50 protein-coding genes (1 of these 50 cut by a window edge) are annotated in these 55,993 nt (G+C 71.3%); 20 read left to right on the forward strand and 30 right to left on the reverse strand.

The genetic code is table 11. From position 1 onward, the window contains the following. Positions 1-98 precede the first annotated feature (98 nt). The 3 genes from BHU06_RS20610 to BHU06_RS20620 all read left to right on the forward strand — a co-directional run bounded on the left by BHU06_RS20610 (position 99) and on the right by BHU06_RS20620 (position 3,391). Positions 99-1,175: a branched-chain amino acid ABC transporter permease gene (locus tag BHU06_RS20610; RefSeq protein WP_070401107.1), complete on the forward strand. Its 1,077-nt coding sequence runs from the start codon at positions 99-101 to the stop codon at positions 1,173-1,175. A gap of 69 nt (positions 1,176-1,244) precedes the next feature. Continuing rightward, positions 1,245-2,570, forward strand: coding sequence for an ABC transporter substrate-binding protein (locus BHU06_RS20615; RefSeq protein WP_070401154.1), 1,326 nt, complete (start codon positions 1,245-1,247; stop codon positions 2,568-2,570). After that, positions 2,567-3,391, forward strand: coding sequence for an ABC transporter ATP-binding protein (locus BHU06_RS20620; protein WP_070401108.1), 825 nt, complete (start codon positions 2,567-2,569; stop codon positions 3,389-3,391). The genes BHU06_RS20615 and BHU06_RS20620 overlap by 4 nt, the downstream gene beginning before the upstream one ends. Positions 3,392-3,432: 41 nt before the next feature. Here the strand turns inward: BHU06_RS20620 and BHU06_RS20625 are convergent, their stop codons facing one another. From BHU06_RS20625 to BHU06_RS20645, 5 genes are all read right to left on the reverse strand, one after another. After that, the gene (locus tag BHU06_RS20625) at positions 3,433-4,947 is read right to left on the reverse strand and encodes a Do family serine endopeptidase (RefSeq protein WP_070401109.1); all 1,515 of its coding nucleotides are present in this window, start codon (positions 4,945-4,947) and stop codon (positions 3,433-3,435) included. Further along, entirely contained in the window at positions 4,944-5,300 is a 357-nt protein-coding gene (locus BHU06_RS20630) for a hypothetical protein (protein ID WP_070401110.1), read from the reverse strand. Before BHU06_RS20630 ends, BHU06_RS20625 begins: the two co-directional genes overlap by 4 nt. A 155-nt stretch (positions 5,301-5,455) precedes the next feature. Beyond that, positions 5,456-8,053: a bifunctional lysylphosphatidylglycerol flippase/synthetase MprF gene (gene mprF, locus BHU06_RS20635; RefSeq protein WP_083293356.1), complete on the reverse strand. Its 2,598-nt coding sequence runs from the start codon at positions 8,051-8,053 to the stop codon at positions 5,456-5,458. Positions 8,054-8,210: 157 nt separating this feature from the next. After that, complete coding sequence (locus tag BHU06_RS20640) at positions 8,211-8,516, reverse strand: hypothetical protein (protein WP_070401111.1); 306 nt, start codon at positions 8,514-8,516, stop codon at positions 8,211-8,213. Positions 8,517-8,690: 174 nt separating this feature from the next. Next, positions 8,691-11,270 carry an ATP-binding protein gene (locus BHU06_RS20645; protein WP_070401112.1) on the reverse strand — a complete coding sequence of 860 codons (2,580 nt, stop codon included), beginning with the start codon at positions 11,268-11,270 and terminating at the stop codon, positions 8,691-8,693. 82 nt (positions 11,271-11,352) lie between these two features. Between BHU06_RS20645 and BHU06_RS20650 the strand changes: the two genes are divergently transcribed. Next, on the forward strand, positions 11,353-12,102 hold the full coding sequence (locus BHU06_RS20650; RefSeq protein ID WP_070401113.1) for a response regulator transcription factor: 750 nt from the start codon (positions 11,353-11,355) through the stop codon (positions 12,100-12,102). Positions 12,103-12,123: 21 nt separating this feature from the next. Here BHU06_RS20650 and arsC read toward each other — a convergent pair whose 3' ends face one another. After that, positions 12,124-12,549, reverse strand: a complete 426-nt coding sequence (gene arsC, locus BHU06_RS20655; RefSeq protein ID WP_070401114.1) for an arsenate reductase (glutaredoxin) — start codon at positions 12,547-12,549, stop codon at positions 12,124-12,126. A gap of 110 nt (positions 12,550-12,659) precedes the next feature. Between arsC and BHU06_RS20660 the strand changes: the two genes are divergently transcribed. The 11 genes from BHU06_RS20660 to BHU06_RS20710 all read left to right on the forward strand — a co-directional run bounded on the left by BHU06_RS20660 (position 12,660) and on the right by BHU06_RS20710 (position 29,478). Continuing rightward, the gene (locus BHU06_RS20660; protein ID WP_070401115.1) at positions 12,660-12,980 is read left to right on the forward strand and encodes a helix-turn-helix domain-containing protein; all 321 of its coding nucleotides are present in this window, start codon (positions 12,660-12,662) and stop codon (positions 12,978-12,980) included. Positions 12,981-13,041: 61 nt separating this feature from the next. Next, positions 13,042-14,358, forward strand: a complete 1,317-nt coding sequence (locus tag BHU06_RS20665; protein WP_070401116.1) for a type II toxin-antitoxin system HipA family toxin — start codon at positions 13,042-13,044, stop codon at positions 14,356-14,358. Between the two features lie 101 nt (positions 14,359-14,459). Then, positions 14,460-15,641: a glycosyltransferase gene (locus BHU06_RS20670; protein WP_070401117.1), complete on the forward strand. Its 1,182-nt coding sequence runs from the start codon at positions 14,460-14,462 to the stop codon at positions 15,639-15,641. 199 nt (positions 15,642-15,840) lie between these two features. Then, positions 15,841-16,230 carry a response regulator gene (locus tag BHU06_RS20675; RefSeq protein WP_070401118.1) on the forward strand — a complete coding sequence of 130 codons (390 nt, stop codon included), beginning with the start codon at positions 15,841-15,843 and terminating at the stop codon, positions 16,228-16,230. Positions 16,231-16,446: 216 nt separating this feature from the next. Beyond that, entirely contained in the window at positions 16,447-22,749 is a 6,303-nt protein-coding gene (locus BHU06_RS20680; RefSeq protein WP_070401119.1) for a PAS-domain containing protein, read from the forward strand. A 120-nt stretch (positions 22,750-22,869) separates the two neighbouring features. Then, the gene (locus BHU06_RS20685; RefSeq protein ID WP_070401120.1) at positions 22,870-24,063 is read left to right on the forward strand and encodes an ATP-binding protein; all 1,194 of its coding nucleotides are present in this window, start codon (positions 22,870-22,872) and stop codon (positions 24,061-24,063) included. 132 nt (positions 24,064-24,195) lie between these two features. Next, complete coding sequence (locus tag BHU06_RS20690) at positions 24,196-25,197, forward strand: ABC transporter substrate-binding protein (protein WP_083293358.1); 1,002 nt, start codon at positions 24,196-24,198, stop codon at positions 25,195-25,197. Next, positions 25,194-27,845 carry a PAS domain-containing protein gene (locus BHU06_RS20695; RefSeq protein ID WP_139147148.1) on the forward strand — a complete coding sequence of 884 codons (2,652 nt, stop codon included), beginning with the start codon at positions 25,194-25,196 and terminating at the stop codon, positions 27,843-27,845. Before BHU06_RS20690 ends, BHU06_RS20695 begins: the two co-directional genes overlap by 4 nt. Next, complete coding sequence (locus BHU06_RS20700; protein ID WP_286850866.1) at positions 27,842-28,372, forward strand: response regulator; 531 nt, start codon at positions 27,842-27,844, stop codon at positions 28,370-28,372. Before BHU06_RS20695 ends, BHU06_RS20700 begins: the two co-directional genes overlap by 4 nt. 29 nt (positions 28,373-28,401) lie before the next feature. Beyond that, the gene (locus tag BHU06_RS20705) at positions 28,402-28,836 is read left to right on the forward strand and encodes a universal stress protein (RefSeq protein ID WP_070401122.1); all 435 of its coding nucleotides are present in this window, start codon (positions 28,402-28,404) and stop codon (positions 28,834-28,836) included. A gap of 135 nt (positions 28,837-28,971) precedes the next feature. After that, positions 28,972-29,478, forward strand: a complete 507-nt coding sequence (locus BHU06_RS20710; protein WP_139147149.1) for a hypothetical protein — start codon at positions 28,972-28,974, stop codon at positions 29,476-29,478. A gap of 93 nt (positions 29,479-29,571) precedes the next feature. On the opposite strand, the gene BHU06_RS20715 is transcribed toward BHU06_RS20710, so the two are convergent. The 8 genes from BHU06_RS20715 to BHU06_RS20750 all read right to left on the reverse strand — a co-directional run bounded on the left by BHU06_RS20715 (position 29,572) and on the right by BHU06_RS20750 (position 38,354). Then, positions 29,572-31,851, reverse strand: a complete 2,280-nt coding sequence (locus tag BHU06_RS20715; RefSeq protein WP_070401124.1) for an ATP-binding protein — start codon at positions 31,849-31,851, stop codon at positions 29,572-29,574. Beyond that, positions 31,848-32,378, reverse strand: coding sequence for a hypothetical protein (locus BHU06_RS23060; RefSeq protein ID WP_070401125.1), 531 nt, complete (start codon positions 32,376-32,378; stop codon positions 31,848-31,850). The genes BHU06_RS20715 and BHU06_RS23060 overlap by 4 nt, the downstream gene beginning before the upstream one ends. 25 nt (positions 32,379-32,403) lie before the next feature. Further along, positions 32,404-33,501, reverse strand: a complete 1,098-nt coding sequence (locus BHU06_RS20725) for a chemotaxis response regulator protein-glutamate methylesterase (RefSeq protein WP_070401126.1) — start codon at positions 33,499-33,501, stop codon at positions 32,404-32,406. Positions 33,502-33,618: 117 nt separating this feature from the next. Next, on the reverse strand, positions 33,619-34,269 hold the full coding sequence (cheD, locus tag BHU06_RS20730; protein ID WP_116958538.1) for a chemoreceptor glutamine deamidase CheD: 651 nt from the start codon (positions 34,267-34,269) through the stop codon (positions 33,619-33,621). Between the two features lie 73 nt (positions 34,270-34,342). After that, complete coding sequence (locus BHU06_RS20735; RefSeq protein ID WP_083293360.1) at positions 34,343-35,275, reverse strand: CheR family methyltransferase; 933 nt, start codon at positions 35,273-35,275, stop codon at positions 34,343-34,345. A gap of 2 nt (positions 35,276-35,277) precedes the next feature. Next, on the reverse strand, positions 35,278-37,389 hold the full coding sequence (locus BHU06_RS20740) for a chemotaxis protein CheA (protein WP_070401128.1): 2,112 nt from the start codon (positions 37,387-37,389) through the stop codon (positions 35,278-35,280). 111 nt (positions 37,390-37,500) lie between these two features. Further along, the gene (locus BHU06_RS20745; RefSeq protein ID WP_070401129.1) at positions 37,501-37,863 is read right to left on the reverse strand and encodes a response regulator; all 363 of its coding nucleotides are present in this window, start codon (positions 37,861-37,863) and stop codon (positions 37,501-37,503) included. A gap of 47 nt (positions 37,864-37,910) precedes the next feature. Further along, the gene (locus BHU06_RS20750; RefSeq protein WP_070401130.1) at positions 37,911-38,354 is read right to left on the reverse strand and encodes a hypothetical protein; all 444 of its coding nucleotides are present in this window, start codon (positions 38,352-38,354) and stop codon (positions 37,911-37,913) included. 165 nt (positions 38,355-38,519) lie between these two features. Between BHU06_RS20750 and BHU06_RS20755 the strand changes: the two genes are divergently transcribed. Genes BHU06_RS20755 through BHU06_RS20765 form a run of 3 tightly spaced genes read left to right on the forward strand, consistent with a single transcriptional unit; the run spans position 38,520 to position 40,718 of the window. Next, a complete protein-coding gene (locus BHU06_RS20755) occupies positions 38,520-39,674 on the forward strand; it encodes an ATP-binding protein (RefSeq protein WP_070401131.1) in 1,155 nt (384 codons plus the stop codon). Beyond that, positions 39,652-40,281, forward strand: a complete 630-nt coding sequence (locus BHU06_RS20760) for a response regulator transcription factor (protein WP_070401132.1) — start codon at positions 39,652-39,654, stop codon at positions 40,279-40,281. The genes BHU06_RS20755 and BHU06_RS20760 overlap by 23 nt, the downstream gene beginning before the upstream one ends. Further along, positions 40,278-40,718 carry a hypothetical protein gene (locus tag BHU06_RS20765; protein WP_070401133.1) on the forward strand — a complete coding sequence of 147 codons (441 nt, stop codon included), beginning with the start codon at positions 40,278-40,280 and terminating at the stop codon, positions 40,716-40,718. Before BHU06_RS20760 ends, BHU06_RS20765 begins: the two co-directional genes overlap by 4 nt. 15 nt (positions 40,719-40,733) lie before the next feature. Here BHU06_RS20765 and BHU06_RS20770 read toward each other — a convergent pair whose 3' ends face one another. The 16 genes from BHU06_RS20770 to fliF all read right to left on the reverse strand — a co-directional run bounded on the left by BHU06_RS20770 (position 40,734) and on the right by fliF (position 54,921). After that, on the reverse strand, positions 40,734-42,134 hold the full coding sequence (locus BHU06_RS20770; protein ID WP_070401134.1) for an MATE family efflux transporter: 1,401 nt from the start codon (positions 42,132-42,134) through the stop codon (positions 40,734-40,736). A gap of 2 nt (positions 42,135-42,136) precedes the next feature. Then, a complete protein-coding gene (locus BHU06_RS20775) occupies positions 42,137-42,835 on the reverse strand; it encodes an SDR family oxidoreductase (protein WP_070401135.1) in 699 nt (232 codons plus the stop codon). Positions 42,836-42,912: 77 nt separating this feature from the next. After that, the gene (locus tag BHU06_RS20780; protein WP_070401136.1) at positions 42,913-43,524 is read right to left on the reverse strand and encodes a TetR/AcrR family transcriptional regulator; all 612 of its coding nucleotides are present in this window, start codon (positions 43,522-43,524) and stop codon (positions 42,913-42,915) included. A gap of 105 nt (positions 43,525-43,629) precedes the next feature. After that, a complete protein-coding gene (fliR, locus tag BHU06_RS20785) occupies positions 43,630-44,394 on the reverse strand; it encodes a flagellar biosynthetic protein FliR (protein ID WP_070401137.1) in 765 nt (254 codons plus the stop codon). A gap of 107 nt (positions 44,395-44,501) precedes the next feature. Continuing rightward, positions 44,502-44,771, reverse strand: coding sequence for a flagellar biosynthesis protein FliQ (gene fliQ / locus BHU06_RS20790; protein WP_070401138.1), 270 nt, complete (start codon positions 44,769-44,771; stop codon positions 44,502-44,504). A gap of 8 nt (positions 44,772-44,779) precedes the next feature. After that, entirely contained in the window at positions 44,780-45,556 is a 777-nt protein-coding gene (fliP, locus tag BHU06_RS20795; RefSeq protein WP_070401139.1) for a flagellar type III secretion system pore protein FliP, read from the reverse strand. Between the two features lies 1 nt (position 45,557). Then, positions 45,558-45,929, reverse strand: coding sequence for a flagellar biosynthetic protein FliO (locus BHU06_RS20800; protein ID WP_070401140.1), 372 nt, complete (start codon positions 45,927-45,929; stop codon positions 45,558-45,560). Between the two features lie 117 nt (positions 45,930-46,046). Then, complete coding sequence (gene fliN, locus BHU06_RS20805; protein WP_070401141.1) at positions 46,047-46,466, reverse strand: flagellar motor switch protein FliN; 420 nt, start codon at positions 46,464-46,466, stop codon at positions 46,047-46,049. Positions 46,467-46,485: 19 nt separating this feature from the next. Next, entirely contained in the window at positions 46,486-47,490 is a 1,005-nt protein-coding gene (gene fliM, locus BHU06_RS20810; RefSeq protein ID WP_070401142.1) for a flagellar motor switch protein FliM, read from the reverse strand. Positions 47,491-47,508: 18 nt separating this feature from the next. Further along, positions 47,509-48,066, reverse strand: a complete 558-nt coding sequence (locus tag BHU06_RS20815) for a flagellar basal body-associated FliL family protein (protein WP_070401143.1) — start codon at positions 48,064-48,066, stop codon at positions 47,509-47,511. A 126-nt stretch (positions 48,067-48,192) separates the two neighbouring features. After that, positions 48,193-49,473: a flagellar hook-length control protein FliK gene (locus tag BHU06_RS23155; protein WP_070401144.1), complete on the reverse strand. Its 1,281-nt coding sequence runs from the start codon at positions 49,471-49,473 to the stop codon at positions 48,193-48,195. Beyond that, positions 49,470-49,949 carry a flagellar export protein FliJ gene (fliJ, locus tag BHU06_RS20825; RefSeq protein WP_070401145.1) on the reverse strand — a complete coding sequence of 160 codons (480 nt, stop codon included), beginning with the start codon at positions 49,947-49,949 and terminating at the stop codon, positions 49,470-49,472. Before fliJ ends, BHU06_RS23155 begins: the two co-directional genes overlap by 4 nt. A 58-nt stretch (positions 49,950-50,007) precedes the next feature. Then, positions 50,008-51,453: a flagellar protein export ATPase FliI gene (gene fliI, locus BHU06_RS20830; protein WP_254668211.1), complete on the reverse strand. Its 1,446-nt coding sequence runs from the start codon at positions 51,451-51,453 to the stop codon at positions 50,008-50,010. 53 nt (positions 51,454-51,506) lie between these two features. Beyond that, positions 51,507-52,211, reverse strand: coding sequence for a flagellar assembly protein FliH (locus BHU06_RS20835; RefSeq protein ID WP_070401147.1), 705 nt, complete (start codon positions 52,209-52,211; stop codon positions 51,507-51,509). Positions 52,212-52,218: 7 nt separating this feature from the next. Beyond that, on the reverse strand, positions 52,219-53,217 hold the full coding sequence (fliG, locus tag BHU06_RS20840) for a flagellar motor switch protein FliG (protein WP_070401148.1): 999 nt from the start codon (positions 53,215-53,217) through the stop codon (positions 52,219-52,221). A gap of 15 nt (positions 53,218-53,232) precedes the next feature. Then, entirely contained in the window at positions 53,233-54,921 is a 1,689-nt protein-coding gene (fliF, locus tag BHU06_RS20845; RefSeq protein ID WP_070401149.1) for a flagellar basal-body MS-ring/collar protein FliF, read from the reverse strand. 200 nt (positions 54,922-55,121) lie between these two features. Here fliF and BHU06_RS20850 point away from each other — a divergent pair, with 200 nt between their 5' ends. After that, entirely contained in the window at positions 55,122-55,832 is a 711-nt protein-coding gene (locus BHU06_RS20850) for a hypothetical protein (protein WP_070401150.1), read from the forward strand. 118 nt (positions 55,833-55,950) lie between these two features. Beyond that, positions 55,951-55,993, forward strand: partial view of a flagellar hook-basal body complex protein FliE gene (gene fliE / locus BHU06_RS20855; RefSeq protein WP_070401151.1) — the beginning only. It continues 272 nt past the right edge of the window; 43 of the gene's 315 nt are visible here — the first part of the coding sequence; it begins with the start codon at positions 55,951-55,953; the stop codon falls past the right edge of the window.

A 55,993-nucleotide genomic window follows, 5' to 3' on the forward strand; every position in this document is an offset into this window, starting at 1 on the left:
GATCTGGTTCGCCTACGTGCTCGCCCTCGTCTTCCTTCTCTTCCGACCCCAAGGGTTGTTCGGCGAGAAGATCATCGATCGCGTCTGAGGAGCTGACCATGTTCTATCGCGAAAACGGTCAGTTCAAAACCTCCTACCGCGCCGACCAGCAGATCTTCCCCATCGACCAGGACCGGTGGCTCGTGCTGGCCCTGCTGGCGGTCGTCTGCCTGGTGGTGCCGGCGCTCGCGAGCGATTACCTGCTGCGGGCGATTCTCGTGCCCTTCCTGATCCTCGCGCTCGCGGCCATTGGCGTGAACATCCTGGTGGGCTACTGCGGCCAGATCAGCATGGGCTCGGGCGCCTTCATGGCCATGGGCGCCTACATGGCCTACAACAGCCTGGTGCGTGTCGATGGCATGCCCCTGATCGTGGCCCTGCTCATCGGCGGCCTGTGCGCCACGGTGTTCGGCGTGCTGTTCGGCCTGCCCAGCCTGCGCGTCAAGGGCCTGTACCTCGCCGTCGCCACGCTGGCCGCTCAGTTCTTCGCCGACTGGATGTTCCTGCGCGTGAAGTGGTTCACCAACGACTCGCCTTCCGGCTCGGTGTCCGTGTCGAACCTGCAGCTGATGGGCTGGACGATCGACACGCCGGTGGAGAAGTACCTGTTCTGCCTGGGTTTCGTGGTGGTGTTTGCCTGGCTCGCGAAGAACCTGGTGCGCAGCGCCATCGGCCGCGAGTGGATGGCCATCCGCGACATGGACGTGGCCGCCGCGGTCATCGGCATCCGCCCGATGTACGCCAAGCTCACCGCCTTCGCCGTCTCCAGCTTCATCATCGGCGTGGCCGGCGGCCTGTGGGCCTTCGTGCACCTGGGCGCCTGGGAGCCCGCCGCCTTCGGCGTGGAGCGTTCGTTCCAGCTGCTGTTCATGATCATCATTGGCGGCCTGGGCTCCATCGTCGGCGCCTTCTTCGGCGCGGCCTTCATCGTGCTGCTGCCGATTTTTCTCAACCAGTTCCTGCCGGTGCTGGGCGCGCTCGTGGGCGTGTCCATCAGCACCACGGGCGTCGCCCACGCCGAAGCCATGGTCTTCGGCGCCCTGATCGTCTGGTTCCTCATCGTGGAACCGCACGGGCTGGGCCGCCTGTGGGCACTGGGCAAACAAAAGATGAGGACCTGGCCGTTCCCTCACTGACAGGCAGCGGGAGAGTGCACGACAACGGCCGATTCGCCCCGAACCGATAACCCACAGGAGACAGAGATGATGAAACGAACGCGCGCCCTGATCGCCGCTTCCGCGGCCCTCGTGCTCGCCACCACCACCACGGCCGGCTTCGCGCAGGCAAAGGAGCAGTTCTTCCCGCTGCTGACCTTCCGCACCGGGCCCTACGCGCCCAGCGGCGCGCCCTGGGCCAACGGCTTCGTGGACTACTTCAAGCTGGTCAATGCCAAGGGTGGCATCAACGGCGTGCGCGTGGCCTGGGAAGAATGCGAGACCGGCTACGCCACCGACCGCGGCGTGGAGTGCTACGAGCGACTGAAGGGCAAGAACGGTGGCGCCACGGTGTTCCAGACCATGTCCACGGGCATCACCTTCGCGCTCACCGAGCGCGGCGCGGCCGATGGCATCCCGATCCTCACGCCGGCCTATGGCCTGAGCGAGAGCGCCGACGGCGAGGTGTTCAAGTGGAGCTTCCCGATCGCGGGTTCGCACTGGGCGTCGGCGGACACGCAGATCCAGTTCGTGGGCCACAAGCTTGGCGGCATGGACAAGCTCAAAGGAAAGAAGATCACGCTGCTCTACCACGACAGCCCGTATGGCAAGGAAGCGATCCCGGTACTGACGGCGCGCGCGAAGCAGCACGGCTTCGAGCTCACCAATATTCCGGTGCCGCACCCCGGCGTGGATCAGAAGGCGCCCTGGCTGCAGATTCGCCAGAGCCGCCCCGACTACGTGCTGCTGTGGGGCTGGGGCGTGATGAACTCCACCGCGCTGAAGGAAGCGCAGGCCACCGGCTTCCCGCGCAACCGCATCGTGGGCGTTTGGCCTTCGGGTTCGGACTCCGACGTGAAAGGCGTGGCCGGCGCCGAAGGCTACAGCGCGGTGCTGATCCTGCCGGGTCCGGGCTTCGACTCGAAGGTCGCCAAGGAGGTGCTGGCCACGCTGCACGCCAAGAACGAAGGCGCGGGCCCGAAGGACGAGGTGGGTTCGGCGCTGTACATGCGCGGCCTGATGAACGCGATGTTTGCCGTCGAAGGCGTGCGCCGCGCACAGGAAAAATTCGGCAAGGGCCAGGTGATGACGGCGGCGCAGGCGCGCTGGGGCTACGAGAACCTCGACATCGACCAGAAGCGCCTGCGTGAGCTCGGCCTGGACGATGTGATGCGGCCGGTGGCGACGAGCTGCAAGGACCACATGGGCCCGTCTTCCGCGCGCGCCTATACCTGGAACGGCAAAACCTGGGACGTGAGTTCGGACTGGCTGCAGGCCGATCCCGCCATCATGAACCCGCTGCTCAAGGCCGCCGCCGACAAGTACGTGGCCGACAAGAAGCTGACGCGCCGCGCCGCGGCCGACTGCGCGTCATGAGCGCGCCCGCCGCCCAGGCCGCGCCGGTGGTCCTCAACGTCAACGGCATCGAGGTCATCTACAACCACGTGATCCTGGTGCTCAAGGGCGTCTCGCTGAGCGTGCGCGAGGGCCAGATCGCGGCCATCCTGGGCGGCAACGGCGCGGGCAAGACCACCACGCTGCGCGCCGTCTCCAACCTGCTCAAAGGCGAGCGCGGCGAGGTCACCAAGGGCAGCATCGAGCTGCGCGGCGAGCGCATCGAGAACCTCTCGCCGGCCGACCTCGTGCAGCGCGGCGTGGTGCAGGTCATGGAGGGGCGCCACTGCTTCGCGCACCTCACCATCGAGGAGAACCTCATGACCGGCTCCTACACCCGCAAGGACCGCGCCGAGGTCGCGCGCAACCTGGAGAAGGTCTACACCTACTTCCCGCGCCTGAAGACGCGGCGCACCAGCCAGGCCGCCTACACCAGCGGGGGCGAGCAGCAGATGTGCGCCATCGGGCGCGCGCTCATGGCCAACCCCAGCGTGGTGCTGCTCGACGAGCCCAGCATGGGCCTGGCGCCGCAGATCGTGGAGGAGGTCTTCGAGATCGTGAAGGACCTCAACCACAAGGAGCGCGTGACCTTCCTGCTGGCCGAGCAAAACACCAACATGGCGCTGCGCTACGCCGACTACGGCTACATCATGGAGAGCGGGCGCATCGTCATGGACGGCCCCGCGCCCGAACTGCGCAACAACGAGGACGTCAAGGAGTTCTACCTCGGCATGGGCGGCGGTGAACGCAAGAGCTTCAAGGACATCAAGTCCTACAAAAGAAGAAAGCGGTGGCTCGCGTAGCGGGCCACCGCCTCATGCCTCGGGCCTGACGCCCGCAACGTTCAGCCCACGCGCAGGGGCACGAACAGCGTGTTGCCGTCGCGCAGGAGCTGCAGCGCGATGGCCTGTTTGGCCTCGCGCGCCTCGGCCTTGACCTGGGCCACCGTGCTCACCGGTTTGCCGTTGATGCCGATGAGCAGGTCGCCAGCCTGCACGCCCGCGAGTTCGGCGGCGCCCGTCACGTCCTCGATCAGCAGGCCCTGGCGCGCGCCGCTGGCGCGCCGCTCGGGCTCGCTCAGGGGCCGCAGCATGAGGCCCAGCTTGTGCTCGCTGCCAGCGGCCGAGGCGGTCTTGGCCTTGCCCGTGCTGTCGTCGCTGGCGCTGGCCAGCTCGACAGAGGCCTGGGCCTCGCGCCCGTCGCGCCAGTAGCTGATGTCCACGCGCTCGCCGGGCTGCGCCTGGCCCACCAGCAGCGGCAGGTCAGCGATGCGGTCCACCGGCTCCTTGCCTACGCGCAGGATGACGTCGCCCGACCGCAGGCCTGCCTTGTCGGCGGGGCTGCCGGGCTCCACCTGCGCCACCAGCGCGCCCCGCGGCGCATCCAGTCCGAAGGATTCGGCCAGTGTCTGGTTCACTTCCTGCGCCGCCACGCCCAGGCGCGCGTGCTGCGCCTGGCCGCTCTTCACGATCTGGTCCTTCACCTTCAAGGCGACGTCGATCGGGATGGAGAAGGACAGGCCCTGGTAACCGCCGGTGTGGCTGAAGATCTGCGAGTTGATGCCGACCACCTGGCCGCGCGCGTTGAACAGCGGGCCGCCGGAGTTGCCGGGGTTGATCGCCGCGTCGGTCTGGATGAAGGGCACGTAGCTTTCGTCGGGCAGCGATCGGCCCTTGGCGCTGACCACGCCCACGGTGGCGGTGTTCTCGAAGCCGTAGGGCGAGCCAATGGCCAGCACCCAATCGCCCACGCGCAGGTCCTTCTCGGTGCCGAGCGGCACGGTGGGCAGGTTCTTGGCCTCGATCTTGAGCACGGCCACGTCGGTCATGGGGTCGGTGCCGAGCACGCGGGCCTGGAACTCGCGCCGGTCGGGCAGCTTCACCGTGACGTGCGAGGCGCCGTCCACCACGTGCGCGTTGGTCAGCACCAGGCCGTCCTTGTCGACGATGAAGCCCGAGCCCTGGCCGCGCACGATGTCCTGGCGTGGGGCTTCTCCGCTTCCGTCGGGGAAGGGGAAGGGGAAGCCGAAGGGATTGGCGCCCTGGCGCGACGCGCCGTCGCCCGACAGGCCCACGCGGCGCGTGCCGCTGACCGAGATGTTGACCACCGCCGCGCCATTGGCCTGCGCGATGGTGGCGAAGTCGACCGGGCCACCGGCGGGCGCCGCCACCGACGCGGCGGTGCGCAGGAAGGCGGTCGGCGTGGTGGGGGCGGCGGCGGGTATGGAGGCTGGGTTGCCGTGGCGCGAGAGGCCCCAGCTCACGGCCAGGCCGCCCACGGCGCCCGACACCAGCATGGCCGTCACCAGCGGCAACAGGCGGAGGCGCAGGTAGCGCGCGCTCATCAGGGGTTTGTTCATGCTCGGCCTCCGTCCAGTCGCGCCATCAGCAGCGCGTCACCGGCCTGGCGCAGGGCCGACAGCGCGGACCACGGGTGGTGCAGCCGCAGGTGAAAGGCCGCCTCCTCCAGCAGGGACCAGGCCGCCATCGAGGCACCCGCCTGATCGCGCAGCAGCGAGCGGGCGTGCTCGATGCGGTGCGCGGCCTGCGCGTCGTGGTCGCAGTAGATGGCCACCATGGCGTCGCGCACGTCGTCGAGCAGCGGCACGAGGTTGGTGGTGGTCGCGCCAGGCGCGAGCGGACGGTGGTGACCGGCCGCGTGGATCAGCGAATCGATACCGGTCACCGACGATGGCAAGGGGTTCTGTTGCATGAACTTCTCCAGTCGTTGGGGCCGGCGCGGCGGCGGGATTGCCACGGTGCCGGCGTGGAAAAAATCATGCGCGCGGGAGGTTGCGGGCCGGCTACCGGCCGCGGCGCCCATGTTTCGTATGCAACGGAGAAGGGAGGATCGCCTGGCGGGCGGCGTCAGCGCGCGACGATGCCGCGCCAGCCGCCGCCGATGAGCGAGGCCAGGTCGAACAGCACGCCCGGCAGGGCCAGGCCGCCGGGCGCGGCCAGGTAGCGAGGCTGCCAGACCGGGTCGAACTTGGCCTTGTAGGCGCGCAGGCCCTGGAAGTTGTAGAAGTGCTCGCCGTTGTGGAACAGGGCGGTGCCCACGCGGTGCCACAGCGGCGCCAGCGGGTGCGTTTCCAGCCCGGCCAATGGCGCCATGCCCAGGTTGAAGCGTTGAAAGCCGCGCGCCGCGCCCCAGAGCATGGTCTCCACGAAGAGGTAGTCCATCACGCCACCGGGCGCCGTGGGCAGGTGGCGCATGAGATCGATGGACAGTTCCGTGCGGCCGTCGCCGGTCCACAGGTTGGCGAAGGCCACCAGCTCATCGCCGCGCCACACCAGGGCGTGTGGGAAGTGGCGCAGGTAGGACTCGTCGAAGCGCCCCAGCGAGAAGCCCTTCTCGCGCGTGGTTTTGCCCTGCAGCCAGGCCTGCGACACGGCCCGCAGGCGCGGCAGCGCGGCGTCCACCGCCGCCGCGTCGATCACCTCGTAGCGCAGGCCCTCGCGCTCGGCCTTGCGGTGCGAGCGCCGCAGGTTGGCGCGGGCCGCGCCCTCCAGGCTGAAGCCGGCCAGCGGCACGATCGCCTCCTCGCCCAGCTTGGTGGCGGCCAGGCCCATGTCCAGGTAGAGCGGCAGCCGGTGCGCCTCGACCTGATAGAACGCCGCGCGCGCGCCGTGGCGGTCGGCCATTTCCAGCAGCTGCCAGGCCAGGCGGTCGCCCTCGGGCGCGGCGCCCACGGGGTCGCCCATGGCGATCCAGCTGCCGCCGTGCACCTGGTACATCACAAAGGCCAGGCCCTCGGGGTCGATCAGCAGGCGCTTGTCGCCCAGCAGGGCCAGGGCGGCATCGGTGCGGGGGGCCTCGGCTATCAGTCGCTGGGCCGTCTTCAGGCCGCTGGCCGTGGGCTCGGCGCTGCCCGGCGGTCGGGGCCGCACCGCCTGCCACAGCGCCAGCGTGGCGCAGGCCACCGACACCAGCAGGGTGGCGCGCAGGTAGCGTGGCGCGTTGCCGTGCAGCGCGACATGCCACCAGAGTTCGTTGCGGTACTCCACGTGCCGGTAGCTGAACAGGCCCACCCAGGCGCTGGCCAGCACCACCGCGCCGATGCCCAGCCAGGCCGCGGGGCCCAGGTCGGTGGGCTCCAGCCGCGCGGGGCGGTTGAACGCCGCGCGTCCCGCGTACAGCACACCCGCCGTCAGCAGCGCGATGGTGGATTCCTCCACGTCCAGGCCCTTCACCAGAGACGCCGCCGCGCCTGCGAGCAGCAGCAATACCGCCAGGCGGTGCGCGGCCGCGATGCGGCGCAGCAGCGCCTGCGACAGCACCAGCAGCGCCAGGCCGATGAGGCTGCCCGCAAGGTGCGAGACCTCCAGCAGCGGCAGGGGCAGCACGCCACCGAGCCAGTGCAGCCGCTCGCCGCGCGCCGGCAGGCTGCCGGAGACCAGCAGCACCGCGCCAGCGGCGAAGACCATGGCGCTGCCCACCCAGGGTGCGACCCAGGTGACCGCGGGCTGCGCGCGCCGCGCCAGGCGCCACCAGCGGCGCCCGTGCGCGCGCAGCAGCATGGCGCTGGCGATCAACGCCGTCAGTGCCAGGGGCAGCAGGTAGTAGATGGCGCGGTAGGCGAGGGCCGCGGCCAGCAGGTCCTGCGCGTTCGCCTGCGGCAGGCCCGCGATCAGCACTGCTTCGAACACGCCCAGCCCGCCGGGCACGTGGCTGGCGATGCCCACCAGCGCGGCCAGCACGAACAGGCCCAGGAAGCTTGGCCAGCCCACCGTGCCCGCGGGCAGCAGGCTCCACAGCACCAGGGAGGCGGCCGACAGGTCGATCACGGCCAGGGTGAGCGAGGCCAGGCCGGCCGTGGGTCGGGGCCGGGGGTAGGGCCACCAGGGCAAGGCCTGGCCGGGCCGGGCGCGGGCGAGCCAGGCCAGACCGGCTAGGGGCAGGGCGGCCAGCAGCAGGCCCACCCCGTGGCCCAGGGCCGCTGGCAGGCCCAAGGCGGCCAGCAGGGTCGGGGGCTCCAGGGCCAGTGCGAACCCGCCGCAGAACAGCAGGCCCATCGCCAGTCCCGCGGCGCCGAGTCCCATGACGGTGGCGACTTCGGCGGCCGACAGGCCCCAGGCGCCATACAGGCGCAGGCGCACCGCGCCCCCGCTGACCAGGGCAAAGCCCAGGTTATGCCCGACGGCCGTGGCCATGAAGGCGGTGGCGGCCACGCGAGGCGCCGGCAGCGGCCGCCCGATCAGCCGCAGGGCCAGGGCGTCCTGCCCCGCCAGGGCGGCGTAGCTGATGGCGGTGGCCGCCAGCGCCGCGAGCAGGGCCGAGGCGGGCAGGGCCGCGATGGCGTGGCGCACGTCGGCGGGACGCAGGTGGGCGAGCTCGCGGTGCAGCCACCACAGCGCCAGCGCGAGCAGGGCCAGGCTCGCGAGGCTGAACAGCCAGCGCCAGGGCCAGGCCCGCCAGCGGGCCAGTGTGGCGAGGGAGGGGCGGGGCCAGGGGGTCGAGGGCATGGGGTGCGGGCAGGGGGTGTGCCGCCATGTTGCGGTAAAGGCGGGGCCCGTCGCGATTACCCGAGCGCGACGGCGCATAAAAAAGGCGGACCCGGAGGTCCGCCAAGGGGGCAAACGGCACGGGCCCGTCCAGCCGGCCGTCTGAAAACGGAGGGGTTTACTGCGCGGGTTTGGCGGCCGGCTTGTGGGTGGTCTTCTTCATCTTGTGGTCTTTCTTCGTGGCCTTGGCGTGCTTCTTCTCGGCCTTCTTCACGGCCGGCTTGGTCGCCATCTTGTCGGCGGCCGGCGGGGTGGCGGCCGGCATGGCGGCGGGTGCGGGGGTGGACGGCATGGCAGAGGGTGCGCTGGCCGGGACCGGCGGGGCCGGTTGCTTGAGCGCGCCGCTGGCGCTGCCTTGCGCCCAGGCACTGGCGCCCAGGGCGAGGATGGCGGCGGCGATGAGGGTGTTGCGCGTGTTCAGCATGAAAACTCCGTGGTCGCAGTGCTTGTGTGTCGCGGTCGATGCTGCGTGTCATCGACCACGGGGCGGATCGTGGCGGTGCTCGTGCATCGCGGCGTGTCGTCGCCCGGGTGGCGGCATTTCACTTGCAACAGAGCGCGGGCAAGGGGGCGCCCCCCGGGGCTTGAGGGGAGGGGATCAGCGCGGGGCGCGCAGCAGCCGCTGCAGGACGGCGTCGAGCTCGCTCCAGCTCAACGGTTTGGCCAGCACCGCCTGCACACCAGCGGCGCTGGCACGCGCGCCGAAGTCGGTGCCGCCGTAGGCCGTGGCGATGATGGTCACCACGCCGGGCGACAGGCGCCGGCAGCGCTCGATCAGCTCCAGCCCGCCCAGGCGCGGCATGGCCTGGTCGCTCAGCACGGCGGCGAACAGTCCCGGTTCGGCCTTGAACGCCTGCCAGGCCAACTCGGCGTCGCTGAAGCCGCGCGGCTCGAAGCCGCGTTCGGCCAGGTGTTCTTCCAGCAAGGCCACGAGCGCGGGTTCGTCGTCGACCACCAGCACCACCTCGCCCTGGCCGGACCACGCGGCCTCTTCGGCGCCGGGCGCCGTGGGCGCGGTGGCGGGCTCGGGCAGCGGCAGGTACAGGGTGATGGTGGTGCCCTCGCCGGGCGCGGTGCGCAGGTCGATCGCGCCGTGCGCGTCGCGCACCGCGGCGTGTACGACGGCCAGGCCCAGGCCGGTGCCGCCCTGCGCGCTGCGCGTGCTGTAGAAAGGCTCGAGCAGGCGCGGCAGGTGTTCGGCGTCGATGCCGGGGCCGTCATCCTCCACCCGCAGGCCGAGCCAGCGGCCCGGGCGCAGGCTGCCTTGCCAGAGCACGCGCGGCTGGTCCACCGTTTCGCTGGACAGGCGCGCGCGCAGTGTGCCGCGATCGCCCACCGCCTGCACCGCGTTGCGCAGGAGGTTGAGCGCGGCCTCGAAGAAGGCCACGCCATCGCCCACCAGCTCCGGGTCCTCGGCGTCGAGGTCGAGCCGCGCCTGCACGCTTTCCGGCACGCCCTGCACGGCCAGGGTCCAGGCTTCCTGCACCAGCGCGCGCGGGCGGTAGGGCTGGCGCAGGCCCTGCCCTGTGCGGCCGAAGGCCATCATGCGCGCGACCAGGGTCTTACCGCGCTCGCCGGCACTGAGCATGTGCTGCACGTGGCCGGCCAGCGCGCTGCCCTCGGGCACCAGCGCGCGCGCGCGTTCGCCGAAACCCAGGATGGCCGCGAGCACGTTGTTGAAGTCGTGCGCCACGCCGCCGGCCAGCGCGCCCAGGGCCTCGAACTGGCGCGCGCGCTGCAGCTGTTCGTCGAGCCGGCGCGCGGCCTCCGACACCGCCACCTCGTCGGACACGTCGTAGGCGGTGCCGGCCAGCAGCAGCAACTGTTCGCGCGCGTCGCGCAGGCCCTGGCCGCGCAGGCGCACGTGGCGCGGCGGCTGGCCGGGCGGCATCACACGCAGGGTGACGGAGAAGTCGCGCGTGCGCTCGCGCACGTGCGCGTCGATCGCCTCGCGCAGGCGGCGGCGGTCGTCCTGGCTCACGCGGTCGGGCCAGGACAGCGCGTGCGTGGCCGGCGGCGCGCCGGCGCTGGCGTCGAAGCCCAGCAGTTCGCGCATGCGCGGCGACAGGTAGTGGCGCTCGCTCGCCGGGTCCCATTCCCATAGGCCTTCGCGGGCGGCGGCGAAGGCGCGCGCGGCGCGTTCGCGCTGGCGCTGCAGGTCGCGCTGGCTGTGTTCGCGCCAGCGCTGTTCGCGCGCGTGGCGCAGGCTCAGCACGGTGGTGACCAGCAGCGCGGCGAGCGCGAAGCCGCCCACCAGCCAGGCCTGCAGGTGCCAGTCGGCCAGCACCACCTGCGTGTCGCGCGAGAGCACCACGGCCAGCGGGGCGCGCTGCATCGCATGGCCGGCCAGCAGCAGGTCGTGGCGCCGGCCGTCGTCGCCGGGACGGGACACGATTTGCGTCCAGGCGCTCACGCCGGCGGGCGGATGCAGCGTGCCGGCGCGCTCGGGCCAGCCGCTGGACGGATCGGATTCCAGCAGCGGCGTGCCGTCGATGCGCAGCACGCGCAGGCGCGCGTCGGGCGCGGGCGAGCGCCGCTCGAAGCCGCCGAGCAGCAGGGCCGTGTCGGCCGCCACCACGATCACCCCGCTGTGCCGCCCATGGGGCGTGGACCAGGGCATGGACAGCGGGATCCAGGGCGTGTCCTGCCCGGGCCACACGGTGGGCGCACCGATGTGGGCCGAGCCCGGCGCGGCGGCGAGCGCGCTGAGGAAGTAGTCGGCGCGCGCGTGCGGGGGCTCTTCCAGTTCCTCGTCGGCGGCCTGCAGCACATTGGCCTGGGCGTCGAGCAGCAGCATCTGGCGCGCGGCCGGCAGGGCGGCGGCGCGCGCGCGCAGCACGGCGCCGGCCACCACGGTGTCGGGCACCCAGGCGCCGCCCACGATTTCCTCGGCCGTGGCCTGCATCGCGGTCTGCGCGGCGGCCAGCGCGTTGTCGGCCTGGTCGGCCAGGGCAGCGGACAGGGCAGCGAGCATGCGCTCCTCGCTGTTGAGCACCTGCTGGCGCAGCGTGGCCAGGCCGACGCCCAGGCCGCCGGCGAGGCAGGCGGCGATCAGCACCGGCACGATGACGACCCGGTCGAACAGCAGCTCGCGCCAGCGCGGCGCGCGCGCGGCGGACGCGCCACCGTCGTCGAGCGAGAGCTCGCTGATCGGGGTGGGGGCTTGTTCGTAGGCCATGGGGCGGGGGTGGACGCTACCATCGACCATAGCGGATGCGGGCACGCGCCGCACCGTTCGCCACGACATTCCTCTGCCGCCGATGACCGACGACGCCCAGGCCAGTACCCACCCGCCGCACATCCTGGTGGTGGACGACGACCCCGCGCTGCGCGAGCTGCTGCAGGGTTACCTGGGCGAGGCCGACATGCGCGTGAGCGCGGTCGACAGCGGGCGGCGCCTGTTCGAGGTGTTCGACCAGGAGGCCATCGACCTGGTGGTGCTGGACCTGCGCCTGCCGGGCGAGGATGGGCTGGCGCTGGCGCGCCAGCTGCGCGAGCGCGCGCCGGTGCCGGTGATCCTGCTGACCGGCCGCGCCGAGGAGGCCGACCGCGTGATGGGCCTGGAGCTCGGCGCCGACGACTACGTCACCAAGCCCTTTAGCCCGCGCGAGCTGCTGGCGCGCATCCGCGCCGTGCTGCGCCGCTACCAGCCGCGGGCGCCCGAGGAAGGCGTGCGCGAGGACCAGCGCCGCGCCTTCCGCTTCGCCGGCTGGGAGCTGAACCTGCGCACGCGCCGCCTCACCGGGCCCGACGGGCGCAAGGTGGAACTGGGCAACAACGAGTTCAGCCTGCTGATGGCTTTCTGCGCCGCACCGCAGCGCGTGCTCAGCCGTGACCAGTTGCTGGAGCTGTCGCGCCTGCACAGCGCCGAGGTCTACGACCGCGCGATCGACGTGCAGGTGCTGCGCCTGCGCCGCAAGATCGAGGCCGACCACAGCAAGCCCCTGCTGATCGTGACCGAGCGCGGGGCGGGCTACCGGTTCAATGCCGCGGTGGAGACGCTCTATTGAACCGGGGGCCCCGCGCGGCGCTCAGCGCAGGCGCCGGCCCTGATCGTCCAGCACGGCCTCGCCGTCCGACTTGACGAAGGCCTTCTTCGGCGGCTCGGGCAACAGGTCCAACACGCGCTCCGACGGCCGGCACAGCCGCGTGCCCAGGGGCGTGACCACGATGGGGCGGTTCATCAGGATGGGGTGGGCCTCGATGAAGTCGAGCAGTTGCTCGTCGCTCCAGTGCGGCTGGTCCAGGCCCAGCTCGGCGTAGGGCGTGCCGCGCTCGCGCAGGATGTCGCGCACGCCCAGGCCCATGGCGGCGAGCAGCTCGCGCAACTCCTGGCGCGTGGGCGGTGTGTTGAGGTATTCGATGACCTTTGGCTCGACGCCGCAGTGGCGCATCAGCGCCAGGGTGTTGCGCGAGGTGCCGCAGGCGGGGTTGTGGTAAATCTGATGCCCGTTCATGATCTATAAAACTATCTTTTTTGAATAAAAGCTACTCAAATCAATCATTTTGGCTTGATAGTCTGAAAAAGCTAAGTTAAATTGGCTTTTCATAAAAAATGATCGCTTATATGAGCATTTTGGACGAGCTGGAAGCCGCTCGCAAGGCCAGCGGTCTGACGCAGGCCGAGCTCGCCGAGCGCGCCGGCGTGAACCGCATGACCGTGGGCCGGCTGGAGGCCGGGCTGGACCCCCGCCTGTCCACCCTGCAGGAACTCGCGCGCACGCTCGGGCTGGAGCTCATGCTGGTGCCGCGCGAGCTGCGCCCCGCCATCGACGACTTCGTGCGCGCGGGCGGCCGCCTGATGGCCCAGCCGGCCGGCGTGGGCGCGCCCAAGTCGGTGGTGGACCTGCTCGCGGTGCCCGAGCCCGCGCCGGGCAAGTCGCGCTGATGGCACCGCCCGGCCCGCCGACAGGGTTCGCGCCGCCGCGCGCCGCGCGGAGGGCCGCCCTGTGAGCACCGCCATCCGCTACCTGCGCCTGTACCTGCACCTGCCGCAGGGTGGGCGGCGCGGCATCGGCCACCTCTCGCGCTACGGCGACATCCTGCGGGTGTCCTTCGACGAGGACTACATCGCCGACCCGCAGCGGCCCACGGTGTCCATGAGCCTGCGCGGGGTGAACGACGCGCAGACGCGCCAGATCCTGTCCGCGCCGCGCGACGAGCGCCTGGTGCGCGTCGACGGCCGCTGGCCGGTGTTCTTCCAGAACCTGCTGCCCGAGGGCCACAACCGCGAGCGCCTGGCGCGCCAGCGCGGCTGCGACGTGGACGACGAGTTCGAGCTGCTCGCCGCCGCCGGCCACGACCTCATGGGCGCGCTGGAGGTGGAGCCGCCGCCCGCGCACCAGGAGATACCCCAGGCCGTGCGCCACTGGCACACCGCGCTGGGGTTGGACGTGCTGGAGCCCGGCTTCGTCGAAGACCCGGTGGAGGACGCCACCGCCTTGCCCGGCGTGATCGCGAAGTTCTCCGCCGTGCAGGACGGCCGCCGCTACGTGGTGCGCCGCCACGGGGCGGCCGGCGAGTTCATCCTCAAGCTGCCGACCAGCCGCCACCCCGACCTGGTGCGCAACGAGGCCGCGGGCTACCGCCTGTGCGCCGCCCTGGGCCTGCGCACGGCCGAGGCCCGGGTGATCGCCCGCGCCGAAGCCGATCTGCCCGAGCGGGTCCCGTTCGAGGAGATCCTGGCCGTGCGGCGCTTCGACCGCCAGGACGGCCGGCGGGTGCACATGGAGGAGTTCGCGCAGGCCCTGGGCTACGCGCCGCGCGCCAAATACGGCCGCGGCATCCGCGAGGACTACGGCCGCATGCTCGCCGTGCTCGACCGCTACTCCAGCGCGCCGGTGCCCGACGTACGCGAGTTCTTGCAGCGCTTCGTGGCCTTCGTCCTCATGGGCAACACCGACGCCCACCTGAAGAACTGGGCCCTGGTCTACCCCGACGGGCGAGAGCCCCGCCTGGCGCCGCTGTACGACCCGGTCTGCGTGAGCGCGCTGTTCGAGGCCGTGCCCGAGCCCGACTACGGCGTCAACCGCGGCATCGACGCCAGGCTGCGAGCCTTCGGCTGGGACGCGCTGCGCGAGCTGATCGCCGCCGCCGGCCTGCCGCGCCCCGGCGCGCTTCTGCGCGTGTGCCGCGACACCGTGCGCCGCGCCCAGGCCGACTGGCCCGCCCTGCTGGCCGAGGCGCCCGACAGCGTGCGGCGCAGCGTGAGCGAGCGCCTGCAGGGCGGCGTGGCGCTCACGCGCGAATCGCCCGGCTCTGCCTGAACGCCCCGGCCGAGGCCGTCACCACGGCGTCGCCCGGACGTCACGCCACTGTCGCCTGACCTTCATAGCCTGTTCGCTTCGCCACCACGGGCGGCAGGCCCATGACCCAGGTCGATCTCATCTACTTCAACGCCGGCGGCGGCCACCGCGCCTCCGCCCTGGCCCTGCAGGGCGTGCTGAACGAACTGCAGCTGCCCTGGACCGTGCGCCTGGTCAACCTGTTCGAGGTGCTGGACCCCTCGCAGAGCTTTCGCCGCCTCACCGGCAGCGCACCCGAGGACTGGTACAACCGCCGCCTCGCGCGCGGCTGGACCCTGGGCATGTCGCAGGAACTGAAGCTGCTGCAGGCCGTGATCCGCCTGGCCCACCCGACCCTGGTGCGCCGGCTGCGCGCGCATTGGGCCGCCACCCAGCCCGACCTGGTGGTCTCGCTCATCCCCAACTTCAACCGAGCGCTCTACCAAAGCCTGGCGCTGGCGCGCCCCGGCGTTCCCTACGCCACCGTGCTCACCGACCTGGCCGACCACCCGCCGCGCTTCTGGATCGAGCGCGGCCAGCCGCAGCATTTCATCTGCGGCACGCCGCGCGCGCGGGCCCAGGCCCTGGCGGCCGGCCACGCGCCCTCGCGCGTGCACGCCACCAGCGGCATGATCCTGCGCCCCGGCTTCTACGGCCCGCCCGTGGCCGACCGCGCGGCCGAACGCGCGCGCCTGGGCCTGGACCCGCATCGGCCCACTGGCCTGGTGCTGTTCGGCGGCCACGGCTCGCGCGCCATGCTGGGCATCGCGCGGCGCCTGCCGGACGTGCCGCTGATCCTGATGTGCGGCCACAACCAGGCCCTGGCGCGGGCCCTGGCCGGGCTGCCGGCGCGCGCGCCGCGCCACATCGTGGGCTTCACCCCGGAGGTGACGCGCTACATGGACCTGGCCGACTTCTTCATCGGCAAGCCCGGCCCCGGCAGCGTGAGCGAGGCCCTGCAGCGCGGCCTGCCGGTGGTCGTTGCCGACAACGCCTGGACCATGCCGCAGGAGCGCTACAACGCCACCTGGATCCGCGAGCAGGGCGTGGGCCTGGTCTACCGCCGCGCCGCCGGCCTGGCGCCGGCCGTGGGCGCACTGCTGGCCGACCTGCCGGCCTGGCGCGAGCGCGTGCGCGGCCACCACAACCGCGCCTTGTACGAAGTGCCACAGATCCTGGCCGGCATCCTGCGGCACGCCCCCGCGATGCCCCGGCCCGCCGAGCGCGATGTGGCGGGCCCTGCGCCCGCTGCCGCCGCCCGCTGATGTGGCCGCGCGGAAAGCGGGCGCTCACATGGCGGTGCGTCGACGCCATGGCGCCCTGAGCCCGTGGCGGGCCAGGCCGCGCGCGGCGCACCATCCCGACCTCCCGATCCACTGGGGTGTTCGGGCCGCGCATTGTGTGCGCCCTGACGCGGCGCTTACAGTTGCGGTTGTTTCCCGTTCGTGCCCCCTTGGAGATTCGATGCCCCGCCGCGTGATGATGGTCGACGACAGCGACAGCGATCTGCTGTTCACCCGGCTGGCGCTGCAGCGCTGCGGCGTGCCGTGCGAGGTGCTGGGCTTCGAGCGCGCGCAGGACGCGCTGGACCACCTGGCCGCCTCGCCCGACCACGGCGTCGACCTGATCCTGCTGGACATCAACATGCCCGTGATGGACGGTTTCGCCTTCCTGGAGGCGTTCGAGGCCCTGCCGCCCGCGCACCGGGGCAGCGCCGTGGTGGCCATGCTCTCGTCCTCCTCCGATCCGGCCGACCGCGCGCGCGCCGGCGGCTTCCACAGCGTCAAGGGCTACCTCACCAAGCCGCTGGGCAAGGCCGAAGCGGCGGCCGTGCTGCAGGACGTCGCGGCCTGAGCCCGCGGCCGGCCGGGCGCGCCGCCGGGCGAATTGCCCCGGGGAATCCCTTCATTTCGCGCGCCGGGCGCCGACATCCCTCGTTAGCATGCTTTGCGTGCGCCCCCCGCGTGGGCGCCGCAGGCTGACAACACCGCGACCGCCAGCGCCAGGGCCCGCCGGGTCCTCACGCGGGCGGTTCGCGCAACAGGGCCCAGGGCCCGAAGGACACCGGATTTGGACAAGGTCGCTCACGACGCGCCGCACCGCTGGGCTTGGGGGCTGTGGATTGCCGGTGTGCTGCTGTGCGCGGCCGTCGCCGCCGCCTGGACGCAGGCCGAGCGCGCCGAGAGCGTGCAGGAGCGCCTGCGCGAAGAGGCGGGCCAGCTCACGCAACGCCTGCAGGACCGCCTGAGCCGGATCGAATACGGCCTGCGCGGCGCGCGCGGCGCCGTCATGGCCGCGGGGGGCGATGCGATCACCCGCCGCGGCTTCGAGGCCTACATGGCCACGCGCGACCTGCCGCACGAATTCCCGGGCGCGTTCGGTTTCGGCTTCGTGCGCCGCGTCGGCGTGGACCAGAGGGACGACTTCCTCGCCCAGGCGCGGGCCGAGGGGCCGGCGGACTTCCAGGTGCGCGAGCTCGGGCCCAACCCGGGCGAGGCCTACGTGACGCAGTACGTCTACCCGATGCCCGCGAACGCGCACGCCATGGGCCTGGACCTCGCCTCGGAGCCGCTGCGCCGCGCCGCCGCCGAGGCCGCCGCGCGCGAAGGCCGGGCGCTGCTGAGCGCGCCGCTCAGCCTGAAGCAGCCCGGCGGCCAGCCCGACCACGGCCTGCTGTTCCTGCTGCCGGTCTACCGCGGCCTTGACCCCGGGGCCGGCGACCGCGAGCGCCGCTGGCGCGACACCGTCGGCTGGGTGGTCGCGCCCCTGGTGATCAAGGAGCTGGTGGCCGAGCTGATGCCCGCGTCGCGCGACATCGCCGTCACGCTCGCGGACGGCGGCGACCCCTCGCCGCTGTTCGACGCGCGCGACCCCACCGGCGGCGCCACCGTCGCCAGCCTGGACAGCGGCTTCGACGCCCACGGCCGCCGCTGGACGCTGCGGCTGCAGGCCACGCAAGCGCTGCAGGCCCACCTGCCCGGGCCCACGCCCGTCGGGGCGGCGGCCATCGTCGCCTTGATCGGCGCCGGGCTCGGCGGCCTGGTGCTGGCGCTGCGGCGCTCGCGCCGGGCCATGGACTGGATCGCCGCGCCTGGCCGCTCCGGGGCGCGCGCGCCGCGGGGGCCGATGGATTTCGTGCGCAGTCCCTTGTTGCGCCGCGGCGCCCTGATCGGCGCCGTGCTGGCCCTGATCAGCCTGGCGGTGAGCTACCACGCCGATTTCAACCAGGCCATGGACCAGTCGCAGCGCCAGCTCGAGGCGGCGGCGCGGGGCTTCGCCGACAACACCCAGGCCCAGCGCGCGTTCCGCCGCAAGTCGGTGCAGTTCCTGGGCGGCTCGCCGCCGCTGCAGGGGCTGGTGCGTGCGCGGGAGAACGGGGGCATCGACCCCGAGGACGCCTCGACCGAAGACCAGTGGAGGGTGCGCCTGCAGGAGACCTTCGAGCGCTACATCGACACCTCGGCCGATGTGTTCCGCGTCAGCCTGCTGCTGGCCGGGCCGAACCCGCGCGAGCTGGTGCGCGTGGAGCGCAATGGCCTGGGCGTGGAGGCGGTGCCGCCCGAGCGCCTGACGGATGCGCTCGATGAGCGAGAACTGGGCGACACGCGCTGGGTCGCGCCCGGCATGGTGTTCGTGCACGACATGGCCTTGCACCGCGAGAACGGCGCGGTGGTGTTGCCACGCCGCCCGGTGGCGCGCTACGCCACGCCGGTGTTCGATGGGCGCGGTCAGCTCTTCGGCCTGGTCGTCATCCACGTCGACCTGGATCGCGCCGTGATGCAGTTCCCCTCGCGCTCGCCCGAGGGCGCCTTCTTCGTGCTCACCAACGCCGCCGGCGACTACCTGCGCCACCCCCAGCGCGACCGCGAGTACGGCTTCGACACCGGCCAGCGCCAGCGTTGGCAGGACGAGTACGTGGCCGTCAACCCCTACCGCGCCGGCGGGCCGCCGCGCTGGCAGGGACCCCAGGGCCTCATGCTGGTGGGCCAGGCCGAATTGCGCGGCAACCCCAACAGCGACATCGGCCTGCTGCGCTTCCTGGTGGTGATGCCGCAGGAGCACGTGGCCGAGGAAGCGCGCCTGGCCGCGCTGCGGCAGTTGCCCCTGGTGCTGCTGGCGCTGCTCGTCGGCCTGGCGCTGATCTACCTCTACTGGGTCAACGGCAGCCGCAGCGACGAGGTGCGGCGCCAGCGCCTGCGCCTGGCGGCCATCGTCGAGCAGACGCGCGACGCCATCATCGGCCTCGATCCGGAAGGCCGCGTGACCTCCTGGAACCGCGGTGCGCAGGCGCTGTTCGGTTACAGCGCCGAGGAGGCCGCCGGCGCCACCATCGAATCGCTGCTGGTGCCCACCGACGATGACGGCGCGCAGGTGCAGGCCCAGGGCGAGGACGGCGCCGGGGACACGCCGCGCATGGAGCGCTGGTTGCGAACCCGCAGCGGCCAGCGCGTGGAAGTCTCCATCACGCTGTCGCCGATCCTCGATGCCGGCGGCGAGCCGGTGGGTACCGCCGCCATCGTGCGCGACATCACCGATGAGCGCGCGGCGCAGCGCGAGGTGGTGGAGCTCAACACCAGCCTGGAACAGCTGGTGCGCGAGCGCACCGCCAGCCTGTCGCGCGAGCGCGAGCGGCTGCAGAACATCCTGCGCGGCACCAACGCCGGTACCTGGGAGTGGAACGTGCAGACCGGCGAGCGCCTGTACAACGCGCGCTGGGCCGAGATGGTCGGCCTCACGCTGGACGAGCTCAACACCATGGGACCGGGCGCCTGGCAGCAGCTGATCCACCCCGACGATATCGATCGCGCGCGCGATATGCTGCGCCGCCACTTCCTGGGCGAGATCGCGCAGTACGAGTGCGAGGTGCGGCTGCGCCACCGCAACGGCTACTGGGTGTGGATCCTCGACCGCGGGCGCGTGAACAGCTGGACGCAGGAGGGCGAGCCGCTGTGGATGTACGGCACGCACCGCGACATCACCGCCGCCAAGGAATCGCAGCAGCGCCTGGCCGCCAGCGAAGCCCTGCTCAACCGCACGGGCCGCGTGGCCGGCGTGGGCGGCTGGCAGTACGACGTGGTCGACGGCACGGTGGTCTGGACACCGCAGATGTACGCCATCCACGAGGTCGGCATCGAGTTCGCGCTGGACCCGGCGACGCCCCTGAGCTTCTACGAAGGCGAGGCCAAGCGCGAGCTGCTCGACGCGCTGCGCGCCGCGCGCCGGCGCGCCGAACCGTTCGATATCGAGCTGCCGTTCCGCTCGGCCAAGGGCCGCGAGTTGCGCGTGCGCGTGGTGGGCGAGCCGGTGCAGGACTTCGACGGCAAGGTGGTGCAGATCGTCGGCGCCATGCAGGACGTGACCGATCGCCACCTGATGCAGGCCGAGCTGATGCGCGTGAACGCGCTGCAGCACAGCATCCTGGAGAACATGCCCTGCGCGATCAGCGCCTTCGACGCCGATCTTCGGCTGGTGGCCTGGAACAGCGAGTTCGTGCGCCTGCTCGAACTCGACGCCCTGTTCGCGCGCGGCGTGCCGGGCTTCGAGGACATCGTGCGCTTCAACGCGCGCCGCGGCGAGTACGGCGAGATCGACGTCGAGCCCACCATCGAGCGCCTGCTGGCCAACGCGCGCAGTCCCGTGCCGCACCGCTTCGAGCGCGTGCGTCCCGACGGCACGCCGCTGGAGATCCGCGGCACCCCCATGCCGGGCGGTGGCTTCGTCACCACCTACATGGACATGAGCGAGCGCAAGCGCGCCGAGCAGAGCATCGCGCGCACCGAGGCCCTGCTGCGCGGCGCCATCGACTCCGTGGACGAGGCCTTCGTGCTCTACGACCTGGAGGACCGCCTGCTGCTGTGCAACGAGAAGTACCACCGCCTGTTCGCGCATGTGGGCGACCTGCTGCAACCCGGCACGCCGTTCGAAACCATCATCCGCGCCAGCTTCGAGCGCGGCCAGGTGCTCGACACCGGCGATGACCGGGAGAAGTGGGTGGCGCAGCGCATGGCCCATCACCGCGCGGGCAACAGCGTGTTCCTGCAGCGCCTGCGCAGCGGGCGCGTGGTGCGCATGATCGAGAACCGCATGCCCGACGGCCACATCGCCGGCTTCTGCATCGACATCACCGACCTCGTGCACGCCACCGAGGCGGCCGAGGCCGCGTCGCGCGCCAAGGGCGAGTTCCTGGCCAACATGAGCCACGAGATCCGCACGCCGCTGCACGCGGTGATCGGCCTGTCGCACCTGCTGGCCGACACGCCGCTCACCGTGCGCCAGCAGCAGCTGCTGGCCAAGTCGCAGATGGCCAGCCAGTCGCTGCTGGGCATCGTCAACGACGTGCTGGACATGGCCAAGATCGAGGCCGGTGCTTTCACGCTCGAAGAAGCGCCTTTCAGCCCCTCCGTGCTGCTGGCCGAGCTGGACGCGGTGTTCCGCCAGCAGGCCGAGGCCAAGCGGCTCGCGCTCACCGTGCGCGCCGCGCCCGATCTGCCGGCGCGGGTGAGCGGCGACGCGCTGCGCCTGCGCCAGGTCTTCACCAACCTGCTGGGCAACGCGCTGAAGTTCACCGCCGAGGGCGGGGTCGAGGTGGGCCTGGGGCTGGTCTCGTCCGGTGGCGGCACCGTGCGCCTGCGCGGCGAGGTGCGCGACAGCGGCGAGGGCATCGCGCCCGAGGTGCAGGAGCGCCTGTTCACCCCGTTCTCGCAGGCCGACGCCTCCACCTCGCGCCGCTACGGCGGCACCGGCCTGGGCCTGTCCATCGTGCGCCACCTGGTCGAGATGATGGGCGGGCGCATCGGCGTGCAGAGCGCGCCCGGCCAGGGCAGCCTGTTCTGGTTCGAGGTGAACCTGCGCGAGGCAGAGGCCACGCCCTCGGCGCTGGCGCCGCTCACCGCCCCCAGCGGCGCGCTGGAGGTGCTGGTGGTCGACGACGTGCCGGCCGAGCGCCAGGCCCTGGTCGACATGGCGCGCGCCTTCGGCTGGCGCACCGAGTCCTGCGAATCGGGCGAGGCCATGCTGCACTGGATCGAGGGCCGCCTGGCCGCCGGCCAGCCGCTGCCCGACGCCCTGCTGGTGGACTGGCAGCTGCCCGGCATGAACGGCCTGCAGTCGCTGGCCGCGCTGGCCGAACGGCACGGCCTGCTGCGCCTGCCGGCCGCGCTCATGGTGTCGGCCAGCGACCGCGAGCGCGTCGCGCGCGAGGACCACCTGCGCCTGGCCGACGACATCCTCACCAAGCCGGTCAACGCGTCCGTGCTGTTCAACGCCGTCAACCAGGGCGTGGTGGCGCGCCACGGCCACAGCCGGCGCGTGCTGGACGCGCAGCGCCACACCGCGCCCGAGACCGTGCAGCGCCTGGCTGGCACGCGCGTGCTGGTGGTGGACGACAGCGAGATCAACCAGGAGATCGCGCAGCACATGCTGGAGCGCGAGGGCGCCAGCGTGTACCTGGCCAGCAATGGCCGCGAGGCCCTGGCCCTGCTGCGCGACGGGCCGCACTTCGACGTGGTGCTCATGGACGTGCAGATGCCCGAGATGGACGGCCTGCAGGCCACGCGCGAGATGCGCGCCGATCCGAACCTGCGCCAGTTGCCGGTGGTGGCGCTGACGGCTGGCGCGCTGGCCGAGGAGCGCCGCCGCGCGCTGGACGCCGGCATGGACCGCTTCCTCACCAAGCCCATCGACCCCGACCAACTGCTGGAGGTCGTGGCGCAGGCGCTGGCGGGCCCGGACGGGGCCGTGGCGCCCCCGAGCGCGCCGGCGCCGCTGGCGGCCGTGGTCGATCACTGGCCGGAGATCGACGGCATCGACGGCGCGCAGGCGCACCGCCGCCTGGGCGGCGACGTGGCGTTGCTGCGCCGCAGCCTGCGCCGCCTGTTCGACGAGTTCGCGCCGCTGGCCGAGGAACCCCTGCCCGCCGCCCTCGCGCCCGACGCGCGCCAGGGGCTGGCCGCGCGCGTGCACAAGCTGCGCGGGGCGGCCGGCCTGGTCGACGCCCTGGCCCTGCACCGCCATGCGGGCGTGGTGGAAAACGCGCTGCGCGACGGCCAGCCCGCGCAGTCCCTGCAGGCGCCCTGGCGCGAGCTGCAGGCCAGCCTGCGCCGCCTGCGCCTGGCGGCGGGGGCCTGGCTGTCGCAGGCCGGGGCCGCCGCGCCCGGCGACAGCGCCGAGCCGCCCGCCAGCGACGAGGCGCTGCGCCGCCTGCACGAGCTGCTCGCGCGCCACGACCTCGACGCCCTGAGCCTGTTCGACACCCAGGGCGCCGCGCTGCGCCGCCGCCTGGGCGAGGCACGGGCCTCGGAACTGGAAAACCACATCGGCGCGCTCGACTTCGCGGCCGCCGCCGAGCTGCTGCAGCGGGAGCTGGCCACATGAACGACGCACGGCCGCCCGAAGGCGTTCGCACCGCAGCGCGCCGCGCGGAGGTTTTTCTATGAACGACGCACGGCCGCCCGTAGGCGTTCGCACCGCAGCGCGCCGCGCGGAGGTTCTGTTATGAACGACGCCATGAACGACGCCGCGTTGCCCGACATCCTGATCGTCGACGACGACCCCGGCATGGTGCAGGTGCTGGCCAAGGCGCTGCGGCCCCTGGGCCGGCTGCGCTTCGCCATGCACGGGCAGGACGCGCTCGAGCGCATCGCCAGCGCCGTGCCCGACATCGTGCTGCTGGACGCCCAGATGCCCGGCCTCTCCGGCTTCGACGTGCTCGACGCCATCAAGGCCAACCCGGCGCTGGTCGACCTGCCGGTGATCATGGTCACCAGCCACGCCGAGGCCGATTTCGAACAGGCCGGCCTGGAGCGCGGCGCGGCCGACTTCATCGCCAAGCCCATCCACCCACCGGTGGTGCAGGCGCGCGTGCGCACCCAGCTGCGCCTGAAACAGGCCAACGACCAGCTCCGGCAGATGTCGGCCGCCGACCGCCAGAACCTCGCGGTGGCGATGGTGGAGCTGCGCGAAAGCCACGCCAGCCTGCAGCGCACCGCCGACGAGCTGCGCCAGGCCAACGACAGCCTGGTGCAGTTCGTGCGCATCGCCTCGCACGACCTGCGCGAGCCGCTCAACACCATCGCCCAGTTCGTGGGCCTGATCGACGAGGACCACAGCGCCCAGCTGCCGCCCGAGGCGCAGCGCTACATGCGCCTGGTGCTGCGCGCCAGCGCGCGCATGCGCACCCTGCTCGATGACGTGGTGCGCTACGCGCGCCTGCAGGCCGGCGAGACCGACGAGCCCACCCTGGTGCCGCTGGACCGCGTGATGGCCGAGCTGCGCGACGCCCTGGCCGCGCGCATCGCCGAGACCGGCGCCGAGCTCCACATCGACCCGCTGCCCGTGGTGCCGGGGCACGCCAGCCTGCTCTCGCTGCTGTTCCAGAACCTGCTGACCAACGCGCTGAAGTTCGTGCCGCGCAACCGCGCGCCCCGGGTGAGCGTGAGCGCCTGCCTGTCGGACGGCCGCGTGAAGGTCTCGGTCGGTGACAACGGCATCGGCATCGCGCCCGAACACGCGGGCCGCCTGTTCCAGCCCTTTCAGCGGCTGAACCTCAAGAGCGAGTACGAGGGCACCGGCCTCGGGTTGGCGGTGGCGCGCCAGGTGGCCGAGGCCCACGGCGGCACGATCGCCGTGCGCCCGAACGCGGGCCAGGGCGCGGTGTTCGAGGTGCTGCTGCCGCTGCCGCCGGCCTGACCAGGGCCACGCGGGCGTCGGTGGAAAGTACTCGCGTCGGGCGCCCGCGACGCCTGCGTATCTTCCCTAGCGAGATTTGTTTCAGAAAGTGACAAGCTCGGCCGACAATGCGGGCTGATACGGAAGCGGGGCATGAACGATCAGGGTGGCCGACACACGAAAACCTGGCTGGCGCGCATGGGGCGCGCCGCCGGCTGCGCCGTTCTCCTGCTGCTGGCGGGCTGCATGGAGGTTCCACAGCCGCCCCTGGCCGTGGGCACGAACATGCGCGTGGGCGCCGATCCGCTGGTGCTCGCGCGCGAGCGGGGCCTGGTGGACCCGGGGCGCGTCAAGGTGGTGGAGCTGGCCTCGGGTTCGGAGGTCCAGCGCGCGCTCAACAACGGCCTGCTCGACGCGGCCGCGCTCACGCTGGACGAAACCCTGCGCCTGGTGGACGCGGGTGTGGACCTGCGCATCGTGGCCTTGCTCAATGCCTCCCAGGGCGCCGACGTGGTGGTGGCGCGGCGCGACATCCAGTCGCCGCGCGACCTGCGCGGCGAGATGGTGGCCGTGGAGGACACCTCGGTGGGGGCCTTCATGCTGCAGCGCATGCTGGGCAAGACCGGGCTCACGCGCGCCGAGGTCCGGGTGGTCAACCTGGAGGCCAACGCCCACCTGGACGCCCTGCGCGATGGCCGCGTGGCGGCCGCGGTGAGCCATGCCCCGCTGTCGGGCGCGCTGATCGCCGCCGGCTACCGACCCATCTTCAGCAGCCGCGCCATCTCGGGCGAGGTGGTCGACGTGATGGTGGTGCGCGCCAGCGTGCTGCGCGCGCGCCCGGAGGCGGTGGATGGGCTCCTGCGGGCCTGGGCCGCCGGGCTGGCCGAGGTGCACGCCGATGCCACGCGCGCCGCCGCTGCGCTGTCGCCCGGCACTGGCCTGAGCACCCTCGAGTACGTGGGCGCGCTGCGGGACGTGGCCTTCATGCCGCTGGACGTGTCGCTGGAGCAGCTCACCGGCCCCTCGGTGGCCCTGGAGGCGCGGGCGCGCTCGGTGGGCGGCGCGCTCATGGACGTGGGCCTGCTGCGCCGCATGCCGCTGCTGGTGGATCTGGTCGACACCTCGGCCCTGCGGCGCGTGGTGGGGCACCCGTGATCGGACAGGCCGGTCGCTGGATGCCGCAGGGCCGCTGGCTGGTGCCGCTGCTGCTGGCGCTGGTCGCGCTGCTGACGGCCGGCACCAAGTACGTGGTCGGCATGCGCCAGGTCGAGGCCGAGGTGACCGAGGCCGAGACGCGGCGCCTGCGCGAGCGGCTCACCGTGGAACAGAGCCGGCTGAACCTGCAGGCCGATCCGTCCAGCCTGCCGTTCGCGCGCGGCGTGGTCGGCGGCCTGGGCCTGTACAAGGGCATGCGCGCGGCCTGGCTGCTGCGGCCCGACGGCCAGGTGCAGGCCTCGCTCACGCGCGCCGACGTCGGCCGCGACTTCACCGAGGTGGCCACCGCCCGGCCCGAACTGCTCTACCTGGACACCCTGCCGCGCGGCGCGCTCGACCCGCTGGCCATCGTGCCGCGCTACTGGGTCGGTGGCCAGGAACTGGTGGGCGCGGTGCCGCTGAGCAATGGGCGCCGGCTGGTGGTGCTGGTCGACATCACCGTGCCGATGGCGCAGCGCCACGCGGCCTTGCGCGAGGCGATGCTGCGTGAAACCCTGCTGCTGCTGGCGCTGGCCGGCGCGCTGGGCCTGGTGCTGCACTTCGCGTGGTTCCGCCGCGCCGAGCACCTGGCCCGCTCGCTCACCGACATGGGCGAGGGGCGCCTGCAGGCGCGCGCCGGCCTGCAGGGCTTCGACGAGTTGGCCTTGATCGGCGCCGCCGCCGACCGCATGGCCGAGCGCCTGGAGAGCGACCAGGCGCGGCTGCAGCACCTGCACGCCCTGGTGGACCGCTCCCCGGTGGTCGTCATCGAATGGGCCAATCAGCCTGGCTGGCCCATGACCTACCTCAGCCGCGCCGTGGCGCAATGGGGCTACGAGGCCCAGGACCTGCTGAGCGGGACCATCGACTGGGACGACCTCGTGCACCCGGACGATGTCGAGCGCATGAACACCGAGATCGCGGCGCACTGGGCGGCCGGCCGGCACGAGTACCGCCAGGAATACCGGCTGCGCCGCGCCGACGGCGTCTACGCCTGGATCGACGACCGCACCTCGATCACGCGCCGCCCCGACGGGGAGATCGACAGCATCAGCGGCATCCTGCTCGACATCACCGCGCAGAAGGAGGCCCAGCTGGCGCTGCGCGAGCAAAGCGAGGTGCAGCGCCTGTTCTACGAGCTGCCCTTCATCGGCATGGCGATCTCCGACCCCGACAGCAAGCGCTGGCTGCAGGTGAACGACCGCCTGTGCGAAATCCTGGGCCGCCCGCGCGAGGAAGTGCTGCGCATGAGCTGGGCCGAGATGACACCGCAGCCCGACCGGGAACGCAACATCGAGCGGTTCGAGGCCCTGCGCGCCGGCCACATCGACAGCTACCAGCTGCAGAAACGCTTCGTGCGCGGCGACGGCGGCATCGTGCACGTGGAGCTCGACGTGCGCCCCCTGCGCCTGGCCGACGGCACGCTGCACCGCCTGTTCGCCACCATCCAGGACGTGACCGGCCGGCTGCGCGCCAGCGAGGCGCTGAACGAGCAGAAGGGCCTGCTGGAACAGGCCGAGGGCCTGGCCGGCCTGGGCAGCTGGCGCTTCGACATGGCCGACGGCCGGGTGTGGTGGTCGGAGCAGATGTTCCGCAACATCGGGCGCGACCCGGCCCTCGGCCCGCTGCCCGCGCTGGACGCCTACCTGGACTGCATGCACCCTGAGGACCGCGACCGGGTGCGCGGCTTCATGCAATCGCCGGCCGAGGGCGACGGTGTGGCCCACGCCGAATTCCGCCGCCACCCGGGGCTGGGCGAAGAGCGCTGGTTCCGCGCCAGCGTGGCGCGCCACCGCGCGCCCGAGGGCAGTGGCTGGCGCTACTCGGGCACGCTGCTGGACATCACCGCCCTCAAGCGGGCCCAGCTCGACCTGCAGCGCACCAACGCCGAGCTGGAGCACCGCGTGCGCGAGCGCACCGAGCAGCTCAGCGCGGCCAACCGCGAGCTCGAGGCCTTCACCTACACCGTCTCGCACGACCTCAAGGCGCCGCTGCGCGGCATCGACGGCTACAGCCAGCTGCTGGAGGAAGAGGCCGGCCAGCGGCTGAACGAGGAAGAGCGCGGCTTCGTGCGGCGCATCCGCCGCGGCGTGCAGCAGATGAGCGAGCTCATCAACGACCTGCTGGATTACTCGCGCATGGAACGCCGCGCCATGGACCCGCAGCCGCTGGACCTGGAGGCCACGGTGCGGCGCGTGCTCGACGAGTTCGGCGCCGACATCGAACGCAGCCGCGCCGAGGTGCGGCTGGCGCTGCCGCCGCTGAGCCTTCGCCTGGACCGCGAGGGCATGGCCGTGGTGCTGCGCAACCTGGTGGGCAACGCGCTGAAGTTCGCGCGCGCCGGCCAGTCGCCGCGCATCGAGCTCGGCGCCAGCCCCGTGGAGGGCGGCCACCGGCTCTGGGTGCGCGACCACGGCGTGGGCTTCGACATGAAGTACCACGACCGCATCTTCGGCATCTTCCAGCGCCTGCAGCGCGCCGAGGACTACCCGGGCACCGGCGTCGGCCTGGCCCTGGTGGCCAAGGCCGTGCAGCGCATGGGCGGCCGCGTCTGGGCCGAGAGCGTGCCAGGCCAGGGCACCACCTTTTTCCTGGAGTTCCCCGCATGAACAAGGACCCCCACGCTCCGCCGTTTCACGGGTCGTTGCCCCCCGAGGGGGCTGAGCCGCCGGGGGGCGGCCCGGCGGCGGCTCGCACCCTCAAGCGCCCCGGTCCCTTGCCGCCCATCCTGCTGGTCGAGGACAACCCCATGGACCTGGACCTCACGCTGCGGGCCTTCAGCAAGCGCCAGTTCGCCAACCAGATCCAGGTGGCGCGCGATGGCGAGGAGGCGATGGCCTGGCTGCCGCGCTGGGAGGCCGGCGAGCCCATGCCCGCGGTCATGCTGCTCGACATCAACCTGCCGCGCATGACCGGACTGGAGGTGCTGCAGGCCTTCAAGCGGCACGAACTGGCGCGCCGCATCCCGGTGGTGGTGCTCACGTCCTCGCGGGATGACCGCGACCTCGGGAAGGCCTACGATCTGGGCGTGAACTCTTACATCGAAAAGCCAGTCAGCTTCAACAAGTTCATCGAGGTCGCCGGGCACATCGAGCTGTACTGGTGCGTATTCAACGAGCGCCCCTACCGGCCCTGAGGCCGGCCGGTGCCAGCAAGGAGACGGTCATGTTGCGCATCCTCATTCCCATCGACGGTTCGCCCGCTGCCATGGCGGCCGTGCGCCATGTGCTGTTGCTGGTGGGCCGGGGCCTGCGCGCGCGCTGCGTGCTGGCCAATGTGCAGGCCGGCGCCAATCTGTACGAGATGGTGGTGGCGCGCGACCCCGGTGTGCTGGACCGCGTGGCCGAGGAGGCCGGGCGCGACCTGATCAAACCCGCGCAGCAGCTGCTGGGCGCGGCCGGCGTGGCCGTGGACGTGGAAGTGGTGCACCAGGGCGACGTGGGGCCGGCCCTGCTGGACCTGGCCGAGCGCCACGGCGTGGACGCCATCTTGGTGGGCGCCGGCGCGCCGGGCCTGGCCGACCGCGTGCTGGGCTCGGTCACGCTGGACCTGGTGCAGAACGCGCGCGTGCCGGTCACGGTGGTGCGGGTCGAGAGCTGAGGCCGGGCCGCGCACCGCCTGTCGCGGCGCGGCCGATCGCTCGAAAAGCCCCTCAAGTCACCCCCAATTCCGCCGATAGGGTGTTCAGAACGCCGGGCTTGTCTGCGCCCGGCGACCGAATCATTGGGGGTGCCCATGATCCCGTCCCAACCGACTTCTTCCGTTTCCTGGTCCAGCACGGCCGCGCCGGTGGCCGCCTCGGTGCCCGCCGTGGTGGCGGTGGCGCCGTCGGCGCCGGCCGCGCGCGACACGCAGGCCAGCCTGCAGCAGGGGCCGGGCCGCCAGCCGCCCCAGGCCTCGGCGCGCGCGCCGGCGGTGGACACCGCGCCTGGCGAGCCGGTGCGCCAGGCCACCGAACTGGCCCTCAAGCGCGAGGCCGAGGCGCAGCTGCGCGCCCAGGAGCTGGAGCGTGCGCGCCTGCGCCAGGAGGCGCAGCGCGACACCGTCGAACAACTGCGCCAGACCCTGCGCCAGGTCTGGGACGCCAGCGCCACCGTGGTGGAGCAGGCGCTGCAGCGCGAGGCCGACGCGGCGCGCGCCCCGGAGGCCGCGAGCGCGGCGCGCTCGAAATCGCTCGATGCCTACGAAGGCCCCGCCGTGGCGCGCGACCCGGCCGGCAGCCACGTGAATCGGCGGGTCTAGTACCGCCCCGCGCGCGCGGGCCGTGTCCGGCCGCGGCGCCTTGGGCCGCCGCCCCACTGCCTTCCTCTGGCCACCGCGCTTGCGCGCCCGGCTTCAGCGGGTGGTGAGTTCCTCGGTCTCGGTGGGGGGGAAGGTGTGCAGGGCCGCCTGGGTGTCGCGCACGTCCTCGTCCAGTGTCTCGCGCAGGGCCCCCAGGGCGCGCACGTCGCCTGCCGTCCCGGCCTTCTCGAGGCGCGCGGCCACGTTCGCCAGGGCCTTCAGGCCCAGCAGCATGGCCGAGCCTTTCAGCCGGTGCGCGTGGTAGACGACCTGGGCCACGTCCTCCGCATTCAGCGCGGCCTGCAGTTCGGGCACCGTGGCCTCCTCCCCTTCGAACAGCATGTCCAGCAGTTCCAGAAGGGTTTCGCGGGGCATCATGGCGGCCAGTTGGCCGTAGATGTCGGCATCGATCAGCTGATGCGGTTCACGTCCCGCGCGCGGCAGGGGCATCAGCGGCGCGGGCTGGGTATCGGCGGCCTCGCCGAGCAGGCCGCAGCGGCGCAGGGCGCGCCGCAGATCGGCCTCTTGCAGGGGCTTGGGCGCGAACTGTGTGACGCCGGCTTCGGCCGCGAGCTTGCGCGTGTCGTTGACCACATCGGCCGTCACCATGATCACGGGCACCTGCCCGGCCTCGCCAGGCAGCAGGCGGATTTCGCGCGTGGTGGCGATGCCGTCGAGCACCGGCATGTGGTAGTCGAGCACCACGGCATCGAAGCGCTCGTTGTGCAGCAGCTGAAGGGCCTCGAAGCCGTTCTCGCAGAACACCGCTGCATGGCCCATGCGCTCGACCAGCAGATTGAGGTACTTCAGATTGACCGGGTGGTCTTCCGCCACCAGCAGCCGCAGGCGGCGAATGGGGGCGCGGCGGCGGTTTTCCCACGCCTCATCGTCCTCGAACGGCACGCCGCGGGCGGCCTCGGCCGGGGCCTCGGTGCGCGGCAGGCTGAGCGTGACCACGAAGACCGACCCCTGGCCGGGCGTGCTGCGGACCGTGATGTCGCCACCCATCATGCGCGCGAGCGTGCGGGAGATCTCCAGGCCCAGGCCCGAGCCGCCCACGCGGCGGCGCAGCGAGTTGTCGGCCTGGTAGAAGCGGGTGAAGAGCTGGGCCACCGTGGCCTCGTCCATGCCGATGCCGGTGTCCTGCACCGTCATGCGGATGCCGTCGGGCAGCGAAGTGTCGGGCTCCAGGATGGCCTCGATGCTGCCCTGGGCCGTGAACTTCACCGAGTTGTTGACGAGGTTGAGCAGGATCTGGCGCACGCGCGTGGCGTCGGCCGTGACCCAGGGGGGCAGGCGCTCGTCGCACAGGCATCTCAGCGCCACGCCCTTGTCGCGCGCCAGGGGCTCCAGCAGGCTCACGACCTCCTCGGCCATGGCCGGCAGGTTCACCGCCGTGGGCGACAGCTTGAGCGTGCCCGATTCGATGGTGGAGACGTCCAGGATGTCGTTGACCACGCTCAGCAGGTGCAGGGCCGAGTCCGAGGCCGTCTGCACGAAGTCGCGCTGCTGGCCGCTCAGGCGGGTGTCCTCCAGCAGCTTGAGCATGCCCAGAACGCCCTGGAAGGGGGTGCGGATCTCGTGGCTCATGTTGGCCAGGAACACGCTCTTGGCGTGGTTGGCCGCCTCGGCCTGGTCGCGCGCTGTGGCGAGCTCCTGGCTCAGCTGCTGCAGGCGCGCGAACTGGCGGGACTGTTGGCGGATGTGGCGCACCAGCAGCGCCACGAACAGCAGCATCACGCCCACCTGCAGCCCGGCCAGGGCGATGAGCAACAGGCTTTGGTGGCGCAGCTGCTGGTTGCGCTCATCCACGAAGCGGGCCACCGCGCGGTTGGCCGCCTGCGTCAGCTCGGCCAGCAAGGGGCTGAGGGCGGTCGCCCGGGTGTGCAGGCGGTCGAGCGCGGCGCTGTCCTTGAGCAGGGCATTCGGGTCCTTGAACGCGGGCTCCGCCTCGCGCTGGAAGCCCTCGATCTCTTGCAGCACCGCGCTGAAGCCGGGCCAAGCGTCGAGCAGGTCGCGACGGGGAATGTCGCTGAGCAGCCGGATGCGGCTGAGGAACACCTCGTAGCGCTCGCTCAGGTCGTCGGGCGGCACCTCGGGTGAGCCGTCCATGGCTTCCAGCAGCACGCCATCGAGCCGGGACAGCTCGCGTTCGAGCTGGTAGGCCTGCCACATGATGGAGTCGACCTGGCGCGTGTCCGTGTCCTGCAGCATCTGCCACTGGCGCCACTGGATGAGGCCCAGGGGGATGAGCGTGAGCGCGAGCAGGGCGATGACCACCAGGCTCCATTGCCGCATGCCCCAGGCGGCAAAGCCCTTGGGCGGGCTGTTCATTCGATGCTCATGCGCTTGAGTTGCCAGATCGAGCGCTCGTAGTAGGTGGAGGTGCGCAGCTCGGCCTTGTTGTCGAATGGGTAGACCACGAACAGCGGCCCCTTGTCCCGCACCGCCATGGGTTGGTCGTCAAGCAGGCGGGCCACGATGGCGCCCTGTTCCTTCGCATCCGCGACCGGAATGCGGATGGTGTAGTCGTTGATCGCGGTCGCGCTGACCGTGCCGCCCTGGGCCTTCACCGCGTCCAGCAGGTCGGACAGCAGCGGGCCGGTGAACTTCACGGGCCGGTCGTACCAGGGCGTGCGGGTGGTGAAGCTGTGCTGGGGCAGCGCTTCGAGCATGGCCATGTCGAACACCGCGTCCTTGCCCTTGTTGGGCTGACCGATGTGGCCGCTGATGGTGAGGATCACCCGGCCCTTGGGCTCGGGCAGGCCGTCGGCGTTGGCCAGCGGCGAGAGGGTGGTCAGCGCGGCCGCCAGGCCGAGCCCGAGCGCCAGGCGGCGCGAGCAGGAGGTGAAACGGAACATGGGGGCTCCAGGGTGTGCATTGGCATCAGATGCGATGACGCACACCGGCTGGTGCGTTCGCGAGGCGGGCCAATACCGCCGGCGCGATCTGGTTGAGCGGCAGCACCTCGTGCGCCGCGCCGTGCTGAATGGCCATACGCGGCATGCCGAAGACCACGCAGCTGGCCTCGTCCTGCACGTAGTTGTAGCTGCCCGCGTCCTTCATTTCGCGCATGGCGCTGGCGCCGTCGGCGCCCATGCCGGTGAGCATGATGCCGATGGCGTTCGGCCCGATCACGCGCGCGGCGGACTTGAACAGCACCTCCACCGAGGGCCGGTGGCGGTTCACCGGTTCGGTGTCTTCCACCACGGCCACGTAGTTCGAGCCGCTGCGGTCGATGCGCAGGTGGCGTCCGCCTGGCGCGATGTAGGCGTGGCCGGGCAGGATGCGCTGGCCGTCGCGCGCCTCGGCCACGCTGATCTTGCACAGACCGTCCAGCCGGGTGGCGAAGCTGGTGGTGAAGCCCGGCGGCATGTGCTGGGTGATGACGATGGCGGGCGCGTCGGCCGGCATCGGCACCAGCACTTCGCGGATGGCCTCGGTGCCGCCGGTGGAGGCGCCGATGCAGATGATTTTCTCGGTCGACAGGCGCGGCAGCGGCACGCCCGGGCGTGCAGGGGCGGCGGCGCCAGCGCCGGTGGTGTTCGGCGCGGTGGGCGCGGGCGCGCTCAGGCGGCGCACTTGCGCGGCGGCGGCCACGCGGATCTTGTCCACGATGTCGCCCGCGAGCTCGCTCAGGCCCTGGCTCACGCCGATGCGCGGCTTGGCCACGAAATCCACCGCGCCCATCTCCAGCGCGCGCAGCGTGATCTCCGCGCCCTGTTCGGTCAGCGTGGACACCATCACCACCGGCATGGGGCGCAGGCGCATCAGGCGGGAGAGGAACTCCAGCCCGTCCATGCGAGGCATCTCCACGTCCAGCGTGATGACGTCGGGGTTGAGCTCGCGGATCATCTCGCGCGCCACCAGCGGGTCGCTCGCGGCGCCCACGCATTGCATGTCGTGTTGGCGGTTGATGATCTCGGCCAGCAGGCTTCGCACCAGCGCCGAATCGTCCACCACCACCACTCTCGTCTTGGCCATCTCAAACTTCCTCTCGAAGACCGGTACCTGGCCCAGGGGCACCGAGGAACCGGCTTTGCCGGGCCTCGGGTGTCGCCCCTTTGAGGGGGGACGCGCGAAGCGCGGCGGGGGTGCGTGTCAAAAAAGATCGATGGAACCGCCGGCGGTGCTCTTGACCACGGCGGCCGCGCTGCCCTTGCGTTCCTGCGTTTCCAGCGTCTCGGGCTGGGCGTGGGCCAGTCGCTTGACCATGGCCTTGCCCGTCACCGGGAAGAAGCAGACCTTGCGCGGGTGGATGTCCAGCACGTCCTTGGATACCACGGCGATGCGTTCGGTCTGCAGGTAGTCGAGCACGAATTTGGTGTTGCGCTCGCCCACGTTCATGGTGGTGAAGCTGCTCATCACCTGGCCGCCGCCGAAGACCTTGGCCTGCATGGTCTCGCGCCGCGCGCCGAGCTTCATCATTTCGTTGATGAGCAATTCCATTGCGTACGAGCCATAGCGGCCGCCCGAGTCGCTGCCGCCCTCGGGCAGCATGAAGTGGTTCATACCGCCCACGCGCACGGACGGGTCCCAGATGCAGGCGGCGATGCACGAGCCGAGCACGGTCATGATGACCAGGTCCTCGGTGCTCACGTAGTACTCGCCGGGCAGCACCTTCACCGCGTCGCTGCGGAAGTGCGGCTCATGGAAGAAGAAGGAGGCCTCGCCTGGCTTGGGCGTGCGCGCCTTGAGTTGGTCCACGCGCGAGACCACGCCAGCGGCCGGCGTCACGCGCGGCAGCGCCATCTTCGACAGCGGTGTCAGGGGCGTCAGGGGCGTGACCAAGCCGGCGGCGCCCGCCGCGTTGGACCGGGCAGGGCTATAGGCGCTCATAGACGGTCTTGCCGCGCAGGGCGAACAGGTGGCGCGCGTCGCTGAAGTTCTCGGCGTGGCCCACGAACAGGGTGCCGCCCGGGCGCATCACGCGGTGGATGCGCTCGAGCACGGCGCGCTGCGTGGGCGCGTCGAAGTAGATCATCACGTTGCGGCAGAACACCACGTCGAAGGTCTCGCGCAGCGGCAGCTCGTGGATCAGGTTGACCGGCTGGAAACTCAGGTGCTTCTGCAGCTCGGGCTTGACGCGCATGTACCCAGCGTTGGCGCCCTTGCCGCGCAGGAAGAAGCGCTGCAGCCGCTCAGCCGATAGGCCCTTGTTGCCATCGGTCTTGTAGACGCCGCGCTGCGCGGCGGCGAGCACCTTGGTGTCGATGTCGCTGTTGACGATCTCGTACTGGCCGTTGGCGCCCAGCGACTCGGCGCAGGTCATGGCGATGGAGTAGGGCTCCTCGCCGGTGGAGGCGGCCGCGCACCAGATGCGCCAGGCGTGCGTGGGCTTGGCGCGCAGCAGCTGGGCCAGGGCGTCGAAATGGTGCGACTCGCGGAAGAAGGCCGTGAGGTTGGTGGTCAGGGCGTTGATGAACTCCTGCCACTCGGCGCCGTCGTGGCGCTCGAGCCAATCGATGTAGTCCTTGAAGCTGGCGTGCCCGGTCTCGCGCAGGCGGCGCGAGACGCGGCTGTAGACCATGGCGTGCTTGCCGTCGTGCAGGCTGATCCCGGCCTTCTTGTAGATCAGCGCCTTGATGCGCGCGAAGTCGGCGTCGGACCAGACGAACTCGCGGCCTTCGGCGACGGGGCCTTCCTCGGTCGCGACGAGCGCCGAGGCCGAGCCGGGGAACACCGCGGAGCCGGCTTTGCCGGGCCGCAGGTGTTGCCCCCCTGGGGGGGTGGCGCGCAGCGACGCGGTGGGGTACATGTTCAATGCCTGGAGCGGCGAACCAGGGACGAGGTGTCCAGGATCAGCGCCACCTTGCCATCGCCCAGGATGGTGGCGCCCGAGACGTTGGGCACCTTGCGGTAGTTGCTCTCCAGGTTCTTGATCACCACCTGCTGCTGGCCGAGCAGCTCGTCGACCATCAGGGAGACGCGCTGGCCCTCAGCCTCGACCACCACCATGATGGGGCTCGCGGCGTTGTGCTCGAAGCGCGGCACCGAGAAGATCTGCTCGAGCTCGACCACCGGCATGTACTCCTCGCGCACCTTCACCACGCGGGCGTTCTGCCCCATGGTGTTGATGTCGGTCGGCTTGATCTGGAAGGACTCGATCACGCTGGCCAGCGGCAGGATGTAGACCTCGTCGCTCACGCGCACCGACATGCCGTCCATGATGGCCAGCGTGAGCGGCAGGCGCACCGAAACGCGCATGCCATAGCCCTCGGCCGAGTCGATCTCGACCGTGCCGCCGAGGGCGGTGATGTTCTTCTTGACCACGTCCATGCCGACGCCGCGGCCCGACACGTCGGTGACCTGGTCGGCGGTGGAGAAGCCCGGCGCGAAGATGAGGTTCCAGACCTCGGGATCGCTCAGCGAATCGGGCGCGTCGATGCCCTTCTCGCGGGCCTTGGTCAGCAGCTTCTCGCGCGACAGGCCCTTGCCGTCGTCGCGCACCTCGATGAGGATGCTGCCGCCCTGGTGCGTGGCCGACAGGGTGATGGTGCCGGTTTCGCTCTTGCCCTTGGCGCGGCGCTCCTCGGGCATTTCGATGCCGTGGTCGCAGCTGTTGCGGATCAGGTGCGTCAGCGGGTCGGTGATCTTCTCCACCAGGCCCTTGTCGAGTTCGGTGGACTCGCCCTGCGTCACCAGCTCGACCTTCTTGCCCAGCTTGGAGGCGAGGTCGCGCAGCATGCGCGGGAAGCGGTTGAAGACCACCGACATGGGAATCATGCGGATCGACATCACGGCTTCCTGCAGGTCGCGCGTGTTGCGGTCCAGGTCGGCCAGGCCCGCCAGCAGGGGGTTGTTGGCGTTGTTGTTGTCCAGTTCGCGGCTCTTCTGCGCCAGCATGGCCTGGGTGATGACGAGCTCGCCCACCAGGTTGATGAGCTGGTCGACCTTGCTCACCGACACGCGCAGGGTGCTCGACTCGAGGCCGGCGCCGCCCGCGGCGGCGGGGGCGGCCGCGCTGGCCCGGGCCTCGGCGGCGCGCGTGTCGCGGGCCGCGGCGGCGCTGGCGTGCGCGCTGGGCGCGCCGGGCAGGCCGGGCGAGCCTTCGAAGAAGCCGTAGTCCTTGCCCTCGGTGGCCGGGGGCATGGGCACCTTGCCGTGCACCACGTCGCCGGCCGGGTGGATCTGGATCTGCTCCTTGCTCACGTGGAAGGTGAACAGGTCCAGCAGTTCGTTGTCGCTGGCCGCGGTGCGGGCGCGGAACACGCGCTTGCCGGGTTGGTCGCAGGGCATGGCCGAAACCGTGCCCAGGCCGGGGATGTCGCGGAACAGCTCGGCGATGCCGTCGGCCTGCGCGGGGTTGTCGATCGGGCCGATGTGGATGTCGATCTCGCGCTCGGCCTTGGACGCGGGGGCGGCGGCCACCGGCGCGGGGGCCGGCGCGGGCGCCGCGACCACGGGGGCTGGCGCGGCCACGGGCGCTGGCGCGGTGGCGGCGGGCGCGTCCTGGCCCTGGGCCAGGGCGTAGATGCGCGCCACCAGGTTGCCGGTGTCGGGCGGGCTGCCCACGCCCTGGTGGGCGCCCAGCTGGCCGCGCAGCGCGTCGCTGGATTCGAGCAGCACGTCCACCATGGCGGTCGTGGGCTGCAGTTCGTGGCGGCGCAGCTTGTCCAGCAGCGACTCGGCCTGGTGCGTGAGTTCGGCCACGTCGGCGAAGCCGAAGGTGGCCGCGCCGCCCTTGATGGAGTGGGCGCAGCGGAAGATGGCGTTGAGTTCCTCGTCCTGCGCGGCGTTCACGTCCAGCGCGAGCAGCATCTGCTCCATCTGATCGAGGTTCTCGCCCGCTTCCTCAAAGAAGATTTGATAGAACTGGCTGAGGTCGATGTCGTTGCCGAGGTGTTGGCCCTCGTTCATCATGTCGCCCATTTCACTTCTCCTGCAGGGGTGTTCTTTGGCCAGAGGTCCCACGGAACCGGCTTGGCCGGGCCGTTGGTGCCGCCCCCTTGAGGGGGTCGCGCGAAGCGCGGCGGGGGTGTTTCATCGAATCACTTTGTTGATGACTTCGATGAGGCGGCCGGGATCGAAGGGCTTGACCAGCCAGCCGGTGGCGCCCGCGGCGCGGCCGGCCTGCTTCATGGCGTCGCTGGACTCCGTGGTCAGCACCAGGATCGGCGTGTTCTTGAATTTGGGGTGCTCGCGCAGCTTGCGCGTCAGGCCCAGGCCGTCCAGCTTGGGCATGTTCTGGTCGGTCAGCACCAGGTCAACGCTGTGGTTCTGCGCCTTTTCCCAGGCGTCCTGGCCGTCCACCGCTTCCACCACGTGAAAGCCGGCACCCGTCAGGGTGAAGGACACCATTTTTCGCATGGATGCCGAGTCGTCGACGGCAAGGATCGATCGCATGGGAGTTTCTCCGTTCTTCGGGTGTTATCGGCGGCGCGCGGGCGTTCTTAAAAGAGCTCCACCGAACCCGCGTCCATCTCGCCCTGTGTCACGGGGCTGGGGCGTTCGGGCATGGGGTCGAGGTCCAGGGGCACCTCGTCCTCCTCGGGCGCCATGGCCTGCTCGGCCAGGCGCCAGGCGCAGCCCTTGAGCATGCGGCCGGTGTGCGCCAGCAGCTGGGTGGCCATGTCGTGGAACTGCAGCTCGGTCACCGCCTGGTGCAGGCTGTGGCGAATGCGGGTGAGCTCCTCGCCCAGAACGCCCTCCAGGGCTTCCAGGTCGCGGTTGGCGTTGCCGAAGCGCTCCAGCAGGTTGCCGGTGGCGTGGTCCAGCAGGCCTTCCAGGCGCTGCAGATCGGTCATGGCGATGAGCAGCGAGTCCTGCAGATCGGCCACCAGCGCCACGGGCAGCGTGACCGAAGGCGGGGTCGGCGGCGAAGCGGGGGTCTCCATGGGGGGCAGGGGGAAGGTGGTACGGATACGGGGTATTACAATTTTCGGCAGCCGCCTCCTGGGGTATCGACCGAATACGGCCTGGAATTCGGCCCTTTTGGCCGTCTCCGTCGACCTCCAGGCGCTTCTAATCCCTTCTTCGCCAGGCGACACAGAGCACCTCCCATGACCGGTACCGGTGAAGCGACAGCGAGCCACCCGCGACCGGTGCGCATCCTCCACCTGGAGGACTCCCGCGTGGACCACGCGCTGGTGAAGTTCGCGCTGCAGCGCAGCCAGCTCGCCAACGACATCACGCTGGTGGACACGCTGGAGGATTTCCGCCGCGAGGTGCAATCGGGCCAGCACGACATCGTGCTCGCCGACTACCACCTGCCCGGCTTCACCGGCCTGGACGCCTGGGACGTGGTCTGCAAGCTGGGCATCCAGGTGCCTTTCGTCATCCTCTCCGGCGCGATCGGCGAGACCGCCGCCGTGGACGCCATGCACCGTGGCGTGAGCGACTACCTGCTCAAGGACAGCATGCACCGCCTGGCGCACGTGGTGAAGCGCGCGCTGGAGATCAGCGACGCGCGCAAGGCCAAGGCGCGCGCCGACGCCGAGCTGGCCGAGTCGCGCCAGCGCCTGGCCGAATTGGCCGAGCACCTGCAGACCAGCATCGAGCAGGAGCGCGCGGATATCGCGCGCGAAATCCACGACGACATCGGTGGCGCGCTGGCCGCGATCAAGCTGGATCTGGCCTGGGTGGGCCGGCGCGCCAGCGACGCCGACATGCAGCGCCACGTGAACACCGCGCTGGACATGGTGCAGCACGCCCTGGGGGCGAGCCAGCGCATCATGATGAACCTGCGCCCGCCCATCCTGGACCAGGGCCTGGTGGCCGCGGTGGTCTGGCTGGCCGCGGGCTTCGAGCGGCGCACCGGCCTGCGCGTGCACGTGCGCCGCACGGCCGAGCGCATCGAAGTGCCGCGCGACGTGCAGCTCGTGGCCTACCGCACCGCGCAGGAGGCCATGACCAACGTGGCCAAGCACGCCGCTGGCGCGACCCACGTGGAAATCGATCTCAACGACGGAGAGGGCGTGCTCACGCTGGAGGTGAGCGACAACGGCCCTGGCATGGACAGCGGCGCGCTGCGCAAGGCCAAGTCCTTTGGCCTGCTGGGCCTGCGCGAGCGCGCGGCCAAGGTGGGTGGCTGGCTGGACGTCAGCGCCTCGCCGCGTGGCACCTCGGTCATTCTCTCGGTACCGCTGCCGTCGGGCGACACATTGCCGCCGCCGATGGAGCACAAGGAAGCCCATGATCAAGGTGATTTTGTGTGACGACCACGCCGTGGTGCGCCGCGGCATCCGCGACACCATCAGCGAAGCGGTCGACATCCAGGTCGTCGGCGAAGCCGGCAGCTACCCCGAACTGCGCGACCTCATGCGCAGGACGCCCTGCGACGTGCTGGTGCTGGACCTGAACATGCCCGGCCGCGGCGGCCTGGAGGTGCTGGGCGCGCTCAAGGAAGAGGGCTCGCCGGTGAAGGTGCTGGTGGTCTCGATGTACCCCGAGGACCAGTACGCCATCCGCTGCCTGCGCGCGGGCGCGCGCGGCTACGTCAACAAGGCCGGCGACCCGGCCGAGCTGGTCGGCGCCATCCGCGTGGTGCAGCAGGGCCGCAAGTACGTCACGCCCGAGGTGGCGCAGATGCTGGTGGACACGCTCAGCGCGCCCGAGACCGAGGAGCTGCACGCCAGCCTGTCCGAACGCGAGCTGCAGACCCTGCAGAAGATCGCCTCGGGCAAGAAGCTCAGCGACATCGCCGAGGAGCTGATGCTCAGCCCCAAGACCGTGAGCGTGTACCGCGCGCGGGTGCTGGAGAAGCTGCACCTGTCGAACAACGCCGAGCTCACGGTGTACGCGATCCGCAACGGGCTGGTATGAGCGGCGGGACGACGCGCCGGGCGGCGCTGGTGGGCCTGGGCGCCGCGCTGCTCGCCGCCTGCGGCAAGGGCGACCCGCAGGCCCGGCTGGAGGCCGCCGCCAAGGCCCTGCAGGCCGCCATCGAGGCGCGCCACACCGGCGACGTGATGGACCTGCTCGACGAGCATTTCCAAGGCAGCGGCAACCTGGATCGCGACGGCACGCGCCGGCTGCTGACCGCCACCTTCCTGCGCTACCAGAACATCCAGGTGATGGCGATGTCGAGCCGCCACCGCGTGGACCCGCAGACACCCACGCTGGGCGTGAGCGAAGCGCAGGTGCTGGTCACCGGCGCGCAGGGCCTGGTGCCCGAGCGCGCCGAGCCCTACAAGGTGCGGCTGGAGTGGCGCCTGGTGGGCGGGGACTGGAAGCTGGCGGACCTGCGCTGGGACGATTGACGATGTGGACGGCCCTCAGCGCGAACGGCCCGGCGTGGACCAGTCGCTGCGGTGCGTGGCGATGGCCAGCGTCAGGCCCATGAGCAGCAGGCTCAGGCCCACCACCGTGTACAGCGCCTGCGGCTGATCGCCGGCCAGGCGCGTCGCCAACCAGCCACCCGCCGCGACCACCACCAGCCGCGCCGCGCTGGCCACCAGTGGCCAGGTGAGCCGCCCCGCGCCCTGCGACGCGAAGAACAGCGCCAGACCCAGGCCGAAAAAGCCGTAGACCCCGCCCACGATGCGCAGGTAGCTCGCGCCCGCTGCCTGCACGGCCGCATCCCGGGTGAACGCCGCCATCCACAGGTACGGCCACAGCGCGGCGACCAGTCCGATCGCGCCCGTGATCGCCCAGACCAGTGCGGCACCCGTCCAGGTGATGCGCTTGGCGCGCGCCGCCTGCTGCGCGCCAAGGTTGGTGGCCACCATGGCGGTGAGCGCGCCGCCGATGCCGAAGGCGATGGGCACCAAGATGTACTCCAACCGCGCGGCGATGCCGTAGCCCGCCACGGCCAGGCCGCCGAAGCCCGCCACGTAGGCCGTGGCCAAGGCAATCGAGCCGTTGCTCAGGATCGGGTTGATGGCGGAGGGCAGGGCGAGGCGAAGGATCTCGCGCGCGTCGTCGCGCCGCAGCCGCCAGCCCACGCCCAGCGGCCTGGCCGGCGCGCCCCGGCGCGACAGCCAGGCCAGCAGGGCCAGCGCCGACACCGCGCTGCAGGTGACGGTGCTGGCCGCCGCGCCGGCCACGCCCAAGGGCGGCAGGGGGCCGAGGCCAAACACCAGTTGTGGCGCCAGCAGCAGGTGCATCACGGTGGTGGCGATGAGTGCCAACGCGGCCGCGCCCATCTGCCCGGTGCCGCGCGCCACGCCGGCCAGCACGTTGACCGTCCAGACCGCTGAGGCGCCCCCGAACAGCACCCCGGCGTAGCGGGTGGCCTGATCCAGCGCCGAGCCGCGCGCGCCCATGGCACCGTACAGCAGTGGCGACGCGGCGACGAGGGTGAACAGCAGCGAGGCGATCAGCCCCAGCACCAGCGCGTGCCAGGCCAGGCGCGCGGCGCGCGCGTCGTCGCCAGCCCCGGCCGCGCGCGCCACCACGGCCGTGGCGCTGCCACCCAGGCCGCCGGCCGACATGTGCAGCATCAGCATGGCCAGCGGCAGCACCACCGCCACGCCGGCCAGCGCGTCGGCGCCCAGGCGGCCCACGATGTAGCCGTCGAAGCCGATGACGATGGTGTTGGCGAACAGGCCCAGCACGTTGGGCGTGGCCAGTCGCATCAAGGTGGGCAGCACGGGACCGTGCAGCATGCGCTGGCGGGTGTCGGCGGCGCTGGAAGGGGCGTTGGCCTTGGCGGTGGTGGTGGCGGCGGCGTTCATGCTCAGGCGTGCAAATAGGCCGCTGTGGCGCTGGCGAGCGACTGTTTCACTTGGCGAGTCATGTCGTCGGCCAGCACCTCGGGCAGGCCGGCCTGCAGGCCATCGAAGGCGGCGCGCACGATCGCCTGCGGCGTGGACTTGGGCGCGTCGATGCCCTGCGTGAGGCTGGTGTCGACGAAGCCCATGTGCAGTGCCGTCACCTGTGTGCCCTGTTGCAGCAGCTCGTGCCGCAGGCCGTTGGTGAGCGCCCAGGCCGCCGACTTGGTGGCGCCGTAGGTGCCCAACAGCGGACGATTGATCCAGCTCGCGATCGACAGCACGTTGAGCATGGCGCCGCCGCCATTGGCCGCGAGCACCGGCGCGAAAGCCAGGGCCATGCGCTGCATACCGAAGACGTTCACCTCGAGTTGGCGCCGCAAGGCCTCGAGCGCGTCGGGCAGCAGGAAGCCGCCGAGCTCGGCGACGCCCGCGTTGTTGATGAGCAGGGTCACGTCACCGCAGTCGCGCGCGGCGCGAAGAACCTGCTCGGGGCGGGTCACGTCCAGTTCGATGGGCGTGACGCCGTCGAGCGTCACATGCTGGGGTTGGCGGCTGGCGGCGTAAACGCGCTTCGCGCCGCGCGCCAGGGCTTCGCGTGAGAAGGCCAGGCCAATGCCACGGTTGGCGCCGGTGATGAAGACGACAGCGTTTTCTATCTGCACAAAGGACTCCTGAATAATATGATGATCGTCATATTTACGGCCGTTGAGGAACGCGCGCCGAAGGCGCGCGATGGGGGTCAGTGTGTGGTGTCGGGTGGTGTGTTGGTGTTGTCCGGCGCGAACTGTTCCAGCAGGAAGCGCCGGCTGGCCGCGAGGTGGCGGCGGCCCTTCGCGTTGTCGCCGAGCGTGCGGGCGATTTGCAGAGCGCCCACCAATTGCGACGCGATCACACCGGCCGCCTCGCGCGCCTGCGCGGGCGCCAGCGTGGCGGCCACGGTGCGGGTCAAGGCCTTGATGCGCGCTGCGGCGGCCTCGCGCACGGGGTCGGGCTGGCGCGGCATTTCAGAGGCCAGCGCGGCCACCGGGCAACCACTCTCCGGGGAACGCAGGTGGCGGTCGGCGAGGTAGTTGTCGACCAGGGCCTGGAACCGGCTGCCGCCCTTGGCCTCGCCCGCGTCCAGCGCGCGACGCAACCGGACCTGGCTGTCCTCTCCCGCGCGTTCCAGCGCTTCGGCCAGCAGCGCCTCGCGTGAGGCGAAGTGCGCGTAGAAGCCGCCGTGCGTGAGTCCCGCGCGCTTCATGATGTCGGCCACGCCCACGCCCTGGAAGCCGCTGGCGCGCAGCACGCCGGCGGCGGTGTCCAGGATTCGTTCGTGCGTGGCCTGCTTGCGGCTGGTGGGGTTGTCCATGGCGGGGACGGTGAGGTTGGAAGCGCGAGTCTATTCAAATATGATAACCATCATATTTGAGGGGGCATGGGCACGAATCATGGCCCGCGCAGGCCCGCCAATGGATCAGCCCATGAACAGCGCCGTCGCCAGCCGCAGCAGCGCGGCCACCGGCGTGTCCAGCATGGGCAGGGTGAAGGCGATGCCGATCAGGCCGGCCGACAGCGTGATCGGGAAGCCGATGGCGAAGGCGTTCATCTGCGGCGCGATGCGCGAGACGAAGCCCAGCACGGTGTTGATGAACAGCAGCATGCCGATCAGCGGCAACGCGATCCACAGGCCGTAGCGGAAGACCACGGCGCCCAGCTCGTGCAGGCGCATGGTGTTCACCGCGTCCAGCGCGCCGCCGCCCACGGGAAAGGTGCCGAAGCTGGAGACCACGGCCTGCAGCAGCATGAGGTGGCCACCCATCACCACGAACAGCAGCATCGTGGTGTTGCCGAAGAAGCGGCCCACGGTACTGCTCTGGCTGCCTGTGCTGGGGTCGAAGAAGCCGGCGAAGTTCAGGCCCATCTGCAGGCCGATGAGTTCGCCCGCCAGTTCCACCGCCGCGAACACGATGCGCACCGCCAGGCCCATGGCCAGGCCGATCAGCACCTGCTGCACCACGGTTTCGAAGGCGCGCGCGTCGGTCAGCGCCACCACCGGCTGCTCGGGCAGCGCGGCCTGCGCGCAGAAGGCGATGAGGAAGGCCAGGGCCACGCGCGTGCGCACCGGCACCGAGCGCGAGGAGAAGATGGGCGCGCTGCTGAAAACGGCCAGGATGCGCAGGAACGGCCAGAACACCGGCGAGACCCAGGCCATGATCTGTGCTTCAGTGAAAGTGATCATGGATGAGCGAGCACGCGCAAGCCAGGGGTACCGGGGAACCGGCTTTGCCGGGCCTCAGGTGCCGCCCCCTCGAGGGGGACGCGCAGAGCGCGGCGGGGGTGCTTCACTTACACGGCGTATTGGGGAATGGACAGGATCGTGGTGCGGATGAACTCGACCATGGTGGTCAGCATCCAGGGCCCCGCGATGGCGAATACCGCGATCGCGGCGATCAGCTTGGGCACGAAGGACAGGGTCTGTTCGTGGATCTGGGTGATGGCCTGGAACAGGCTGATCACCAGGCCCACGCCCAGCACCGTGGCCAGCACGGGCGCGGCCACCGCGAGCAGCAGGAAGAGGGCGTTCTGGCCAAGCGTGAGGGCGGCTTGCGGTTCCATGGTGTTCCCTACTGGGCGAATGAGGCGGCCAAGGAGCCGATGAGGATGTTCCAGCCGTCCGCGAGCACGAACAGCATGAGCTTGAAGGGCAGCGCCACCAGCACGGGCGACAGCATCATCATCCCCAAGGACATGAGCACGCTGGCCACCACCATGTCGATGACCAGGAAGGGGATGAAGATCATGAAGCCGATCTGGAAGGCGGTCTTCAACTCGCTCGTGACGAAGGCCGGCACCAGCACGCGAAAGGGCGCGTTCTCGGCCGTCACGCCCTCGGGCAGGCGGGCCAGGTTGGCGAACAGTTCGAAGTCGGACTGGCGCGTCTGCTTGAGCATGAAGGCGCGCATGGGCTGTTCGCCGCGCTGCAGCGCCTCCTCGAAGCTGATCTGGTTGCGCGAATAGGGGCCGTAGGCGTTGCTGTAGACCTGGTCCAGCGTGGGGCCCATGACGAACAGCGTGAGAAAGAGCGACAGGCCCACGATCACCTGGTTGGGCGGGGCCGACTGCGTGCCCAGGGCCTGGCGCAGCAGCGAGAGCACGATGACGATGCGGGTGAAACCCGTCATCAGCAGCAGCACCGCCGGCAGGAAGGACAGCGCGGTGAAGAACAGCAGGGTCTGGATCGGCACCGAGTAGCTGGCGCCGCCCGCGCCCTGGCCTACCACCAGGGGCAGCGACGGGCCTTGCGGCGTGGCCACGGGCGCGTTCTGCGCCCAGGCGCCGATGGACAGCAGCATCAGGGCCAGCAGCAGCGCGAGCGCGCGCAGCCAGACCAGCCGGGGCATTTCAGCGCGGCGCATCGCCCGGGCCTTTCACGAGTTGCTGCGCCAGGCGTGCGGCGAAACCACCGGCCAGCGGTGCCGCCGGCGCCGACGGGGCGGCGGTGTCGGCCGGCATCGCCATTTCGTGCAGGGCGTTGACGCTGCCCGGCGCGACGCCGAGCACCAGGCAGGTGGCGGACTCGCCCTGGCCCACCTGCAGCGTGACCACACGCTGCTGCGGACCGAGCGAGACGCTGCCCAGCACCTTGAGGACGGGGCCGCTTTGCCCGGGCACGCCCGGCAGGCCGGGCAAGCGCCCGCGCGCCCACTTCAATGCCCAGGCGATGCCCACCATCAGGGCGAGCAGGACCAAGGCGGGCCAAGCGTTTTGCCACATAGCTTCAATTCCTTGAGAGCGCCGACCCGCCACCCAGGGCCACCGCGGGACCGGCTTTGCCGGACCGCTGGTGGCGTCCCCCCTGGGGGGGAAGGCGCCGAAGGCGACGCAGAGGGGTCACGTTCTGCTCAGGCGCTTCATGCGCTCCGAGGGCGTCACGATGTCGGTGAGCCGGATGCCGAACTTGTCGTTCACCACCACCACCTCGCCCTGGGCGATCAGGTAGCCGTTGACCAGCACGTCCATGGGTTCGCCGGCGAGCGCGTCGAGCTCCACGATGGAGCCCTGCGCGAGCTGCAGGATGTACTTGATGGGCACGCGCGTGCGCCCCAATTCCACCGAGAGCTGGACGGGGATGTCCAGCACCATCTGGATGTCTTGCGCGCCGCCCGCGCCCATGGCGGTCTTGACCGGCGTGGCCTCGGCGTCGAAGGCCGGTGCGCCCTCGTCGGCGACGGTGGCGGCCTGCTCTTCGAGCGCCTGAGCCCATTCGTCGGCGATGGCGTCCTGGTTGGGTGCGTTGGTATCGGTTGACATGGTTTCTCCTGAACGCCGGTCACATCTCGGGGGACGACCCCAGCCAGTTCATGTCCCTGCCGCGCAGGTTGCGTTCCACGCGCAGCGCGTACTTGCCCTTGTGCGTGCCGTACTGGCACTCGAACACGGGCACGCCGTCGACGTGGGTGGTGATGGTGGGGTTGCGGTCGAGTTCGATGAAGTCACCGATCTGCATGGCCAGCAGCTGCTCCACGGTGGCCTCGGTCTTGGCCAGCTCGGCCACCATGGTCACCTCGGCGGCCTGGATTTCGTGGCTCAGCAGCTTGACCCAACGGCGGTCGACCTCGATGGCATCGCCCTGCACGCTGGAATAGAGCACGTCGCGGATCGGCTCCAGCGTGGCGTAGGGAATGCAGATGTGCAGCGAGCCGGTGATGTCGCCGATCTCCAGCGTGAAGCTGGTGGAGACCACGATCTCGCTTGGCGTGGCGATGGTGGCGAACTGCGGCTGCATCTCCGAGCGCTGGTAGGCCAGCTCGATCGGGTAGACGCCGCGCCAGGCCTTCTTGTATTCCTCGGCCACCACGTCCACCAGCCGGTTGATGACGCGCTGCTCGGTGGGCGAGAAGTCTCGGCCCTCGATGCGGGTGTGGAACTTGCCGGTGCCGCCGAACAGGCTGTCGATCACACCGAACAGCAGCGTGGGCTCGCACACCACCAGGCCGTTGCCGCGCAGCGGCCGCACGGCCATGATGTTGAAGTTGGTGGGTACCACCAGCTCGCGCAGGAAGGCGCTGTACTTCTGCACCTGCACGCCGCCGACGGAGATCTCGGGGCTGCGGCGGATGAAGTTGAACATGCCCACGCGCAGGTTGCGCGAGAAGCGCTCGTTGACGATCTCCATGGTGGGCATGCGCCCACGCACGATGCGTTCCTGGCTGGAGAGGTTGTAGTTGCGAACGCCGCCTTCCGGCACCTCTTCCTTGGCGAGCTTCTGGCTTTCACCGGTCACGCCCTCCAGCAGGGCATCGACCTCTTCCTGTGACAGAAACGATTCGGACATGGTCTGATCGCTCCGCGCTTACTGCACGATGAAGCTGGAGAACAGCACGGCCTGCACGGGGCTGGCCGGGCCGCGTTTCTTCTTGCCCTCGTCCTCGGCCTTGGGCGCGGGATAGCCCATCACCTCGGAGACGGCGGCGATGATGTCGTTGCCGAGCCGGCTCTTGCCTTCGGCGCTGAGCACGTCCTCGGCGGTGCGCTTGGACAGGATCACCAGGATGCGGCTGCGGATGCTGGGCATGAAGGCCTTGACGGCGTCGCCCGTGTGGGCGTCCTGCAGCTGCAGCGTGAGACCGATCTGGATGTAGCGGTTGCCGCCGGGGTCGGCCAGGTTGACCACCATGTTGTCCAGCGGCAGGAAGGTGGGGGCCGATTTCGGGTCCACCGGCTTGTGCGCGGCGGCTTCCTCGTCCAGGCCCTCGTCCTCGGCGGTGTTCTTCTTGAGGATGAACAGCGCGGCGCCCGCGCCCGCGATGCCCAGCACGACCACGCCGATCAGGGCGAACAGCAGCTTCTTGCCCTTCTTCTTGGGGGCGGCTTCGGCCGGTTGGGCGGCGGCGGTGGCAGCGGCGGACATGGCTCTCCTTCGTCGGTTGCCGCGGGCTCAAAGGCGCGCGGCTTGAGAAGGATTGTGGGAGGGCCCCCCCCACGCCGTTCGCTCGATAAGCGCGGAAAAACCGGTTCTTTCCCGCGCCCCGGGGGCTCAGATGAAGAGGTCCAGGCCCCGGCCGTTGGCGCCCGGCGCGGCCGGACGCGGGGGGGCGGCCTCGGCCGGGCCGGCGTCGGCGCGCTCGGCGCGCGGCGCGGGGGCCGGCGGAGTGGGGCCGTCGCGGCGGGCATCGCCCTGGCCCTGGTCGCCGACGGAAACCTGGCCCAGCGTGAGGCCGCCCTGCTGCAGGAGGTCGCCCAGCGCGGTCTGGGCGTGCTCGCGCAGCAGGCCGCGCGCGGCGGCGTCGTCGGTGCGGAAGTCCAGCCGCACCTCGTCGCCGCGCACGGCGAGCTGGATGTCGATGGCGTTCTGGGCGTCCTCGCCCACGCGCAGGCTGGCGTGGCGCATGGCGCCCGCGCCCCAGTGCTGCACCTCCACCGCCTCGGCGTCGGCCGCTGCGGCGTAGGGGTCTTGGGTGCTGTTCGGGTCGGTGCCGGCCTCGTGCCGCGCTTGGCCGCCGTCGGCCGTGGCGTCACCACCCAGGCCGCTGTCGGCCGCCGTGGCGCCGGTGGTGGCCGTCGGGCCGGCGGCCGCTTCGCCAGTGGCGCGGGCGCCGCCCGTGGGCGAGGCGCCGGGCAGGGCGGGCTCGTCGCCGTCGGCCGCGCGCCCGGCCAGGGCCGCGAGCGCACCGGTGGGTGTGGCGGTGGGCGAGGTGGCCTGGAAGCGCGCGTCCAGCGCGACCGTGCTGCGCACGGGCCAGGCGGCGCTGGCGCCGGATTCGGTGGGCGTGACCGCGCGGCTCCAGCGCAGGGCGGGGGTGTCGGCGCCGCCGGCCGGCTGGCCCGCGGCGGTCGCCAGGGCGGTGGCCGCGCCGGGCGCCGAGGCCCGCGCGGCGGCGGGCTGCCAGGGGGCGGCCACCTGGCGGCCCGGCGCGCTGCCGTTGGCCAGGGGCAGGCCCTCGGCGGGCGCGCCTCCCAGGCGATCGGCGCGCGTATCCAGGCCGCGCGTCTCGCCGGCCAGCGAACCGTCGCCGGCCAGCGGCGCGGGCGCCAGTTCGTGCGGCGCGGTCCAGGCCATGAGTGCGGCCAGGGGGTTGTCGCTGTCGGCAGGGTCTTCGGCCAGCGGGTCCTCGCCTGGCGCGCCGGCGGTGGTGGCGGTGGCCGTGCCCAGGGGGTCCAGCGGCGCGGCGTCCGGCGACAGCAGCGCCAGCAGGCTGGAGAACAGGTCGGTCGGCTGCTGCGGCCCGTGCGCCGAGCGCGCGGCGTGGCTGGGCGGCTGGCTGTGCGCCGCCTGCGACGCGGGCGGGTGGGGGTTGCTGGGCGCGGTCGTGGTCATGCGGAGAAGCTCTGGAACGTGCTGTCGGATTCGGCGCGGCGGCGGTGGGCGTTGAGCGCCATCTCGTCGGTCTGTTTCTGTTCGCGGCGCATCAGGCGCTGCTGGATCGCTTCCTGCTGACGCGCGACGTACTGGCGCAGCGTGGCGAGCTCGCGCTCGGCCTCGTGCACCTGCTGCTGGACCTGGTCGATCTGGCGCTGCTTCTGCCCGAGCACGCCGGTCTGGAAGTCCATCGCGTGCTCGACCTTGGCCATGAACTGGCGGTGGTGCATGAGCCAGGCGGCGTCCACGCCGCTGGCGCAGCGGGCCTGCCAGCGCTGCTGCGCCTCGGCGGCGTAGGCGGTGAGCTGGTCCATCTGCTCCTGCGCGGCCTGGTGCTCGCGGCGCGCCGCCGACAGCGCGGCCAGCGCCTCGTCGCGCTTGCGCTCGGCGAGTTCGATGACCTTGTCCAATGTTTCCAAGCCCTGTGCGGTCATTCTTTAACCTTCGCGCGGCGCGCCGCGGTGCGAGTGCCTGCCGGCGGCCGTGCGGCGCTCATGGGTTGCCCTCATACGGGTTGTGGTGGGGCCGCGCGCCGCGCGCGGCGTTGCCCGCCGTGGCGTCGCGCGCCGGTTTGTCTTCCTGCAGCGCGGTCTGCAGGCCGCGCACGCTCTCGCCCATGGGGGCGGCCTCGCGCATGTCTTGCATCAGGAAGCGCTGCAGCCCGGGGTAGAGCACGATGGCGCGGTCCGTCTCGGGGTCGCTGCCGGCCACGTAGGCGCCGAGCTGGATCAGGTCGCGGCTTTTCTGGTAGCGCGAGTAGTTCGCACGGAACTTGCGCGCCAGCTCCAGGTGGCTGGGCGGCGCCACGTTGTGCATCACGCGCGAGGCCGAGGCCTCGACGTCGATGGCGGGGTAGTGGCCCGACTCGGCCAGCGCGCGCGACAGCACGATGTGGCCGTCCAGGATGGCGCGCGCCGCGTCGGCGATCGGGTCCTGCTGGTCGTCGCCCTCGGACAGCACGGTGTAGAAGGCGGTGATGGAGCCGCGGCCGTTCAGGCCGTTGCCGCTGCGCTCCACCAGCTGCGGCAGCTTGGCGAAGCACGAGGGCGGGTAGCCCTTGGTGGCCGGTGGCTCGCCGATGGCCAGCGCGATCTCGCGCTGCGCCATGGCGTAGCGGGTGAGCGAATCCATCAGCAGCAGCACGTGCAGGCCGTCGTCGCGGAAGCGTTCGGCGATGGCGGTGGCGTAGCTGGCGCCCTGCATGCGCACCAGCGGCGGCGCGTCGGCCGGAGCGGCCACCACCACCGAGCGGCGGCGGCCTTCCGAGCCCAGGATGTCCTCGATGAACTCCTTCACCTCGCGGCCGCGTTCGCCGATCAGGCCGACCACGATCACGTCGGCCTTGGTGTAGCGGGCCATCATGCCCAGCAGCACGCTCTTGCCCACGCCGGAGCCGGCGAACAGGCCCAGGCGCTGGCCGCGGCCCACGGTGAGCAGGGCATTGATGGCGCGCACGCCGGTGTCCAGCGGTTCGCGCACCGGGTCGCGGTCCATGGCGTTGAGCGGCGCGCGCTCCAGCGGCGAGACGCTCACCCCGCGCAGCGGGCCCTGGTGGTCCAGCGGCTCGCCGTGCGCGTCCACCACGCGGCCCAGCAGGCCGGCGCCCATGGGCAGGCTGAGCACGCTGCGGTCGTTGGGCGAGGGCGGCGGGTTGTCCTGGCCCAGGCGCGGCACTGTTCGGTAGGGCGGCAGCGGCGTCACGCTGGCGCCGCTGGCCAGGCCGTGCACGTCGCCGGCGGGCATGAGGAAGGCGCGGTCCTTGGAGAAGCCCACCACCTCGGCCAGCACGGGCTGCTTGTGGCCGTTGTCGATCAGGCACTGCGCGCCCACGGGCACGCGCAGGCCCACGGCCTCGAGCACCAGGCCGGCGAGCTTGGTCAGCGTGCCGCGCACCTCCAGCGGCGTGGGCGCCTGCGCGCTGGCGCGCAGGTCGTCCATGAAGTGGCCCCAGCGGCTCGGCGTTTCGTCGAAAGTGCTGTCGGTCATGCGGGTCAGACGTCGGTGTCGGCGGGGTCGAAGGGGGCGCTTAGGCCCAGGTTGCCGATGGCGCGCAGCCAGCGCTTCTCGACCGTGGCGTCCACCGAGTTGGTGCGCGACTCGAGCACGCAGCCGCCCGGGGTGATGCCGGGATCGGGCACCAGCTCGGGCCGGGGCTCGCCCAGGGTTTCGAGCAGCGCGCCTTTCATGAGCGCCAGGTCGGCTGGGTTCATGCGGATGGTGGCGGGCAGGCCGTCGTCGATGAGCTGGGACATGGCCTCGCTCACCACGCCCTGCAGCTGCGCCGGGTTCTGCACCAGCTCGCGGCGCACCACCTGGCGCGCCAGGTCGCAGGCGATCTCCAGGATGTGGCGCGAGATCTCGTGCTCGCTGTGTTTGAGGTGCTCGCGCGTGGTGCGCAGCAGCTGGGCCATGCGCACCGCGGTTTCCTCGGCGGTGCGGCGCATGCTGGCCTCCATGGCGTCGCGCACCGACTGCGCGCCGGCGTCGTGGCCGTGGCGAAAGCCCTCGGCGTAGGCCTGCTCGCGCGCCTCGGCGAGGCGCTCGTCGGGCGGCGTGGTCTCGGCCGCGCCGTCGCTGGGCAGGGCGGGGCGCTGGTCGCTGCCGTCCACGGCGGCGAACTGCCAGGCGGCCACGCCGTCGATCTCCTCGCGCGGGATGAAGCGCGAGTACGGGTCGTTCTTGGGGCGTTGGTTCATGGGGCGCTCAGACGAAAGCCTCTTCCTCGCCGCCGCCGCCGATCACGATCTGGCCTTCGTCGGAGAGGCGGCGAACGATCTTGAGGATCTCTTTCTGCTGCGCCTCCACCTCGGACAGGCGGATCGGGCCGCGGGCTTCGAGGTCCTCGCGCAGCGCCTCGGCCGCGCGGCTGGACATGTTGGACAGCACCAGCTCGCGCAGCTCGGCGGTCGCGCCCTTGAGCGCCACGATGAGCTGGTCGGTGGCCACTTCCTTGAGGATGAGCTGCACGGCCTTGCCGTCGAGTTTGAGCAGGTCCTCGAAGGTGAACATCTTGTCCATGATCTTCTGGGCCAGCTCGGGGTCGAAGTCGCGGATCGACTCGATCACCGAGCTCTCGATCTGCGTGCCCATCATGTTGATGATCTCGGCCGCGGTCTTCACGCCACCCATGGAGGTCTTGCGGATCTTGTCGCCGCCGGCCAGCACCTTGTAGAGCACCTCGTTGAGGTCCTTCAGCGCCGTCGGCTGGATGCCCTCGAGCGTGGCGATGCGCAGCATCACCTCGTTGCGCGTGCGCTCGGTGAAGTTCTTCAGCACGGCGGCGGTCTGGTCGGCCTCCAGGTGCACCAGGATGGCGGCCACGATCTGCGGGTGTTCGTTGCGCAGCAGCTCGGCGATGGACAGCGGGTCCATCCACTTCAGGCTCTCGATGCCGGAGACGTCGCCGCCCTGCAGAATGCGGTCGATCAGCAGCGCGGCCTTGTCGTCGCCCAGGGCGCGCTTGAGCACCGCGCGCACGTAGTTGTCGGTGTCGCTCACCAGCAGGCTCTGCGACGAGGCGGTGGTGGTGAAGCGCTGCATCACCTGGTCCACGCGCTCGTGCGAAACGGCGCGCGTGCGCGCGATGGTCTCGCCCAGCTTCTGCACCTCTTTCGGGCTGAGGTGCTTGAACACCTCGGCCGCTTCCTCTTCGCCGAGCGACATGAGGAAGATGGCGGCGTCCTGCAGTCCGGTGTCGTCCATGCTCTGCTCCCTGCCTCAGTTCGGCGCTTCGCCGTTGACCCAGCCCTTGACGATGTTGGCCACCGCCGCCGGGTTCTCCAGCGCCAGCCGCTTGGCGTCGGCGATGCGGCGTTTCTCGGGCGTTTCCTCGTCCGGCGTCGGCATCGGCAGGCCGGGGCGCTCGGGCATTTCGTTGAGCACGGCGTTGAGCGGCTGCACCTCGGTGATGCGCGGCGGCGGCGCCTTCATGAGCTTGAGCGCCGGGCGCACCATGCCCATCAGCACGATCAGGCCCAGGCCGACCATGCCGAGCGGGAACGCCAGGCTGCGCGCCAGTTCGATGTTGTCGGCCTGCTGCCAGAAAGGCAGGGCCTCGGGCTCGGCGGCCACCACCTCGTTGAAGGCGGCGTTCATCAGGTTCACCGAGTCGCCCCGGGCCTGGTTGAAGCCGATGGTCTCGCGCACCAGGGCGGTCATCTGCTCGATCTGCTGGGCCGGGATGGGGGCGCTGACGGGCTTGCCGTTCTTGTCCAGCGTGGTCTTGTGGTTCACCACCACGGCCGCGCTCAGGCGCTTGATGCTGCCGCTGGACTCGCGCACGGTGCGCACGGTGCGGTCGACCTCGTAGTTGATGACGGATTCGCGGCGCGTGGAGCCACCCTGGCCGGCGTTGGCCTGGCCCTGCGGCGTCACGCCCACCGGCGCGGCCTGGCCGTTGATGGGCGCGCTGCTGGGCGCCGGCGGCTGGTTGCTCACCGCGCCGGGCACGCCGGCGGGCTGGGCGCTGCCGGGGCGGCCGTCTTCGATAGTCTGCTGGCTGCGCACCGCGCTGGGCTCGTTGCCCTGGTTCGGCCGGTGCTGCTCCGAGGTCATCTCGGCCTGGGAGAAGTCGATGTCGGCGCTCACCTGCGCCTTCACGTTGCCCACGCCCACCAGGGGTTCGAGCATGTCCAGGATGCGGCGGGTGTAGAGCTGTTCGAGCTGCTGCGCGTACTGCAGTTTCTGCACGTCGGCGCCGGTGGCGTTCTGGCCGTCGGGCGGGTTGGACAGCAGGTTGCCCTGGTCGTCGACCACGCTCACGGCCTTGGGGTTCATCTCGGGCACGCTGCTGGCCACCAGGTGCACGATGCCGGCGACCTGCGCGCGGTCCAGCGTGCGGCCGGGGTGCAGGGTCAGCAGCACCGAGGCGCTGGGCTTTTGCTGTTCGCGAAAGAAGCCGTTCTGGTTGGGCAGGGCCAGGTGCACGCGCGCGGCCTGCACCGAGGCCAGCGACTGGATGGAGCGGGTCAGCTCGCCTTCCAGGCCGCGCTGGAAGCTCAGCCGCTCCTGGAACTGCGTCATGCCGAAGCGGTTGTTCTCCATCAGCTCGAAGCCGGTGACCGAGCCCTTGGGCAGGCCTTGGGAAGCCAGGCGCAGCCGGGTGTCGTGCACTTTGTCGGCCGGCACCATGATGGCGCCGCCACCGTCCGAGTACTTGTAGGGCACGTTCATCTGGGACAGCTGGGCCACGATGGCGCCGCCGTCCTTGTCGCCCAAGTTGGCGTAGAGCACGCGCCAATCGGGCTGGCGGCCCATGAAGAAGAAGGCCAGGGCGATGGCCAGCAGCGCCAGGGCGCCCAGGCCGAGCTTGATCTTCTGCGCGTTGTCCATGCGCGCCAGGCCTTCGGCCAGGGCGTTGGCGCGCACGGGCTGGGCATTCACTTCGGCGACGGCGGTGGTGCTCATGGGCGGGATGGCTCGCAAGGGGGCACGAGGGCCCCGGATGCGGATGAGTATCCCGGGGGGGGCCGGCGGGCATTGCCGGAAAAAGGCGCCGTAATGGGCCTTTATTTCCCGCGCGCCGTGCCGAGGGGGTGGGATTTGTGACCGCGCCGGGGTACCCGTCCGGGTATAAGCCTCGCACCGCAACCACCGACTTGAAGCCCATGCACCGCATCGTCCTGGCGCTCACTTTCCTGCTGTTCGCCGCCGGCGCCCGTGCCGCCGATGGCGACCCGTTGCCGGCCCGCAGCGTTCTGCTCATTCCGGCAGGCGATCCCGTGGAGTACACGGTCACGGTCCGGACGGCGGCCACCATGCTGTTTCCCCTCGCCTCGCTGGGCGCGCTGTCGGACGGGCGCCAGAAGTCAAAAGACCTCACGGCCCTGATGCGGGCCCATGCGCCGGGCCACGGCCTGTTCTTCGCCGAGCGGGTGGCGCACCGGCTGCGGGCCGCCGGCTATGAGGTCCGGGTGTTGGAGTCGATCGCCCGCCGGCCGGACGACCCCGACAACGTCGACATCGAAAACCTCGCTTTCGACGAAGACATCGGATTGCAGCTGGGGTTCGACGCCATCGGCTTTCATTCGGGCATGGGCACGCAGGCCTACGTGCCCAAGCTCAACGTCGACGTCCACTCCTTCCCGCGGGGGGCCCAGTGGTACCCCTACAGCACGACGCTGTTCTTCGGCGTGGACGCCCGGCCGAATGAGGATTGGGCCATCGTGGCACCCGCCGAGGCCAGCTTTCCGTCCTTCGATGCATTGATCTCTGGCCCGGCCGCCGTGGACGCCGTCTACCGCCAGGCGCTCGACCAACTGGCCGAACGCGTGGCCGTGCAGTTCCAGGCGCAGTCGCCGTTCAAGGCCGCGCCCTGAGCGGGGTCGCCCGGTCAGGGCCCGAAAAGGCCGGCTTATTGGGGCTTTATTTCCGGACCCGGTTGCCGAGGGGGGCCTAGCATCCAGGCCTGTCGATCGCTTCCCGAAGGAGTCCCCCATGGACATGCGCCTGTCCCCCCTGACCAGCCAGACGCTGGGCA

The organism is Hydrogenophaga sp. PML113 (assembly GCF_001777155.1).
Lineage (GTDB): Bacteria > Pseudomonadota > Gammaproteobacteria > Burkholderiales > Burkholderiaceae_C > Hydrogenophaga > Hydrogenophaga borbori.

Bases quoted from the DNA above. Each gene is read 5' to 3' on its own strand.
- BHU06_RS20610 (WP_070401107.1), top strand. From the start codon at position 99: ATGTTCTATCGCGAAAACGGTCAGTTCAAAACCTCCTACCGCGCCGAC.
- BHU06_RS20615 (WP_070401154.1), top strand. From the start codon at position 1,245: ATGAAACGAACGCGCGCCCTGATCGCCGCTTCCGCGGCCCTCGTGCTC.
- BHU06_RS20620 (WP_070401108.1), top strand. From the start codon at position 2,567: ATGAGCGCGCCCGCCGCCCAGGCCGCGCCGGTGGTCCTCAACGTCAAC.
- BHU06_RS20625 (WP_070401109.1), bottom strand. From the start codon at position 4,947: ATGAACAAACCCCTGATGAGCGCGCGCTACCTGCGCCTCCGCCTGTTG.
- BHU06_RS20630 (WP_070401110.1), bottom strand. From the start codon at position 5,300: ATGCAACAGAACCCCTTGCCATCGTCGGTGACCGGTATCGATTCGCTG.
- mprF (WP_083293356.1), bottom strand. From the start codon at position 8,053: ATGCCCTCGACCCCCTGGCCCCGCCCCTCCCTCGCCACACTGGCCCGC.
- BHU06_RS20640 (WP_070401111.1), bottom strand. From the start codon at position 8,516: ATGCTGAACACGCGCAACACCCTCATCGCCGCCGCCATCCTCGCCCTG.
- BHU06_RS20645 (WP_070401112.1), bottom strand. From the start codon at position 11,270: ATGGCCTACGAACAAGCCCCCACCCCGATCAGCGAGCTCTCGCTCGAC.
- BHU06_RS20650 (WP_070401113.1), top strand. From the start codon at position 11,353: ATGACCGACGACGCCCAGGCCAGTACCCACCCGCCGCACATCCTGGTG.
- arsC (WP_070401114.1), bottom strand. From the start codon at position 12,549: ATGAACGGGCATCAGATTTACCACAACCCCGCCTGCGGCACCTCGCGC.
- BHU06_RS20660 (WP_070401115.1), top strand. From the start codon at position 12,660: ATGAGCATTTTGGACGAGCTGGAAGCCGCTCGCAAGGCCAGCGGTCTG.
- BHU06_RS20670 (WP_070401117.1), top strand. From the start codon at position 14,460: ATGACCCAGGTCGATCTCATCTACTTCAACGCCGGCGGCGGCCACCGC.
- BHU06_RS20675 (WP_070401118.1), top strand. From the start codon at position 15,841: ATGCCCCGCCGCGTGATGATGGTCGACGACAGCGACAGCGATCTGCTG.
- BHU06_RS20685 (WP_070401120.1), top strand. From the start codon at position 22,870: ATGAACGACGCCATGAACGACGCCGCGTTGCCCGACATCCTGATCGTC.
- BHU06_RS20690 (WP_083293358.1), top strand. From the start codon at position 24,196: ATGAACGATCAGGGTGGCCGACACACGAAAACCTGGCTGGCGCGCATG.
- BHU06_RS20700 (WP_286850866.1), top strand. From the start codon at position 27,842: ATGAACAAGGACCCCCACGCTCCGCCGTTTCACGGGTCGTTGCCCCCC.
- BHU06_RS20705 (WP_070401122.1), top strand. From the start codon at position 28,402: ATGTTGCGCATCCTCATTCCCATCGACGGTTCGCCCGCTGCCATGGCG.
- BHU06_RS20710 (WP_139147149.1), top strand. From the start codon at position 28,972: ATGATCCCGTCCCAACCGACTTCTTCCGTTTCCTGGTCCAGCACGGCC.
- BHU06_RS20715 (WP_070401124.1), bottom strand. From the start codon at position 31,851: ATGAACAGCCCGCCCAAGGGCTTTGCCGCCTGGGGCATGCGGCAATGG.
- BHU06_RS23060 (WP_070401125.1), bottom strand. From the start codon at position 32,378: ATGTTCCGTTTCACCTCCTGCTCGCGCCGCCTGGCGCTCGGGCTCGGC.
- BHU06_RS20725 (WP_070401126.1), bottom strand. From the start codon at position 33,501: ATGGCCAAGACGAGAGTGGTGGTGGTGGACGATTCGGCGCTGGTGCGA.
- cheD (WP_116958538.1), bottom strand. From the start codon at position 34,269: ATGGCGCTGCCGCGCGTGACGCCGGCCGCTGGCGTGGTCTCGCGCGTG.
- BHU06_RS20735 (WP_083293360.1), bottom strand. From the start codon at position 35,275: ATGTACCCCACCGCGTCGCTGCGCGCCACCCCCCCAGGGGGGCAACAC.
- BHU06_RS20740 (WP_070401128.1), bottom strand. From the start codon at position 37,389: ATGGGCGACATGATGAACGAGGGCCAACACCTCGGCAACGACATCGAC.
- BHU06_RS20745 (WP_070401129.1), bottom strand. From the start codon at position 37,863: ATGCGATCGATCCTTGCCGTCGACGACTCGGCATCCATGCGAAAAATG.
- BHU06_RS20750 (WP_070401130.1), bottom strand. From the start codon at position 38,354: ATGGAGACCCCCGCTTCGCCGCCGACCCCGCCTTCGGTCACGCTGCCC.
- BHU06_RS20755 (WP_070401131.1), top strand. From the start codon at position 38,520: ATGACCGGTACCGGTGAAGCGACAGCGAGCCACCCGCGACCGGTGCGC.
- BHU06_RS20760 (WP_070401132.1), top strand. From the start codon at position 39,652: ATGATCAAGGTGATTTTGTGTGACGACCACGCCGTGGTGCGCCGCGGC.
- BHU06_RS20765 (WP_070401133.1), top strand. From the start codon at position 40,278: ATGAGCGGCGGGACGACGCGCCGGGCGGCGCTGGTGGGCCTGGGCGCC.
- BHU06_RS20770 (WP_070401134.1), bottom strand. From the start codon at position 42,134: ATGAACGCCGCCGCCACCACCACCGCCAAGGCCAACGCCCCTTCCAGC.
- BHU06_RS20780 (WP_070401136.1), bottom strand. From the start codon at position 43,524: ATGGACAACCCCACCAGCCGCAAGCAGGCCACGCACGAACGAATCCTG.
- fliR (WP_070401137.1), bottom strand. From the start codon at position 44,394: ATGATCACTTTCACTGAAGCACAGATCATGGCCTGGGTCTCGCCGGTG.
- fliQ (WP_070401138.1), bottom strand. From the start codon at position 44,771: ATGGAACCGCAAGCCGCCCTCACGCTTGGCCAGAACGCCCTCTTCCTG.
- fliP (WP_070401139.1), bottom strand. From the start codon at position 45,556: ATGCCCCGGCTGGTCTGGCTGCGCGCGCTCGCGCTGCTGCTGGCCCTG.
- BHU06_RS20800 (WP_070401140.1), bottom strand. From the start codon at position 45,929: ATGTGGCAAAACGCTTGGCCCGCCTTGGTCCTGCTCGCCCTGATGGTG.
- fliN (WP_070401141.1), bottom strand. From the start codon at position 46,466: ATGTCAACCGATACCAACGCACCCAACCAGGACGCCATCGCCGACGAA.
- fliM (WP_070401142.1), bottom strand. From the start codon at position 47,490: ATGTCCGAATCGTTTCTGTCACAGGAAGAGGTCGATGCCCTGCTGGAG.
- BHU06_RS20815 (WP_070401143.1), bottom strand. From the start codon at position 48,066: ATGTCCGCCGCTGCCACCGCCGCCGCCCAACCGGCCGAAGCCGCCCCC.
- BHU06_RS23155 (WP_070401144.1), bottom strand. From the start codon at position 49,473: ATGACCACGACCGCGCCCAGCAACCCCCACCCGCCCGCGTCGCAGGCG.
- fliJ (WP_070401145.1), bottom strand. From the start codon at position 49,949: ATGACCGCACAGGGCTTGGAAACATTGGACAAGGTCATCGAACTCGCC.
- fliI (WP_254668211.1), bottom strand. From the start codon at position 51,453: ATGGACGACCTGCGCGCCAGCGCGCAGGCGCCCACGCCGCTGGAGGTG.
- BHU06_RS20835 (WP_070401147.1), bottom strand. From the start codon at position 52,211: ATGAACCAACGCCCCAAGAACGACCCGTACTCGCGCTTCATCCCGCGC.
- fliG (WP_070401148.1), bottom strand. From the start codon at position 53,217: ATGGACGACACCGGACTGCAGGACGCCGCCATCTTCCTCATGTCGCTC.
- fliF (WP_070401149.1), bottom strand. From the start codon at position 54,921: ATGAGCACCACCGCCGTCGCCGAAGTGAATGCCCAGCCCGTGCGCGCC.
- BHU06_RS20850 (WP_070401150.1), top strand. From the start codon at position 55,122: ATGCACCGCATCGTCCTGGCGCTCACTTTCCTGCTGTTCGCCGCCGGC.